Source organism: Psychrobacter sp. CR212 (assembly GCF_059693765.1).
This window is the reverse complement of the sequence record NZ_JCATIF010000006.1, coordinates 1-57,671: the sequence shown is the minus strand read 5'-3', so window position 1 is coordinate 57,671 and position 57,671 is coordinate 1. Positions and strand designations below refer to the sequence as shown.

45 protein-coding genes (1 of these 45 running past the window's edge) are annotated in these 57,671 nt (G+C 40.7%); 25 read left to right on the top strand and 20 right to left on the bottom strand.

Annotation, left to right across the window (positions count from 1 at the left end):
* The 5 genes in view from AC58CZ_RS11175 to AC58CZ_RS11155 are tightly spaced (at most 22 nt apart) and all read left to right on the top strand, a layout consistent with a single transcriptional unit that may run on beyond the window.
* On the top strand, positions 1-73 hold the 3' end of the coding sequence (locus AC58CZ_RS11175; protein WP_494224504.1) for a TnsA endonuclease N-terminal domain-containing protein. 743 nt of this gene lie to the left of the window's left edge; the window shows 73 of its 816 coding nt (coding positions 744-816); its start codon lies off the left edge, out of view; the stop codon is at positions 71-73.
* On the top strand, positions 57-2,156 hold the full coding sequence (locus AC58CZ_RS11170; protein ID WP_494224503.1) for a TnsB C-terminal domain-containing protein: 2,100 nt from the start codon (positions 57-59) through the stop codon (positions 2,154-2,156). Before AC58CZ_RS11175 ends, AC58CZ_RS11170 begins: the two co-directional genes overlap by 17 nt.
* Positions 2,157-2,178: 22 nt before the next feature.
* Entirely contained in the window at positions 2,179-3,852 is a 1,674-nt protein-coding gene (locus tag AC58CZ_RS11165; protein ID WP_494224502.1) for an AAA family ATPase, read from the top strand.
* Position 3,853: 1 nt separating this feature from the next.
* On the top strand, positions 3,854-5,401 hold the full coding sequence (locus AC58CZ_RS11160) for a TnsD family Tn7-like transposition protein (RefSeq protein ID WP_494224501.1): 1,548 nt from the start codon (positions 3,854-3,856) through the stop codon (positions 5,399-5,401).
* Positions 5,398-6,966, top strand: a complete 1,569-nt coding sequence (locus tag AC58CZ_RS11155; RefSeq protein WP_494224500.1) for a Tn7-like element transposition protein TnsE — start codon at positions 5,398-5,400, stop codon at positions 6,964-6,966. Before AC58CZ_RS11160 ends, AC58CZ_RS11155 begins: the two co-directional genes overlap by 4 nt.
* Positions 6,967-7,009: 43 nt before the next feature.
* Here AC58CZ_RS11155 and AC58CZ_RS11150 read toward each other — a convergent pair whose 3' ends face one another.
* The 3 genes from AC58CZ_RS11150 to AC58CZ_RS11140 form a co-directional block, all read right to left on the bottom strand.
* Complete coding sequence (locus AC58CZ_RS11150; protein ID WP_494224499.1) at positions 7,010-7,630, bottom strand: AbiV family abortive infection protein; 621 nt, start codon at positions 7,628-7,630, stop codon at positions 7,010-7,012.
* A gap of 136 nt (positions 7,631-7,766) precedes the next feature.
* The gene (locus AC58CZ_RS11145; RefSeq protein ID WP_494224498.1) at positions 7,767-8,594 is read right to left on the bottom strand and encodes a TIR domain-containing protein; all 828 of its coding nucleotides are present in this window, start codon (positions 8,592-8,594) and stop codon (positions 7,767-7,769) included.
* A gap of 91 nt (positions 8,595-8,685) precedes the next feature.
* Positions 8,686-8,988: a YuaX family protein gene (locus AC58CZ_RS11140; RefSeq protein WP_494224497.1), complete on the bottom strand. Its 303-nt coding sequence runs from the start codon at positions 8,986-8,988 to the stop codon at positions 8,686-8,688.
* Positions 8,989-9,190: 202 nt separating this feature from the next.
* On the opposite strand from AC58CZ_RS11140, the gene AC58CZ_RS11135 reads away from it, so the two are divergent.
* From AC58CZ_RS11135 to AC58CZ_RS11125, 3 genes are all read left to right on the top strand, one after another.
* Complete coding sequence (locus tag AC58CZ_RS11135; RefSeq protein ID WP_494224496.1) at positions 9,191-11,197, top strand: DNA methyltransferase; 2,007 nt, start codon at positions 9,191-9,193, stop codon at positions 11,195-11,197.
* A 47-nt stretch (positions 11,198-11,244) separates the two neighbouring features.
* Positions 11,245-14,199, top strand: a complete 2,955-nt coding sequence (locus tag AC58CZ_RS11130) for a type III restriction-modification system endonuclease (RefSeq protein WP_494224495.1) — start codon at positions 11,245-11,247, stop codon at positions 14,197-14,199.
* A gap of 73 nt (positions 14,200-14,272) precedes the next feature.
* Positions 14,273-17,011 carry a TrlF family AAA-like ATPase gene (locus AC58CZ_RS11125; protein ID WP_494224494.1) on the top strand — a complete coding sequence of 913 codons (2,739 nt, stop codon included), beginning with the start codon at positions 14,273-14,275 and terminating at the stop codon, positions 17,009-17,011.
* An 82-nt stretch (positions 17,012-17,093) separates the two neighbouring features.
* On the opposite strand, the gene AC58CZ_RS11120 is transcribed toward AC58CZ_RS11125, so the two are convergent.
* Positions 17,094-17,303 carry a helix-turn-helix domain-containing protein gene (locus tag AC58CZ_RS11120; protein ID WP_201599984.1) on the bottom strand — a complete coding sequence of 70 codons (210 nt, stop codon included), beginning with the start codon at positions 17,301-17,303 and terminating at the stop codon, positions 17,094-17,096.
* 84 nt (positions 17,304-17,387) lie between these two features.
* Here AC58CZ_RS11120 and AC58CZ_RS11115 point away from each other — a divergent pair, with 84 nt between their 5' ends.
* From AC58CZ_RS11115 to AC58CZ_RS11080, 8 genes are all read left to right on the top strand, one after another.
* Positions 17,388-18,671 (top strand): hypothetical protein, encoded by a 1,284-nt coding sequence (locus tag AC58CZ_RS11115; protein ID WP_494224493.1) that lies wholly within the window; start codon positions 17,388-17,390, stop codon positions 18,669-18,671.
* 280 nt (positions 18,672-18,951) lie between these two features.
* On the top strand, positions 18,952-22,842 hold the full coding sequence (locus tag AC58CZ_RS11110; RefSeq protein ID WP_494224492.1) for an ATP-binding protein: 3,891 nt from the start codon (positions 18,952-18,954) through the stop codon (positions 22,840-22,842).
* Positions 22,842-23,462, top strand: coding sequence for a condensin complex protein MksE (locus AC58CZ_RS11105; protein WP_494224491.1), 621 nt, complete (start codon positions 22,842-22,844; stop codon positions 23,460-23,462). Before AC58CZ_RS11110 ends, AC58CZ_RS11105 begins: the two co-directional genes overlap by 1 nt.
* Complete coding sequence (locus AC58CZ_RS11100; RefSeq protein ID WP_494224490.1) at positions 23,459-24,766, top strand: hypothetical protein; 1,308 nt, start codon at positions 23,459-23,461, stop codon at positions 24,764-24,766. Before AC58CZ_RS11105 ends, AC58CZ_RS11100 begins: the two co-directional genes overlap by 4 nt.
* Positions 24,757-25,668 (top strand): DUF7281 domain-containing protein, encoded by a 912-nt coding sequence (locus tag AC58CZ_RS11095; RefSeq protein WP_494224489.1) that lies wholly within the window; start codon positions 24,757-24,759, stop codon positions 25,666-25,668. Before AC58CZ_RS11100 ends, AC58CZ_RS11095 begins: the two co-directional genes overlap by 10 nt.
* A 106-nt stretch (positions 25,669-25,774) precedes the next feature.
* Positions 25,775-26,473, top strand: coding sequence for a hypothetical protein (locus tag AC58CZ_RS11090; protein WP_494224488.1), 699 nt, complete (start codon positions 25,775-25,777; stop codon positions 26,471-26,473).
* Between the two features lie 145 nt (positions 26,474-26,618).
* The gene (locus tag AC58CZ_RS11085; protein WP_427593436.1) at positions 26,619-27,380 is read left to right on the top strand and encodes an IS5 family transposase; all 762 of its coding nucleotides are present in this window, start codon (positions 26,619-26,621) and stop codon (positions 27,378-27,380) included.
* 308 nt (positions 27,381-27,688) lie between these two features.
* On the top strand, positions 27,689-28,000 hold the full coding sequence (locus AC58CZ_RS11080) for a hypothetical protein (RefSeq protein ID WP_494224487.1): 312 nt from the start codon (positions 27,689-27,691) through the stop codon (positions 27,998-28,000).
* Between the two features lies 1 nt (position 28,001).
* On the opposite strand, the gene AC58CZ_RS11075 is transcribed toward AC58CZ_RS11080, so the two are convergent.
* Positions 28,002-28,367, bottom strand: a complete 366-nt coding sequence (locus AC58CZ_RS11075) for a MerR family transcriptional regulator (RefSeq protein WP_071002737.1) — start codon at positions 28,365-28,367, stop codon at positions 28,002-28,004.
* 86 nt (positions 28,368-28,453) lie between these two features.
* On the opposite strand from AC58CZ_RS11075, the gene AC58CZ_RS11070 reads away from it, so the two are divergent.
* The 3 genes from AC58CZ_RS11070 to AC58CZ_RS11060 all read left to right on the top strand — a co-directional run bounded on the left by AC58CZ_RS11070 (position 28,454) and on the right by AC58CZ_RS11060 (position 30,301).
* Positions 28,454-29,332: an alpha/beta fold hydrolase gene (locus AC58CZ_RS11070; RefSeq protein WP_494224486.1), complete on the top strand. Its 879-nt coding sequence runs from the start codon at positions 28,454-28,456 to the stop codon at positions 29,330-29,332.
* Positions 29,307-29,702 carry a hypothetical protein gene (locus tag AC58CZ_RS11065; protein ID WP_494224485.1) on the top strand — a complete coding sequence of 132 codons (396 nt, stop codon included), beginning with the start codon at positions 29,307-29,309 and terminating at the stop codon, positions 29,700-29,702. The genes AC58CZ_RS11070 and AC58CZ_RS11065 overlap by 26 nt, the downstream gene beginning before the upstream one ends.
* A gap of 74 nt (positions 29,703-29,776) precedes the next feature.
* Positions 29,777-30,301 carry a hotdog fold thioesterase gene (locus AC58CZ_RS11060; protein WP_493921488.1) on the top strand — a complete coding sequence of 175 codons (525 nt, stop codon included), beginning with the start codon at positions 29,777-29,779 and terminating at the stop codon, positions 30,299-30,301.
* Between the two features lie 417 nt (positions 30,302-30,718).
* On the opposite strand, the gene AC58CZ_RS11055 is transcribed toward AC58CZ_RS11060, so the two are convergent.
* The 7 genes from AC58CZ_RS11055 to AC58CZ_RS11025 form a co-directional block, all read right to left on the bottom strand.
* Positions 30,719-31,537 carry a TSUP family transporter gene (locus AC58CZ_RS11055; RefSeq protein WP_494224484.1) on the bottom strand — a complete coding sequence of 273 codons (819 nt, stop codon included), beginning with the start codon at positions 31,535-31,537 and terminating at the stop codon, positions 30,719-30,721.
* Positions 31,538-31,603: 66 nt separating this feature from the next.
* Positions 31,604-32,107: a flavin reductase gene (locus tag AC58CZ_RS11050; RefSeq protein WP_494224595.1), complete on the bottom strand. Its 504-nt coding sequence runs from the start codon at positions 32,105-32,107 to the stop codon at positions 31,604-31,606.
* Positions 32,108-32,210: 103 nt separating this feature from the next.
* On the bottom strand, positions 32,211-33,239 hold the full coding sequence (locus AC58CZ_RS11045; protein WP_494224483.1) for a methionine synthase: 1,029 nt from the start codon (positions 33,237-33,239) through the stop codon (positions 32,211-32,213).
* A gap of 72 nt (positions 33,240-33,311) precedes the next feature.
* Positions 33,312-34,304 (bottom strand): putative oxygenase MesX, encoded by a 993-nt coding sequence (locus AC58CZ_RS11040; RefSeq protein ID WP_494224482.1) that lies wholly within the window; start codon positions 34,302-34,304, stop codon positions 33,312-33,314.
* Positions 34,305-34,567: 263 nt separating this feature from the next.
* Positions 34,568-35,086, bottom strand: a complete 519-nt coding sequence (locus tag AC58CZ_RS11035; protein ID WP_494224481.1) for a hypothetical protein — start codon at positions 35,084-35,086, stop codon at positions 34,568-34,570.
* Positions 35,087-35,288: 202 nt separating this feature from the next.
* Positions 35,289-38,384 (bottom strand): efflux RND transporter permease subunit, encoded by a 3,096-nt coding sequence (locus AC58CZ_RS11030; protein ID WP_494224480.1) that lies wholly within the window; start codon positions 38,382-38,384, stop codon positions 35,289-35,291.
* Positions 38,381-39,721, bottom strand: a complete 1,341-nt coding sequence (locus AC58CZ_RS11025; protein WP_494224479.1) for an efflux RND transporter periplasmic adaptor subunit — start codon at positions 39,719-39,721, stop codon at positions 38,381-38,383. Before AC58CZ_RS11025 ends, AC58CZ_RS11030 begins: the two co-directional genes overlap by 4 nt.
* A 485-nt stretch (positions 39,722-40,206) precedes the next feature.
* On the opposite strand from AC58CZ_RS11025, the gene AC58CZ_RS11020 reads away from it, so the two are divergent.
* Positions 40,207-40,335 carry a hypothetical protein gene (locus AC58CZ_RS11020; RefSeq protein ID WP_256714007.1) on the top strand — a complete coding sequence of 43 codons (129 nt, stop codon included), beginning with the start codon at positions 40,207-40,209 and terminating at the stop codon, positions 40,333-40,335.
* A 165-nt stretch (positions 40,336-40,500) separates the two neighbouring features.
* Here AC58CZ_RS11020 and recG read toward each other — a convergent pair whose 3' ends face one another.
* On the bottom strand, positions 40,501-42,852 hold the full coding sequence (gene recG, locus AC58CZ_RS11015; protein ID WP_494224478.1) for an ATP-dependent DNA helicase RecG: 2,352 nt from the start codon (positions 42,850-42,852) through the stop codon (positions 40,501-40,503).
* Between the two features lie 301 nt (positions 42,853-43,153).
* Here recG and AC58CZ_RS11010 point away from each other — a divergent pair, with 301 nt between their 5' ends.
* Positions 43,154-44,140 carry a patatin-like phospholipase family protein gene (locus AC58CZ_RS11010; protein WP_494224477.1) on the top strand — a complete coding sequence of 329 codons (987 nt, stop codon included), beginning with the start codon at positions 43,154-43,156 and terminating at the stop codon, positions 44,138-44,140.
* Between the two features lie 140 nt (positions 44,141-44,280).
* Here AC58CZ_RS11010 and AC58CZ_RS11005 read toward each other — a convergent pair whose 3' ends face one another.
* The gene (locus tag AC58CZ_RS11005; protein ID WP_371532770.1) at positions 44,281-44,868 is read right to left on the bottom strand and encodes a hypothetical protein; all 588 of its coding nucleotides are present in this window, start codon (positions 44,866-44,868) and stop codon (positions 44,281-44,283) included.
* 341 nt (positions 44,869-45,209) lie between these two features.
* Here AC58CZ_RS11005 and argA point away from each other — a divergent pair, with 341 nt between their 5' ends.
* On the top strand, positions 45,210-46,532 hold the full coding sequence (argA, locus tag AC58CZ_RS11000; RefSeq protein WP_071002725.1) for an amino-acid N-acetyltransferase: 1,323 nt from the start codon (positions 45,210-45,212) through the stop codon (positions 46,530-46,532).
* A 94-nt stretch (positions 46,533-46,626) separates the two neighbouring features.
* Here the strand turns inward: argA and bamJ are convergent, their stop codons facing one another.
* Entirely contained in the window at positions 46,627-47,358 is a 732-nt protein-coding gene (bamJ, locus tag AC58CZ_RS10995) for a BamJ family beta-barrel-assembly machinery protein (RefSeq protein WP_058025059.1), read from the bottom strand.
* A gap of 462 nt (positions 47,359-47,820) precedes the next feature.
* Here bamJ and AC58CZ_RS10990 point away from each other — a divergent pair, with 462 nt between their 5' ends.
* Positions 47,821-49,491 (top strand): mechanosensitive ion channel, encoded by a 1,671-nt coding sequence (locus tag AC58CZ_RS10990; protein WP_494224476.1) that lies wholly within the window; start codon positions 47,821-47,823, stop codon positions 49,489-49,491.
* A 137-nt stretch (positions 49,492-49,628) separates the two neighbouring features.
* Here the strand turns inward: AC58CZ_RS10990 and AC58CZ_RS10985 are convergent, their stop codons facing one another.
* The gene (locus AC58CZ_RS10985; protein WP_494224475.1) at positions 49,629-51,068 is read right to left on the bottom strand and encodes a hypothetical protein; all 1,440 of its coding nucleotides are present in this window, start codon (positions 51,066-51,068) and stop codon (positions 49,629-49,631) included.
* A gap of 294 nt (positions 51,069-51,362) precedes the next feature.
* Between AC58CZ_RS10985 and budC the strand changes: the two genes are divergently transcribed.
* Positions 51,363-52,145 carry a meso-2,3-butanediol dehydrogenase gene (gene budC / locus AC58CZ_RS10980; protein ID WP_494224474.1) on the top strand — a complete coding sequence of 261 codons (783 nt, stop codon included), beginning with the start codon at positions 51,363-51,365 and terminating at the stop codon, positions 52,143-52,145.
* Positions 52,146-52,250: 105 nt separating this feature from the next.
* Here the strand turns inward: budC and AC58CZ_RS10975 are convergent, their stop codons facing one another.
* The 3 genes from AC58CZ_RS10975 to AC58CZ_RS10965 all read right to left on the bottom strand — a co-directional run bounded on the left by AC58CZ_RS10975 (position 52,251) and on the right by AC58CZ_RS10965 (position 55,781).
* On the bottom strand, positions 52,251-52,976 hold the full coding sequence (locus tag AC58CZ_RS10975; RefSeq protein ID WP_497413153.1) for a lysophospholipid acyltransferase family protein: 726 nt from the start codon (positions 52,974-52,976) through the stop codon (positions 52,251-52,253).
* A 154-nt stretch (positions 52,977-53,130) separates the two neighbouring features.
* Positions 53,131-55,017 carry a DNA topoisomerase IV subunit B gene (gene parE / locus AC58CZ_RS10970; RefSeq protein ID WP_494224473.1) on the bottom strand — a complete coding sequence of 629 codons (1,887 nt, stop codon included), beginning with the start codon at positions 55,015-55,017 and terminating at the stop codon, positions 53,131-53,133.
* Between the two features lie 110 nt (positions 55,018-55,127).
* Positions 55,128-55,781: a YqiA/YcfP family alpha/beta fold hydrolase gene (locus tag AC58CZ_RS10965; protein ID WP_494224472.1), complete on the bottom strand. Its 654-nt coding sequence runs from the start codon at positions 55,779-55,781 to the stop codon at positions 55,128-55,130.
* A 188-nt stretch (positions 55,782-55,969) separates the two neighbouring features.
* Here AC58CZ_RS10965 and AC58CZ_RS10960 point away from each other — a divergent pair, with 188 nt between their 5' ends.
* Entirely contained in the window at positions 55,970-56,230 is a 261-nt protein-coding gene (locus tag AC58CZ_RS10960; RefSeq protein WP_494224471.1) for a DUF1289 domain-containing protein, read from the top strand.
* Positions 56,231-56,381: 151 nt separating this feature from the next.
* On the opposite strand, the gene AC58CZ_RS10955 is transcribed toward AC58CZ_RS10960, so the two are convergent.
* Positions 56,382-57,464, bottom strand: coding sequence for a hypothetical protein (locus AC58CZ_RS10955; RefSeq protein ID WP_494224470.1), 1,083 nt, complete (start codon positions 57,462-57,464; stop codon positions 56,382-56,384).
* Positions 57,465-57,671 lie beyond the last annotated feature (207 nt).

The following is a 57,671-nucleotide window of genomic DNA, read 5'->3' as shown; positions in this document are numbered from 1 at the left end:
CGACATTCAAATAAGTAACTCTCATTATTGGGACTTGATGACTGAGGAGCTTGGATATGTTGCGAATCAATGATGTATATAGTAATCAAGGTTCAACGTATAGAATACTAAGCCTTTTACCAGAGCAAGTTGTTTGGATTGAGATTGATCGTACATCCGCATTGCCTGAACTTGTACTTATTAAGGATCTAGTAAATCTGATTGAAGAGGGTGTGTGTTATATCACTGACGACCCTCATCAGAGTTTACTGTTACAAACTCCAAAAGATGGCAGTAAAGCTCAGTTAAAACGAGATGAGAGTTATGAGCTTATCAAACCTATTGTAAATCACCCTTTATATTACCTTCCAGAGGAACGTGCAAAGTTCATTAATGAGATTGTTGACTCTAAAAGAAGTACAAAGCAGACGCTATATCGGTTGCTTCGTAGGTATTGGCAAAAAGGCCAAGTACCTAATGCTCTACTTCCGAACTATAAGAATTCTGGAGCGAAAGGGAAAAAGCGTATTGCTAAAGATAAAGAGCTAGGTAGGCCTAGGCTTTATAAGGAGGGGGTTACTGCCGTTATTAATGAAGATGTAGAAAGGCTCTTCTCAATTACTATAAATAAGTACTTATTAAACGATAGCAAGCATACAGTCGTCTATGCTTACCGAAAGTTTAAAACAATGTATCGCTCTTTAAATCCAGATGTTAAAGAAGAGGACTTTCCTAGTATCTGGCAGTTTAAATACTTTTATAACAAGAACTTTACTTCCGTTCAAAAACTCAAAGCCAGATATAATAAAATCAGTTATAACAAAGATGTGAGACAGTTAAGCTCGACTGTTAACACTCAAGTTCTTGGTCCTGGTTCACGCTATGAGATCGACGCTACTATTGCAGATATTTATCTAGTGTCTGATTCAGATAGACAGAGTATTGTAGGTCGTCCAGTTATTTACTTCGTTACAGATGTGTTTAGCCGCATGGTAGCAGGTTTTTATATTGGATTTGAAAACCCTTCCTATGCCACGAGTATTCAAGCCTTAGAGATGGCGGTAACGGATAAACAAGGTTACTGTAAAAATAATGGTATTAATATCACAGCTGATGATTGGCCATGTATAGGCTTACCAGATGCAATCCTAGCAGATCGTGGAGAGTTACTAGGTCATCAGATTGAGACCTTGGAAAAAAGCTTTTCAGTTCGAATAGAGAATACACCTCCTTATCGTGGTGATTTGAAGCCTATTGTAGAGCGTTACTTTAAAACGTTTCAGGCAAAGTTTAAACCATTTGCGCCAGGAATAGTCACAGGGGTTAAAGAAAAGAAAAAAGGTGGCAAAGACTATCGACTAGATGCTGCTTTGACAATTTCAGATTTCAAAAAAATTATTATTAATTCAGTTTTGATGCATAACAATGCTTATCAGTTAAGTCACTATGATAGAGATAGTGATATGCCGTCTGACTTACCTTTAGTTCCTATTGAATTATGGAATTGGGGACTACAACATCGAACAGGTAGGCTTCGTGCTGTCTCAACGGATGCTTTATACATAGCGCTATTACCTCGAAAAAAAGCCACCATTTCAGATTTAGGTATCAAGCTTTTTGGTAATTACTATATTTGTGCTGAAATAAGAGAAAAAGGCTGGCTTCATCGGAAAAACACAATCAATAGACCTAAGTCGATTAAAGTTGCTTACGATCCTTTAGATGCGAATACAATTTTTATCTTTTATGAACAAGATAGCCTCAATTATTGGAAAGCTCATTTATCCGATAGATCAAGAGAGTTTAAAGGTTGTAGTTTTTGGGAGGTGTGGCAAATACAAGAAGAGCAGAAAAAAACAGCTGCTAATCAAGAGCTTAAAAGTAGTTTCGCATTAGAAACCTTTGAGCGAGAAAATGAAAAGATCATAAAAGAAGCTGTGAAGGCTAAACCAACAGCATTTAAAAGTAAGGCAGCTCAGTTAGCTAATATCAATGATAACAAAAGGTTGGCTAAAGATGAGGAGCGACGGGACAGGCAAAGAAGTAAGTTTAAAAAAGGTGAGTTAATTCAACTACCTACGACCAAAAAAAGCACGAGAAGTCAAAGTGAACTGGATGATGAAGAGCTAGCGCTTAAGTTCCCAGTTTATCATGATATTTTATCTGAAGATGACTGATTGCAGAATGTTGGAGACAGTAATGATTAATGCAGTTTATAAAGAAAGCTTTGGTTCTTACAAAGGGAACCCCTTTATTGAGGCACTGCCTGACATTCTAGAACCAGAACAAGTGGTCAAAAAACTTAAAGGTAGTATAAAGCTCAATCATTCTGACTGTCAGGCTTCCTCTTCTATTAGAGCACATTTGATATCTCAAATGATGGGTCTGTTTTTTCAGCCTATCAACCGTCATATTGATCTTGAGAAGAAGTTATCAATAATGATTCGTGAAGGGTATGTTGGACGCAATCCTAAAGACGGCTCTTTAAATACTCATCTTCAAAATGGCTATGAGCGTTTAATGTCTGGTAAGGACGATGTGATTAGGTTTCCTACAGCGACTTCTACAGCACGTAGCTTGGCATTTATAGGCTGCTCAGGTAGTGGTAAAACGACTACCCTTAATAAAATTCTATCGACCTACCCTCAAGTCATTTATCATTCAGACTTGAACTTTACTCAAATTGTCTACCTAAGAGTAGATTGTCCACATGATGGTTCACTTAAAAGCCTATGTCTTCATTTTTTTAGAGCAATCGACCAAGCTTTAGACTCTAATTATGAAAAAAAGTATGCGCTAAAACGACATAGTATTGAAACGTTATTAAATTTGATGCGTCAGATATCTAATCATCATGCTATCGGACTGTTAGTAATAGACGAAATACAGCATCTCAGTGTTAATAAATCTGGCGGTGCTGAGAAAATGTTAAATTTTTTTGTGACGCTAGTAAATACGGTAGGTCTTCCTGTCGTTATGGTTGGAACACCAAAAGCTAGATTTATATTTGAAGGAGACCTAAGATCAGCTCGACGTGGAGCAGGTTTTGGCTCAGTTTTTTGGGAGCAGATGGCACAAGAACCAAATATAGTTTTAGCAGATGGTAAAATATACAAATCTGAATGGAACAGGTTTACGGATAATTTGTGGAAGTATCAATGGTTGAAAAAAGCAGATATTATCTTGTCTGATGATGTAAGAAATCGTTGGTATGATCTATCACAAGGCGTTTTAGATATCGTAGTTAAGCTTTTTGTACTAGCTCAACTCAGAGCCATAGATTCAGGGATAGAGCGTATTACGGTTAAACTACTGCAGACCACTTATGATGAAGACCTAAGACCCATCCATCCTATGATAGAAGCCTTACAATCTGGTAGATCAGATAAAATTGCCGAGTTTTCAGATCTAGTAGTACCAGACATTGATAAAAAGCTATTGCAGCTTCAAAGTAAGCTACATCAAAAGAAGTCTGAGTTCGATGAGGTATCAGAATATCAGGGGTGCGAACTAAGTATTAGATTACATCGTATGTTAGTCGATATGGGGAAAGACTCCCCTGTACTAGTTCCTACAGTTAAAAAGGCAGTTTCTGAGCTACCTGAAGCCTCTATGCCCGAGTTGATATCTATTATTTTAGAATGGTCGAAAGAGGTTAAAGTTGGAAACAGCAATTTAAAAGATGACTCTCAAACGATTAATCGTACAAAGAAATCGAATTATATCAAACCAAAGGATTGGCATACGCTTGATTCTGAAGATTTACGTTATCAGTTCACTCAAAAGGAAAAAGATAATTCATTTTATGAGCACTTAAAAGATTCTACATCGCTAATATTTGATATTAACGACTGGCTACCTAAGGTGAGTTAGTATGATTAATCTTCCTATGCCATACCCTCAAGAATTGATCTATAGCACAGTTGCTAGGTATAAGATTAGAGCTGGATTGATTAGTCCAAAGCAGTTATTAGATGATGTTTTTGAAGATAGAGGAGTAGTTGCAACTGTTGATTTGCCATGCCATTTATCTAAAATAGCGAATCACTATCCTCATAACCGTTTTAATCTGAATTATATTGCATACCAGCATACGCTTTTTCCTTTGTATGCTCCTTTTATCCCTGAATCTAGGCGACAAGAATGTTTGAGATGGATGGCTAATTATTCGCAAGGCGCTATTCACTTAGCAATAGGGAGTAATGCATCAAGACTGCCCTCAGTAAAATATATCCGTTACTGCCCACAATGTTTTAATGAGCAGTTTAAAGATTATGGTGAATGGTATTGGTCACGTATGTGGCAAATTCCAGGCATAACGTGTTGTAGCAAGCATGGAACATTAGCAGATTCTTCAGTTGAATATCGTCCTAACTCCCGTCATGATTTTATTGCCCCTACTCCACATAACTGTAATATAAATCCACAAGGAAGTATCAATGAAGATAATAGGTTTCTCATTTCTAAAATATCTGAGCTTTTATCCTTAGCTGAACAATCTTCTCCGACTTTTGAGCAGTGGACTGCTTTTTATCACGGTTTAGCTCGATCTAGTAACTGTATAAGAGGGTTTAAACATATCGATCATCTTCGTATACTAGAAAAGGTGGAAAACAGATGGTCATTAGAGTTTTTGGAATCGAACAATCTTCATAGACTTAACAGTGAAACAGGTTGGCTTCGCGGTATTTTCCGTAAACATCGTAAATCGTTCAGTTATCTTGAACATATTATCGCTATTAGTTCATTATTGGAGCAAGAATGGACTTTTGAAGAAATAATAATGCAGGTGAAAAGCCAGAAAACCACCCTATCTGGTAAAATTACAAAAGCGAAAAATACCATAAAGCCTGATAGTGAATTGGTAAATTCAAATCGAAACCTATGGTTAGACTTGATTAAAGAAAACCAATCTATCAAAGGTGCTAGAAAAGTTAATAAAGCTCTTTATGCATGGCTATATCGTAACGATAAGACATGGTTTATGAATACAAACAAAAACTACCATCAACGTCACATACCTAAAGGATTCACTGTAGATTGGCAAAAGCGAGATAGCGAGTTTGTGAGGTCTTTGATCAAAATAAACGATCACACATGTTTCGACTTAACATTACCTCGCAAATCAAAAAAGTGGTGGATGAATCAAACTGATTCAGTCTCAATGATTGAGAAAAATCAAGATAAGCTACCTTTAGTCTCAGCATTTTTGGACAGATATAGTGAAGACGTTAGTAACTATCAAATAAGACGGTTAAGCCAGGTATTAATTGATAGTATATCGAACAATCAAACTTTACAGCGCTGGGAGATATTACGACTGGCTAAATTGAGTGATGAGCGAATTACTCCTGAGTCTAGTAGGTTTCTAGAGCATGCATACAGTATTACAAATATGCGAATAAACAAGGTGAGTATATGATCGCTAAAGGTTTCCCTGAAGACTCGAAAATAATGTACGTTGCTAATATTTTCAAGTTTAAACACTTGAAGACATGGAATCTTGAGCTATACGTAACAAGCACTAGGAAAAATCAAATATTACATACTAGACTATCAAATCTACCAGCTCTCGCAAAAAGAAGGGTCATAAACCCTCTAGATGGGCAGTCTCGTAAGGGTGGTTATTCGTTTTTTTTAAGTAATATCTCTACTGCTAATTGGCAAGTAGGTATCGACTCAGAAGGGGGTGGTAACACCTTTGTATTTGACTATATCAGAGCAGATGATTCAACAGTAACGGTCCATATACCTCAGATTGAGTTTGCACGAGTATTATTTTTTCATAATGCCTATCTTGCTCGAAACTGTATTGATCACGGATTACTCAATAGAGATTTTTGGATTCAAGACATGCCAGATGACTCAGTATTGGTAAATGTTTTGCCTATAAGCTCTCTACCTTTAAAAATTTTTGATCATGAAGGCCAAAGACGCTTACTGGCCTGGATACTAATAGACAAGAACGCCCGTTCTTCCTATGAAAGTATTGCAAAAAATTTTATTGAAGAAGTTCAGGAAACTGAAGACAAAAAAACATGGCGCTTTAAATTCAGTCCGCCACGGCTTGATAATATCTCGCTAGAGACTAGAGGCCGGTTGGATAAGGACACTGACAATTACTATATTCATGAAATTCTAGGTATCAGTAATATTTCTTCCTCTTTGCCTAAAAAAGTGCCATTTTATAGTGAGAAATTCAAAGCTGCTACGAGAGGCGGCGGTACAAGTAACGTAGCTAAGCCAAATAGTTCAGTGAGTAGTGATACTATTGATGATCAGCAAGAAGCAGATATTGACACTAAACCGAAAACTATAGAGGTGCCAACAACTTCCTTTAGCTTTGCAACTCCAATAGAAACTCGAAAAGTTGTCAAAAAAAGAGTTCCAGGCGCACAAGGAGCAGAGACTGAAGATTATGAAGAGTTATTAGAACTAGATCTTGGTACAGATGAGGCCATAATTGACGGCACAGCATGCCAAGCGGACTTCTCTGGGCTTGAGGATGACAGCGATGTTTTAGAACTGTATATGCAACGATTTGAAGCCTTTAAGCTACTAATCAAGAGGCTATCAGAACGACCTAAGACTGACTGTATTGAAAAACTACATTTTTTACCTGCTGTTGGGCGCTCTAGGCTACATAGAACGATGGACGGCAATAGACGGTCTTTACTTGAAGTAAGAGTCAAAACCGACACTTCTCAGTTCGTTATTTTAGAGATAGATACTACTGACAACTCTAAGCCACTATCGACCCTAATAATAAAAATCAATGATTTAGATTACTGGGACGATTATATGGATGAGTTTCTGAGCTTAGTCGTTAAAAGATCACTGCGTTGGCCTAAGGCTAGTTATTTAGAAAAGTTTGGTGATGTGTATACTATGAATCATCCTCAAGATATGCTTGAGCTTACTGAAAGTAGTGACGATTTTATACGATGGCAAAAGCGATTGGATACAGTTCTAGGTTTGGCTGAATAATTGCGGATGCTCAATATAAAAAACGAGCATAATTATATAATTTTCATTGAATGAGTATTTTTGTCACTCTTAAAAAAATCTCATCAGTTTCATCACTTGCTATAGAAGCAACAGCCGTCATACCCCAAAACAACTCACCAAATAGCTCAATAGCTATCAGTAGGTGTTCAGCTGATAAATTAATGCTTATGAATTTAGAGGGTATATGCAAACCCTCATTAGTTCGACTAAAATACAACGACTTTTCTCTAAGAGCTGAGTATTTCCCTGTTTCATAGTTCATTATTATCTCTTCAACTCTCTCTTTACCAATACTGTTATATAAGCGTTCAGAAGATAAAAATAAAGGGTCGATAGAGATCCTATGCTTTTTGCCATGATTAAAGAGAGGGTCTTTCGATCGCTTTACTCTTTGCTTCGTTTCTAGCTCTCCTCTTGAGCGCATGTGCCCAGCGTGAACTTTAGCAATTTCTTCGAATACAGTAATAGATAAAAATAGCGAAGGTGCTGCACTGTCAGCCATTAATAAGGTATATGAAGCTTTTATCAAATCAAAGATATGCATAATAGCAGCATTATACTCATCTCTATTATGTAATCCTATATAACCATCAGAAATTGATAGAGATGCTTCGTATGCTATATGGTGACCCGTACTTTTCACTACGTTACTCCCTGTTAATGAATATCCATGACAATTGCAAAGCCTTCGATAGCTTTCGGTATTCAGCTGTAGCAAAATGTATAAGCCGCCTGAGCCTGAGAGTGGTTCTAGACAGCTTACTTCCGAGATGAGAGACTTACCCTAAGGACTTTAGAAGCTTGTTACTATCTAGATCATAACCTGCTTCACTCAGCTCTTTTGATAGCACCTGTTTCCAAGCACCAGCATTATCTAATTGGTTCCAAATAACACCGCTAAAATCTGTTGGAATGTCTAAGTCACCTGATTTGAATGCACATACCTTGTGCCGGCCTAGCTTCCCCATAAAATAACCTAACTCTAAAATCACATTTTGACGGGCTCGAGGTTGGTAATTATCTGCATCTTTCGATTTACCCATATCATCTGGAGTCAGTAATATAATTGCAAACCCTACATCCGCATAATGCTCAATTTTTTCAATAATCGTTTTATTACCACTTGCCTGTTCATGAAGAACAATAGCTTCAAAGTCATTTTTTTCTAGAAAACGGGCCATCATTTCTTTTGCATAATCGTCATGCCCATGAACGACAAATACTTTTCTATTAGATTGAGCTACAGCGTTAGCATCATATGTCTTAAGCTCAGGCTCTATTTTGCTATTTGAAGCAACATATTCTTTGTAGTCGCGTACAAATAGGATTATTAGCCCTCTAACTAAGTTGTGAATACAAGAGATTGTTTTATTATCGCGGCTACTAAAAAACTCGTATGCATAATTGAAAGCATAACTTGTATCATTACCTATTTTTTGAATTAATGCATACTTTAAACCCAAGTCATGTTCGTCATCGCCAGTCCATTGTAATTTGCTAGTGCCCGACATTCCTTTCTGTGTGGCATAGCTCGCTTCTAGAAATTTTTCTAAATCAATATTTTGAGTAAGTGCTTCATTAAAAGGCTGCAAGTCATCATGGCGCAATAGCTAAGCTAGCTTTTCAAGCAAGCCTTCATAAGTTTGGTTCTGTGATGCTTGGAGATCTAACACGGTATTATCGATTTTTTTGAATAGATCAACGGCCATTTTTATTCTCCTCGCTATCAGCCTGTATTCTTGCTTCACTTGCTTTATCTACAATCATTTGCCTATAGGCTGCCTTGACACCGTTAGCTATGTCGATAGCCATAGGATTTGAAGCGTAATTTTCAAACTTTTTATCAACCATGTTTTCCATTTGAACGATAGCTAACTCAATATTTTCAGCACTTTCAGCATCGAACTGTATGCTTCCTAGTTCACCTTCAAGCTCATCGGTCACTTTGCCCAACTCACTTAATGTCTTGTTCAGTTGATCCAGTCCTTTTATCTCGAACATCTTATCTACTCCTATTTCATGACTATCGATTTTTATAAAGTTATAATAGCAGGTTAGTTAATTAACAATTCACATTAGCTGAGCATATGCGACAATACGTGTCGTTTGAAATATTTGTCTCATTGTTTGGATAGAATGACTTTGTCATAATGCCAAAGCAGTTATACAAGCGTTCTTTTTATCTCACACTCTAGGAAGTATCATGACCAACCTACCTACCGAAACCCTATTTGATGAAACTGAAACGGCAAATAGTAAACAAATTGCTATTTTAAAGAAGCACTTTCCTCAATGTTTCGATAAGGGTGGACATTTTCAGCCTGAAAAGATGATGGAAGTCGTAAAAGCCAACGAAGTAGATATGGTCAAGGAATCATATAGCCTAAATTGGCTTGGTAAAGCTTATGCTAGGCTGTTAACCAACTTACCGCCTCAAAAGCTACTGAAACCTGATACAACGCATAACGAGAGCGCTGAAAACAATGATAGCGGCAATATACTGATTAAAGGTGATAATCTTGAAGTATTGAAGCACTTGGTCAATGGCTACCGTGAAAAAATTAAGATGATATACATTGACCCTCCTTACAACACGGGGTCAGATGGTTTTGTCTATCAAGATAACTTCAAGTTCACAGTAGATGATTTAAGCCGACTAGCAGGCATCGATAAAGCCGAAGCGGAACGAATCCTTAGTTTTAACGCTAAAGGTTCGAATAGTCATAGCGCTTGGCTCACCTTTATGTATCCAAGGCTATATATCGCTCGCGAATTAATGCGAGAGGATGGCGTTATCTTCATCAGTATTGATGATAATGAGCAAGCTCAATTAAAACTACTATGTGATGAGATATTTGGTGAAGAAAACTTTGTAGGTGAGATTGTCTGGAAGAACGTGACTGATAACAATCCTACTAATGTTGCTATTGAGCACGAATATATTCTTGTTTATGCAAAAGAGCTTCCTAAGCTGGAAAATTTTTGGAAGTCCAAACTTTCAGATGTAAAAGATATACTTATTAATGTGGGTAATAACCTGATATCTACTTATGCAGATAAAGATGAGCTACAAAAAGCATATTCAAAATGGTTCAAAGAGAATAAGTCGCAGCTTTGGCCATTAGAGAATTATAAGTTTATAGATGAACAAGGTGCATACTCTGGAGAAAGGGGAGTTCATAACCCTGGCAAAGAGGGATATAGATATGACATTATTCACCCAGTAACAGGCAAGCCGTGCAAAGAGCCTTTATTAGGCTATCGCTTTCCTGAAAGTACTATGAATAAAATGATTAAAGAAGGCAGAATTATTTTTGGGAAAGATGAAGATAAACTTGTAGAAATCAAGGTTTATGCTAAAGATTATGAGCAAAAACTAAGCTCAGTTATGATTTTGGATGGTCGTTCAGGTACTAACGAAATTAAAGAGTTATTTGACGATGTAAAAGTTTTCAATAACCCAAAAGCTGTAAGAATGCTTACGGATATCTTCTCATTTGTTTGTCGAGAGGATGACTTCGTTTTGGATTTCTTCTCAGGAAGTGGCTCTTCAGCTGATGCTGTTATGCAACTTAACTTGGAAGATAACGGTAACCGTAAATTTATATGCGTCCAGATTGATGAATTGACATATGAACTTGACTCTAATGCTGATAAGAAAAAAGCTAAAGAAGGCTCAAAAGAATCCTTTAAAGCTGGCTATGAGACAATTTTCGATATCACTAAAGCTCGTATTATTAAAGCTGCCCAAAAGATTGCTAGAGAGAATGCAGGCTATCAAGGTGACCTAGGCCTTAGAGTTTTTGAGACTATTGATGACTTTAGACCTAATATAGATGAAGATTTAGAAGTGAGTAATGAAAGCCTATTTGACGATATGGTATTAAGTGACGAGCAGTATCAAGCGCTGCTGACGACGTGGATGCTTTACGATAACAATGAGCTAACTGCAGACATTGATCATGTAGACTTACAGGGCTATAACGCTGAGCTGGTGAACAAAAACCTATATCTTATCGCCTCTGACTTTGGCACTCAAAACTTGAAGTGCTTGTTAGATAAGTTAGATGAGGATAAAAGTTTTGCGCCAGATAGAATCATAGTTAACGGCTACAACTTCGATACCGCCATTCAAATGGAATTAAACGAAGCCATCAGAAGCTATCAAAACAAAAAGAAGATCACTATCAATATTATTGTTAGATACTAAATTTTTGATAGCTATTTTCTTTTTCAACTTCATAGACGAGAGTGACCATGGCAGGCTTTAACTTTGAACCCAATCTACCTCACCAAGAAAAGGCAATTATTGCGTTAATAAAGTCGTTTGCAAATGTAGAGTTTCATTCTTCAAGCAACTATACCATCAATCAATATGTCAACCCTAAGATCAGTTTTAAAGCTACAGCGCTAGCCAATGACATTGAGCAAGTGCAAAAAGATAACGGTATATTTGGCACAGATAAACGCAGTGATGATCCTGTATTTGATATATCAATGGAGACAGGTACAGGTAAGACTTATACCTATACCAAAACCATGTATGAGCTTAACAAAATCTATGGGCTGTTTAAGTTTATCGTCGTCGTGCCTACTCTTTCTATTAAAGCTGGTACGGTAAACTTCCTAAAGAGTGACGCTTTGCGTGAGCACTTTCGCCATGATTTTCAAGGTGAATATCATGATAAGCAAATCGTCACTTATGTGGTTGAGAGCAAAAAAAGTAAGAAAGGCAAAAGATCGTATATGCCAGAGTCTGTGACTCAGTTTGTCAATTCCAGTCACGGTGACAAAAGTAAAATACACGTTTTGGTGATTAACCAAGGCATGATTAACTCACCCACTATTCAAGAAGAAAGATTTGATCGCGCACTGCTTGGAGAGAAGTACGATAGAGCAATCGATGCGTTAGCAGGTATCAACCCTGTCGTTATCATAGACGAGCCGCATAAGTTTCCACAAACGGGTAAAACTTGGCAAAGTATATCGAACTTAAAAGCACAGTTCACGCTACGCTATGGTGCAACTTTCAACGATGAGTATAAAAACCTCATTTACCATCTAACTGCTGTTGATGCCTTTAACCAAGACCTAGTCAAAGGGGTCACCGCTTATGTTGAAACCTTGTCAGGCAACGATGCTGCTAAGCTCACTTTAAAGTCATTGGATGGTAAAGAAGCCGAGTTTGAGCTCAGCGAAAATGGGACTAAAACTCGCCATATACTTAGCAAAGATGACTCCCTTTCAAGCATTCACTCAGCGATACATAGTTTAAATATTGAAAAATTAAATAAAACTACTTTGGTTCTTAGTAACGGTATTGAGCTTAAAAAAGACCAAAGTATTAACCCTTACTCTTATCATGAGTCTCTTCAAGACAGTATGATTCAAAAGGCTATCGAAGAACACTTTAAACTGGAGCGGGAGCTGCTTACTCGCAGTCCGCGCATCAAACCGTTAACGCTGTTCTTTATTGATGATATCGAGGGTTATAGAGACGGTAATGAGCTCGCTGGCAGTTTAAAAATACAATTTGAGACTTGGGTCCTAGCAATAGCTAAGGCCTATCTTGCTAAAGAAACAGATCCATTCTATAAGCAGTATTTACAGCGGACTATTAAAGATATCAGTCTGACCCATGGTGGCTACTTCTCAAAAGACAACACAGGTAATGACGAAAAAATCGAAGCTGAGATTAACGAAATTCTGCATGATAAAGAAAGTTTATTGTCACTGGATAATCCAAGACGCTTTATTTTCTCTAAATGGACGTTGCGTGAGGGGTGGGATAATCCAAACGTTTTTCAAATCTGTAAGCTTCGATCCAGTGGTAGTACGACCTCTAAACTACAAGAAGTTGGTCGAGGCTTGCGATTGCCTGTCAATGAGCATATGGCAAGAGAGAAGACTGATGACTTCCGTTTAAACTATTATGTCGACTTTACGGAAAAGGATTTTGTAGAGGAGCTAACTCAAGAAATCAATGATACCTCTGCTTCAGAAGTAGTGCCAGAAGAACTGAATAATGAGTTAGTTGAGCAAATCAAAAATCATTATGAAGTGAGTAAAAGAGAGCTCAGCAATCAACTTTATGACCAAAACTTAATTGATGATGACGAGAAGTTCTTGGAGGGTGGTTATCAAGCCCTTAAAGACCTATATCCCAACGCTTTTGCTCAGAAGCTGAAAAAAGATAAGGTTGTCGATAAGAGTAAAACAGATACGAAAAACAAAACTAAGGTTAGAATTGGTAAATACGAAGAACTCAAGGAACTATGGGAGTTGATCAATCAGCGTGCTATTTTAGAATACCAGTTTGAAGATGAGGTCAATTTCTACGAAAACCTGCTTATGGACTATCTGAAGCAAGAGATTGCTGCTAATAACTTCAGTAAGACTGGGCTCGTAACAAAAGTATCGAAGCTTCATATTCATAATAATCAAGCTGGTTATCAGAGCGTATATGATGATGAGGATGACTTCGCAAAAATTAGCACCATGAGTTACGGCAGTTTTTTACGCCAGTTATCTGAAAAAACGTATATAAAACTGCCAACCTTACATAAAGCGTTCGTTACTCTCAGACATCTAAAAGACAAAGGTGAACAGGGTCTAGATATTAATGACTACTTGAACATCCAAACTATCCGTAAGTTTGCTGACGGGATAAAACTCTATTTGTTCCAAAATGCTATGCAGAAGTTTGAAATAGGCTATAACATCATATCTAATCAAGTTCATCCTACCAGCTATACAGATTCAACTGGCTCACCTTTACTCGAGTTAAAATCAGGTCAGCTAGGTGTTCATTATGATAACGGTAAGCCCGATGATGCTTATCTTTTTGAGGATGTTTTCTATGATTCGCCTTTAGAAAAGCAGAATATTAAAGAGCAGATAAAGCATGTGACAGTATTTAGTAAGATCCCTCGCAATTCAATTAGAATACCGATAGCTGGAGGTGGTACTTACTCACCTGATTTTGCTTATGTCATTGAAACTGAAAAAGGTCAAACGCTAAATTTAATTATTGAGACCAAAGATACCAGCTCATCTGATAATCTGAGAGCAGAGGAAAGCCGTAAGATTAAGCATGCTGAGCGGTTGTTTAATCAAATGGAGTCAGATGGACTTAGTGTCAGCTTTAGCACACAGTTTCAGGATGATTTGGTGAAGGATATTATTAATAAGGCGTTAGATCGGGCTGGATAAAGGAAGATGCGTCAATAATGAGAGCAAACTAAATAGTAACCGTAACATTTCATTGGATAATAAGGACTTTAAGATGTATAGAGGTTCAGAATGGGGGCGTTGGGATTTACATGTTCATACAAAAGGAACTGCCAAAAATGATCAGTTTGGCAATATAACTTTCGATGAATACTGTGAGAATTTGTTTGCTAAAGCTTTAGAGAAAGATATTAAGGTTATAGGTATCACTGACTACTTTAGTATTGAAAACTTTGAAAAAGTTAAGATTTTTCAAGAGCATATTAACAAACATCCTTCATTCACTGAATGTCAAAAAGATGCGATAAGTAAGATATTTCTAATACCTAATATAGAGCTTAGAATTATTCCAACTACTTCAAAGAGTAAACTAGTCAATATCCATATAATATTTAATCCAGAGATTATTGAAGATTTCAAAAGTGGGTTCATGACGAAAGTTGAAATGACAACCGATACGCAGCAAAAGTTCAATTTAACTAGACATGATGTTACAAGCTTAGGCAGACACCATGATTCTAAAGCCATCGATAACGATACTGCCTATAAAATTGGCTTAAGAGAACTGGTTATAAGTCATACTGATATCATAGATACTATAAATTCAAGAAAGATTTTATCTGATAATTGCCTCATATTTGTTTCTAATAACTCAACAGATGGTGTTTCAGGCGTTGGTAAGCATGAGGTTCCACCAAGAGAGTTAATGAATACAATTTACAGAACATCTAACGGAATTTTCTCACCGAAACTATCTGATATTGAGTACTTTATAGGCAAAAGAGCTGATGATAAAGAGGAAATAATAAAAAAATATGGTTCATTAAAACCTTGTATACATGGTAGTGATGCTCATTGTTTAGAAAAGCTATTTGACCCTGATCTGAATCGATACTGTTGGATTAAAGCTGAGCCAACCTTTGAGGGTTTAAAACAAATACTTCATGAGCCTGAAACACGCGTTTACATAGGCTCAAATAGACCAGAACCCAAGTTAGATTACGAGGTAATTGATAGAATCGAAATCAACAATGAAAACATAGGTAATAACGTTCTTTATTTGAATCCAAACCTTAATGCTATTATTGGTGGCCGTTCTTCTGGCAAATCTACCTTAGTCCAGTGTATCGCTAACAAGGTTGCTCCTAGTTCTCTGAAAAATGGTGAACCAGAAACTCATGTTCAAGAAATTTCAGATTGTATTAAAATAATTTGGCAGGATAATAAGGAAGATGATACAAGGTCTATAGATTATTTTTATCAAGGTCATATGTTTCATAAAACACATGAAGAAGGTATTGAAAGTATAGTTAAAGATATCCTGTTCCAATTAAACCCGAAAGTCTATGAAGATAGTGATAAAAAAATTGCAGGGTTGAAACAGAAAAATGCTAGTCAGCTTTCGAGCTATTTTAGTAATCAAGAACTTATCAAACAAAAGCTTGAACAGTCAAGTAGCATTGGAAATAAAAGCGATATTTCACAGCAGATTGACAGATTAAATCAGTTAATAAACAAGTCTAGTGTTGGGAACTATACTCAGCATGAGCTTGAAGAACATAGTAAAAAACAAGCTGCTTTGAAAAAGCTGGAGTATAGTCTCAGCACTCTTAAAAGCACTATAGAAGATATAAGTAATCTATCCGTAGAAAATGTATTAGAAATCAGAAATCCATTTTTAGATAACCCTTTTTACCAATATATAAAAAACACTACAGAAGAAAAGCTTAATAATATCGAAATTTTTGTTGAAGCCCAAGTTGAAGAGTTAAAGCAAGCAGCAAAACTAGCTCTAAATACTACTAAGAATTATTATGAGGAGCAAATTTCTTTAATAGATACAGATAGTAGGTTTATCCAAATAGAGCAATACCTTAAAGCTACTGAGTCGATAAAGCCATTAATAGTCCAAAAAACTAGAGAAAATGAAAAGCTTGAAGTTATCATGCAGTTAGAAGATGAGATCAATGAAATTAGAAATGAATCTAGCGTAATTCTAACTAAAACTCATGATAATTGGCGTTTAATAAATAAAGAGCCCTTACTTCTAACTAAAGAGATTAAAGTGCTTGAGGATAATAGCTTAGAAATATCACCTATTCCAAAGTTTCAGAGCGAAAAATTTAATGCATTTATAGTCAAGTATATTAATCAACAACCAGAAAAAGCACAAAATTATGCAAATTTACAATTTTCCGATGTGGAAGCTTTATTTTCAGGTTTTATCGATATTATTGAAGCACTAGAAAAGGGTTCAATTAAGCTAAAATCAGGCTTTACAGAAGAGAGTTTTCATTCTGAGTTCCTAACTACGACTTGGTTTAAGCTTAGCTATGATGTTCTTTATGAAGGTGACAGTTATATTGAGATGTCACAAGGTAAAAAAGCTTTTGTAGTTCTAAAGTTAAGCTTAGAATGTAGCGAAAGGAAATGTCCGATAATAATAGATCAACCAGAGGATGATTTAGATAACAGAGCCATTTATACAGAACTTGTAACATACATTAAAGAGAAGAAATCAAAAAGACAAATTATCCTAGTGACACATAATGCTAATGTTGTAGTTAATGCTGATAGTGAACAGATTATAGTTGCTAATCAGCACGGGTCTAAAACTCCTAATAATGGCAGTAAAAAGTTTGAATATAAACTCGGTAGTATCGAATCAAACGTTAAGTTTGATTCTGAACATGCGTCTATTTTAGAGTCCAAAACCATAAAAGAGCATATTTGTGAAATTCTTGAGGGTGGAAATACTGCATTTAAGCTAAGAGAGCAAAAGTATAATTTTTGATATATTGAAAGTATTACTAAACACTAGGTTTGCTATCTGATCATGTATCGATAACCAACCTAGGTCTTTTGAGAATATGATTTCAAATTAAATCTTTTATATCCACTTCTAGTGCATCACAAACTTCATACGCCTTTTTAAGAGTAACATTCTTTTCACCACGCTCTATATTTCCCATATAGCTTCGATCAATACCTGCCATTTCTGCAAGTTTTTCCTGAGATATTCCTTTACCTTTTCGTACCTCACGGACACGCTTTCCAAAGGCAATCATGCGATCATCTGTTGTCATTTCATTAACCACTGCTAAAGATAGCAATAATCACAGTGGTAAGCTACAATATCCACGGGATATAGTCGGTATTGAGAGGTGAGCGTGGAAACTAAACTAGAGTATCAGTCAGATATAACAGAAACTAATAAGCTGATCTGTGAGAGGTATTGGTTAAGAGAAGGCGATAAACGAAGTGGTTTTATATATACCTGTAAAGAAATAGGTCAAGAGTTTGATGTTAAGTATCAGGATATACATAGTATCGTTAAAATAAATGCTCATCTTGTCGTACTAGACTGCCAATGCATAGAATGTGGTAAAACTAAGGTTTGCTATACTCGTTCACAGCTGACTCAATTAAAACCTGATAGTTGGCGTTGTGACAGTTGTTGGAAAGTGCTTCAAGAAACAAGAGAACAAGAGTATCTAGAGTATCGGCTTGAACAAAAGCGTTTAGAAGAAGAACGAAGACAAGCGGCCCTCCAGTATATTAATGATTACAGAGGTACTCAATTAACTGAGGTCCTGCCAATAACTGAGCTTAATGAAGTAGATAAGCTTTTACTTGCTGCAGCTATGGAAAGCTTAGGAGCAGAAAACCTAAAAACTACGATCTCTCTGCGCGATAATATATCACTATTTTTATCACCGTTCTTTGGACTAGATCAAAAAATACTTCACCATCTTTTCAAGCTAAATCTGCTTTTATTGGCTCCTGAAGAGAGCTATGAATATGTTAGTGTCAATGAAGAAAGAGAGTTAGAGATTGATTATTATCAGGCAACTTTTGAGTTTGCTTATGAGACTAATGACCTGACTAAAATAATGGTAGATACTAAATCCAAAAAGAATATCAGTGCTTTAGTCAGCAATACTCAGTTTGAAATGTGGTGTCAGCAAATACAGCTAGGAGAGTGCCTAAGCTATCTGATTACTAGGTCAAAACTAAACAACTTGGCACCGCCTATTGGTGAAAAGCTCATAAGCTTACTTAGAGCTTGTTTAGCTGAATGTTCTGTATCTGTTATGCACTATATAATCTATAAAGCGGTTGAAAGTGCTGCTGCCTTCGTGCAAAAACCGAATATTACTAGAAAGCATGCATCAAACTCTATTTCAGGTAATATCGAACGGGTTTTTGGTAAGATATCTAGTGGTAGTTGGTATCCTAACAAGTCTTATCGTGACGCTAGTCACCCTCAGTCTGCTATGGCAAAGGTATTTTTTGATTACGTGTTTAGAATAGAGGATGGCGGTTTTCATTACACTCTCGATGAGCTGTTTAGTCCTTATAAACCGCAGCAGACTATTGGACAAGTGGGTTATGCAACCCTAGGAAGTGCGCAAAGTACTAACTACTCAATTACAATCAATGATTTGAAGTAGTGTAAAACCTAAAGAACCAAATCTGTTATAAGATCCTCATACTAAGGCCAAATACTAAGTGTATTTGGCTTTTTTAATAACTCTAGTAATAGATTAGAAAGTAATGCGACAACAGTTGTCGTATATTGTTGAGTTATTAATAAGAGCTGATGCTTAAAGCACTTAATAATACGATAAAATTGATATGATTGTAGACACTCATAATAAAAGTGAAATGAAGTAGACTGAAATAACTCAAGAATTTAAAACTTGGTTTTATATGTCATAGAAGGGATTGAAGATGCAAAAAGTGGACGATGCGTTAAACATAGCAAACGAAGATAATCTGAGATTAGCTACAAGGCGTGTGAATAAGCTTCTACGTGTCGCGCTGATCAATAGTTACCCTAAAGGCCAAAGCCACCTTATCGAAGTTGGTGATAACACAATCATTACTGGACGTAATAGCGCAGGTAAAACCACCTTGATGGGAGCAGTAATTCCTTTTTTTGGCACTAGATTGAGTGAGGTTTCTAAAAAGAATGAGGCGGTTAAAAGCTTTATTGACTTTTATCTTCCTTATGATGACAGTTATTTGGTATATGAATATAGAAGACAGGGCGAAAAAAAATGTGTGATCCTCAGACGAAGCAGTGAGGGGCAACAAATTTTTAACTTTATTAATACTGGATACAATGAAACTTGGTTCGTCACAAAAGATGCCGTCAATCAGCGAAGATTTAGGCAATTTGAAGAAGTTAAAAGTATAATCGAATCTCAAGGTTTTAACGTCTCAAATAATATCAAACAACTGGCTTACGAGGCCATCATATCCAATTGTCCGAATAGACGCTTAAAAGCCTCTATTCGCTCATCTAAAGCTCTACAGACCATCAATTCGCTTCGTCCTGATTACTCACTGGCTGTCGGTAGAGGTAGCTTCTACGGATTTTCCTTAATCGCTAGCAATATTCTAAAAAGTAAAATTGAGTTTGATCAAATATGTGAGTTTTTGGTTGAAGCAATGAAGACAGAGAATAAAGTTCAGAATAATGAGATTTCTATAGACTCTCAAGGTGTTGATACCAATAAGTGGCTTTCAGATCGCAGCTCATGGAATGAGGTTGAACAACTTAGAAGTAAATTTGACGAACTAGGCCAGTATGTTGAGCAGAATGCTTCTAATCAAAACGCCTTATCGATAACAGTTAAGACGTTCAAAGGCTTAGTCAAAGCCTTTAATACGAAGATTATAGAAAATAAAACCATTGAAGATGATCTCAAATTAACAATGGAAGCTATAGTGCAAGCAATTATCAAGACTGAAATTGCTTGGGATAAAGAGAAAGGCCAATTACAGAATGAAATATATGATCTGAGCTCTAAGATAGAAAAGCTTGAAAGAGCGAAACGAGATTTTGAAGAGGGTGTACCTGGTCATCATCAATCATTGGCCATATTACAGAATATGATTAGAGAGATCTCGTCACTTGAAGAACAAATAAAGCATGAAAAGGAGAGACTCAAGGCTCTACGCAAAGACGAGAAAGATGCCGCTAAAATCATCGAAAATATTAAAGAGCAACTTGCTAAAGATTTGAAGCAAATAGAGTCTAAAAAAGGTGGACTATCTTCTCAACAAGAGTTAATGCTACAGCAGATTAAAACGGGTTACTACGAGACTCTTTCAAGTCTAAGTGATGATAAGTCTACTAAGCTTAACCTTATTAAAAAAGAATATGAGATCAAGTCTAGTGCCATCAAGGAAAAACATACACAGCTTATTATAGATAAAAATAATCTGGAATCAGAATTAAAGAATATTAGATGTAGTATCGAGCTTACCAATGAAATAGAGAGCCTGAAACTAAATTTAGACAATGCTAAAACTCAACTTAATCAGGATATAAAAAATCAAAGAATAGCTGAAAAATATCTACATAAGACCAGTAATGAGTATGAAAAACTACAAAAAGAGCATGAACGCTTATTAAGTGATATTGCTGACAAAACCTCGAACATTGATGACCTATATGCTTTACTCGAAGATGACACATTGCTCAGTTTCTTATTGAGAAATGAATCCGATGAAGTGCTTTCGCCTTTGATCAATCAGATACGAAAAACTATCGACCCATCCCTATTCAACCGCTCCGACCTATCACCTCAATGGCTTGCACCTAAAGAATCAGACGACGAAGCTCTGTATGGTCTTTATCTCGACACATCAAAAATAGACACTACTAACAATCCTAAAAAACTACTTACCCTTGAAAGTATTACTGAGCAAAGGCTTGTGTTAGAGGATGAGGTATTAGAACGCAGGAACAAACTCTCATCACTCGAAAAAACCATTCATCAGGCCAAGCTTACTAAGAAAAAAGCCAATGAAGGTATCTATAAGGCAAATACCAATGTGGTTAACACTGAAAAAGATATCGAAAATAAACAAACGACTCAAAAACAACTAGAAATAAGAGCTGAAAACGAAATTGAAGAAGCTAAGAGTAATGTCGAAAACCAATTAAACGAAATTAAAAATAAAATTAATGACAAAGTATCAGAATCCAAGGCTACTGACGCCAAGATGAATGACACTGAGCAGAAGATAGAAAAAAATCACAAGTTGGCTATTGAACGATTGAAAGAAGATAAGAAAAAAAGAGAACAGGTGGTAAATGAACAATACGTTAAAGAAATTGAAGGCTTAAAGCTTGAAGCTGATCAGGCTCAAGAACGTCACGACAGAGCTATTGATGAAAATGGCTACGATGATAACGTTATAGCTCAGACTATAGCTAAAGTACAGCAGCTATCCACAAAATTAGATGTTGCTGAAAAAGCTAAAATCCGCGTTAAGCACTATCATGAGTTTATTGATGAAGAATATCGAAATTTACCTATACTGTTCGAAAAAAGCAATGGTCTATCAATTGAGCTAATGGATAAACAAGCGGCTTTTAATAAAGCTCTGATATCTAAGCAGGAAGATGCCAAATCCCTTGCTGAGAAAGCGAAGATCATTAACAATCGAATTGAGAGCGCAAAAACCGATCTAATAAGTATCAAAGAAAGCTTAAGTAATGCCAGTAATGCCTTTGATCAAGCTTTGGTTGCAGACCATACCTTAGAGCCTGAATATATGGGACATTCTTTGCAAGACTTGCATAATGCAAGCTTAGCAGTGTTGAACGATGCCAAATCTTTGGTTCGCGACACCAAAAAGAATATGGAAAAAGGTATTTATGTACTAAAGACCATAAGAAAGCCCTTTACCACCAATGGGTCTATGTTTGAGAGCTTAATGTCTGACAGTATCCTACTCAGCATACCTGATCAGGAAAACTGGTACATACAAGCTAGAAAGTTTAGCGACTACCTAAACAACGAGCATGAAATTAAAAAAGATACACTCATTGGCCAGTATCGAGTCACAGCTCACCAAGTTAGAGAGTTTAAATCAAAGCTAGATGATGCTCATAATAGCTTGAGTAATTTTTCGAAGCGTATTAATACTAAATGCAAAGAGGTTTGTGAAAAACTAGAAGCTTTAGCCATTGAGGAGCTTCATATAGCTATAAGTTCGGGAATCAAAGAAAACAAATGGTATTCCACCTTGGCTGATTTCACTGATGCGCATCAAAGATGGGCTAATGAGGACATCCATGACACAACGCGTATGCCTAATCAGGAACTGCTGTCCAAATTACAACTCGTGCAAGACTATATTGGTCAAAACCAGATGAATATCAAACTGTCAGAGCAGTTTAGTTTCAGTCTAAGAATCAAACAGGTCGGCGGTGAAATCAAGGAAACCAAAAGAGCAAAGGTATTTAAAGATATGGGGTCAAATGGCACCATGCGTATTGCTCAGCTCATCATTTATATTTCTTTGCTCTCAGTTATATCAACCACATCGAGCGATGAGGTCGAGCTGAAATTCTTCATTGATGAAATTGGCGTGTTAGATCCGCAAAATACTCGTGAGTTATTAAACTTGCTACAAAAACTTGGTATATCAGCAATGTGCGCCGCTCCTGAGAATCCAGATGATGAGGTTGTCCCCTTGTTCGCTAATAATATTGCCTGCCATCACAATAAAACCAGAAATATGTACTCAATCTCTCAAACGGATGATATGTATATGTTGACTCAGGATTCAGAACTTGAGGAATTTGGAGTGTTTTCCTAATGAAAGAGCATGAAATACTAAGATTGTTAATGAACAATAAATTTATATGCTCTGTGAGTTATCCAGAGGCATATAGGCATCTAAGAGATAACAAAGTAGCCTATGATCGTATGGTGTCTCAGCTACAACCATTTGGGGTCAGTCTAGTCACCCTCAGTGATGGGGAGGTTTATGCTGGTTTAAACAATATACCTAGTGACTCTGATAGAAGAGCAGTGGTTAAACAGTTTAATGAAATTTATCATGACATAGCACCTATAGTAGAAATGATTGCTTGCCTATCAACAGCCGATGAAGGGAGTGTATTGACTGTTGGTGAAAATCTAAGCCAAACAGAGCTGATTTTAGAAGCAAATAATAACAAGCATTTTGCAAGTATGCTAAACGAGGTTTCTGAGATCACAGGCGCTTCTAAAAAACCCAATGACGAAAAGGTAGCTGCTCTTTTAGAAAGACTCCAGAAGCACGAAATACTAAAGTTGGTTGAACCCAATAAAAAGATTTATCGAGCAACAGGAAAAATTGGCTATATATATGATGTATTTGATTATATTGCTGAAAACATATTAGATGAACCCACTGAAGAAATCTTTGCTGAGCAACAAGGGCTTGGGTTATGAGTAAAGTCAGCCTCAGGTTATCGGAAGAAACAATCAGAACACTTGGTAGAGCTGTAACTGATAAAGCTGATTTGATTTATCAAGCCTACTCTCCTAATGGCTGCTATGAGTTGGTCAACGATAAACATAAACAGTATCAGATATTACAAGACAGTGGTGTTATCAGTATCAATCCTAATAACATTACCCTAGGCTCAAACTTTACAGCAATCTTAAAGAGTCTGGATAGAAAGTCTCGTAATGCAAATATTGCTCCCGATATTGAACTGTCTAAACATCAGATAAGTAATGAGGTTGCCCTAGCGCAAATACAGTCAGATTCGTTTGAAGATGAAAGTGAAGAGATGATGCATTTGGCTAATATACGAGATATCTGCATCTCCATCGCTGAATATCTTGGACGTGAGATGGCTGATATTGAGTATGTTATTAATTCTGATCTAAACAACACATCAAACGTTAAGGTAAAAAGACAGATTCTTGAAGGTTTAAATAAAAAGATCAAACTCCAGCTCGAAAAAATAGAGATATTAAGTCGGGATGAACTCCGTAAACTACATGGCGAGTATACGCCAGCGGCTGCTATACTGAATGAGTATTTGGCGGATTCTATTTCTAAATTTAATATTGAAATGGGAGTCCACTTACAAAAAACACTGATATTAATTGATAGGTTAAAAAAAGAGCAAGATAAAAAAAGCAAGAGGCTTTGGCTATTACGCAAGGCTTTAAGAAACAATCAACTTGCTCCTGAAAAGATAGATATTGAATATAACGATATTGTAGATAAAGACTTAGCTTTTGGTGGTATGGCTTTGGCTGGCACTTTGCACAATATTGAAACTGTAGATGACAGCGAATTTCTTTTCTCTGTGGTAAGTAAAATTAGCGCTAAAAAGCCCAAACGCAAGAGTGATAATTTATACAAAGGTGAGTATGAGGAGTTTGAACGAGAACATAAGAAACCACCACCCTCCACTGAAAAATTGCTTGTTATGCAATATATGGCCGATAATTGCGATATGCCTTTTACCAAAGCCTTGTCTGTTAGAGAGTATTGGGATTTGTCTGGTTTGAAGCGCAAAATACGATATAAAGCTTTTTTGGCCTTGTTCTTAAAAGTGGTAAAGAGTGATTTTATCAATGACAGAATCATTAAATCTAAAAGTCAATTTAACTATAAAGTCTATCTAAAATCACAATACCTTTCCGATACTTGCGATACACGCTACGTCATCGATGCCAAATATTTAAAACTCAATAAAATCGAAGAGTCGCCATCAAGGGATCAGATATGGAAGTAGACCTAGAGAAATCCTTAAATACGGCAGGGAAACTCGGTTACTTAAAAGAGAAGATGCTGCAGGGAGTAAGAGTGGCTACCTATCGAAGCCATGATAATATCCTTGCATTATTGGTGTCTTTTGATCCCAGCATTGGCTACACAGAAAATGGAAAAGTGATCATCAATATGGGTGGCTGGGGCCGTATTAGAGAGATCGTAAAAGCTCAAACAGGGATAGACCTACTCAGACACAACTTAAATGAGCTAAAAAGCAAAGACCGTGTAGATAATACAATCCTCACAAATAACGATAAGTTATTAAGTAAAGCACCTACCGAGGGCTTTCTTGATTGTCGCCTGCTAGGTAGAGAAGAACATATTATTAATGCATCAAACAACTATATCCATAAGCAAACTAAAGAGAATGCCTATTTAGGTGTGGAAATTAATGACCTCATTAATTGGAATATCGATAACATTATAATCATAGAGAACTTTAATGCATTTTGCAGGTTTAATGAGCAGCATGCAAAGCTAGTAGAAGGATTGACTGGTGCGGTAACTGTACTGGCCTATCGAGGCCATAGTAATAAAAATATAACTTCTATATTGAAAGCTTTAGCTCAAAAAGACTGTAAACGCTATATCTTCGCTGACTATGACTTGGCTGGTTTAAGAATAGCTGAATCGATGTCAAAAACCCTCAAAGCTCACGGATATATACTACCTAACAAACCTTGGATGCAGACTGGGAAATATATCGAGATGAGCGTTAAAGAGAATCGTAAGAAACAGTCGTCTATTCAAACAAGTTTACCCAGCTTGATACCCTACTTTGAGCATATTCGTGATAAATATTTAGCTGTACCTCAAGAGACGCTTATGGCAAGAAAAATTCCATTGAAGATTATCGACATTTAAGCTAATTCATATGAATATGTAGAAATGATTTTCTACTGAGGTCTAAGTTAGTCCTAGTATAATTCTTAATTTTTCCATTCAACTAATAATATATAAGGTAGAGATAATGCTAGAAGTTGATTTTTTTGAGCAAAGTGGTGTTTACTTCCGAATAATTGGTAACTACTTCCTACTAGGCGATGGGTCAAGTGGTCATATTAGATATCTAAAAGAATCAGTAGAAGAGCTTTGCGAAGTAGTTCATCTTAAAACTGAAATAGATTGGGTGCCTATAGATAAATACTTAGAAGATAACAAAGAAAGTTACGGAGAGTTTGAAAACTGGAACAAAATAGCATCTGAGCTACCTGAGGACGTCTGGAGTGCTGTGCATTGGGCATCAGTATTAATTGAACAGCGAAAAGGGACGGTTGAGTTGTCTAAATCCTCAAAAGCTGAAGTTCGGCGAATGGTAGCTCATGCGGGTTATCGATTAAGTTATCTCGCTAATGATAAAGATGATAGTGTGCGTAGAGAAGTTGCTGAACAAGGGTATAATTTATCAGGATTTATAAAAGACAGCTCTTGTTATGTGAGAGAAGCTGTTGCTAAACAGGGTCATGGTCTAGATGTATTATATAAAGACAAAATAACTGCTGTTAGAGTAGCTGTAGCAAGGCAAGGTTATAGGCCAGATGTAATGATCGATGACAAGTCGCCTTATGTTAGAGCGGAAGTAGCTAAGCAGGGATATAGAATTGACAAGTTATCGAATGATAATAGTAAAATTGTGCAACGAGCGATTAAAGAATATGAGATGAATTAAGATAGAACCCATATAGACATAGGTGATATAAAACCCCAGAAAGTGCTTAAAACATTAGGGGCTGTATAGAATTGAGAAAACATTGAAAAAAATAAGCAACGCCTTACTCTACTGTTTACCACAACAAAGAAACAAGGCGTCACTTATGGCTCGCACCAAGCTCAACGATGAACATTGGCACAAGCTATTTATTATATTGCGACAAATTAACGTATATAACAAGCCCAATCTAAGACGTACCGTTGAAGGCATGTTGTACCGCATAAGAGTAGGCTGTCCATGGCGAGACTTACCTTCTTATTTCGGTCATTGGTCTCGCATATATCATCAATACCGTTATTGGCGTAAAACCGGTAAATGGCAAAAGCTCATGAAAATAATCACAGCAAACTATGATAGTGAATGGTTATTTATAGACGGTAGCGTGGTCAAAGCTCATCAGCATAGTTCAGGCGCAGCCAGTCATCTTGATGAGGCCATTGGTAAAAGTGTTGCAGGTAATAGCAGCAAACTGCACTTAGTGGTCGATGCTTGTGGTAACCCTATACATGTTGAGCTGACAGGTGGGCAAGTGCATGACGCTAAGATGGCAAAGACGTTGATAGATAGCACGATTAATAACCAGACTAAAGCGGTGATTGCAGACAGGGGCTACGATAGTAGTGATATTAGAGAGTGTATCTTCAAGCACTGTGCTGAGTCAGTCATACCCGTTAAGTCGAACTCTAAAAATAGCAACAATGACACACTAGACTGGTATTTGTATCGTTGCCGTCACTTGGTAGAAAACGCTTTTGCTAGGTTGAAACATTTTAGGGGCATTGCCACGCGATATGATAAGCTCAAAGATAGCTATGCAGCAGCGATAATGCTTGCTTGTGTCTTTATCTGGTTGCCCCTGATTTGAATTCTATACACACCCTAGTTATTCAGCTAAGATAAATGATTTGAGTATAGTATATATTAGTACTTTCTCAGTATGATACTTTATTACTCCAAAATGCAACTTAAAGTTCTGATTACTATCATCCAGTATGATACTTTATTATTTTTAATGTTAATTGACGAGTAGTGAAATCAATACTTTACAATCATATCAGTATGAATCTTTATTACTCGCTGACAATAATTTTATTAATAAATTACCCGTCACACTATTGTGTGAGGATTCATCCTTTGCTATCTTGTATCAACGAGGTGGCAAAGGATTTTTTTGTGAATAACAAAAATAGAAAAGGACCCACAACAACTGAGTCTTCGAAAGATTATCAGCCATTTGTCAAAATAGCTGATATATTCTCACTTGGAAGATCTCATCGTGTCTTTGGTCACAAGACTAAACGAACACACCACTACAGCCCTATGTCAGCAACCAAGGAAGAGATAGCTGAGTTCATGAAGTCTGAGTTCCCTCAAGCAAAGTACAAGATTGAGGCAGTAAATAGCAGTGAGTCAATTTTATCCCATGATATTGGTTTAGATGATTTGAGACCTGGAGGTACTGTATCGGGACCTTTCATAACTTAGATTAAAGAGCTAGCTTATCCTTATAAGAACACATGCCTTTTAATGCATCATCTATTAACGCTTTCATTTTAGATAACTCTAGAATCTTAACTTCAATTTGCTTGTTTTTTTCTAGAAGCTTTTCACCCATTTGTGATTGGGTCAGGTTGTTTGAATACAATAGCTCTGTTAGCTCTCTAATCTCTTTTAAGGTGAAACCTAACTCCTTCGCCATAATAATCATATTGAGCTGTTCTACAATCCTGTTATCGTAATCTCTATAACCATTAGATTTTCTAGATGGTGACGAAATTAATCCTTCCCTCTCGTAAAAACGGATCGTATCTCTGCTTAGTCCGACTGTTTCAGTTAATTCTTTTATATTCATTATCGAGCACCCTCAATTAACGCTTGACTGTGGAGTAATGTCCATAGTTTATAGTAGGCGTTAATTAACAACAAGTAGGTTCTTTTATGGATATAAATATTCTGACGGACGACAACGTCGAGCTGCGTGCAACCCTCTATAAAGCGAATAACCCTAAGGCCGTTGTTCTAATAAATCCAGGAACCGCTACTAAAACTTCTTATTATTTGCCGTTTGCTAAATACTTAAGAGAGCATGGTTTTCATGTCATTCTTTGGAATTACAGAGGGTTTTGCGATTCTAAAATAAGTCATCTAAAGGAGTGTCATTATCAGTATTCTGATATCGGACGCTATGACATTCCAGCTGCCATCGATACAGCTAAGCGCCTATTTAAGGATTTACCCTTGTATTGTGTGGGTCATAGTACTGGTGGTCAACAGGTAGGTCTTGCTCATAATGCTGATCAATTGGATGCCTTAATCGCAGTGGCTGTCTCAGCAGGATACTTTAGCTATATGCCGCCTCGCTATCGCCTTAAAGCCAATTTCTTTTTCCGTTTTTTAGCACCGCTTAGTAATAAAGTCTTTAATTATGTGCCGGCTAAAAGCTTCAAACTCATGGAAGATTTACCTGCTGGTTTTACAGAGGAATGGGGAGCTTGGTGCCGAGAAAAAGAGCTGTTTTTCTCAGAAAAATTCTATGGAAAAACCATTCCCCTTGGGACTTACAAGAATTTTAATGTGCCAACCTTCGTCTTCACTGCCGATGATGATGAAATCTGCACTGAACGCAACCTGCATAATTTTTGGAAAAATGTGACTAGCGATCAACCCATCACTTTTAAACGCTATACCATTAGCAAGGGAGCAGACCAATCAATTGGGCATTTTGGCTATTTTAGAAGCAAAAACACTCATATTTGGCAAGATATTTTAGAGACGATCAACAAGGTACACCATGATAAATCGTTACAAACACTATAAGACCCTGATTTTCATTGTATTACTTAGTGTGTTCTCGAGCATTTTGCACTATGTTCATAATGTGGTTTATTTTGACCACTATCCTGAGCCTGATTGGTTATCCCCTCATCTGGTAGATGCTTTTTGGTTCGTCATGACACCAATCGGTATCTACGGCTTGATCGTGGCTGTCAAAAGCCAGATGAGCAAGGGGTATTGGTGGCTTTATTTGTATGCCTTGATGGGTTTATTGTCATTACTACACTACAATGTTGAGACTGATAATATTATGACGATCACCATGCACAGTCTTATCTGGTTTCAAGCAATATGTGCTTTTTGGTTAATCGGCTATGTAACGATGTATTTTAAAAATAAAAGCAAACATTAAGAACACTAATTGATAAAACTTTGGTCTTTATAAGAATGAGCTAACCTCTTATTTATCGTTTTAAGGAATTGAAAATGAATGTTGAAGAAACTATAGCAACATGGGAAACAGAAGAAGCACTCATTAGAGAAAAGCTAGGTGACGCTGACGTCATTCCATTATCAGACTTAACCACTCGCAGCGGTATGGACATTTTTAATGCTATGTTTGCAGGAGAGCTGCCTCATCCTCCTATTGGTCTAACGCTCGACTACACTCCTATTCATATGGAAAAAGGTATTGCCGTTTTTCAAGGGCGTCCAAAGCTTCATCATTACAACCCATTGGGTACAGTCCACGGCGGCTGGTTCTGCACGCTTTTAGATTCCGCTGTTGGCTGCGCTGTCCATACCCTTTTGCCAGCAGGAAAAACCTACACAACTTTAGAGATAAAAGTAAATATGGTGCGAGCTTTGACAGTGGCAACACCTTTAGTACGGGCTGAAGGCAAAGTCATTCATGCTGGTCGAAGAACAGCAACTGCTGAAGGAAAAATTGTAGGGCCTGATGGCAAGTTGTATGCTCATGCCACCACAACCTGCATCATTCTTGATGTTTAGATAGAATTTTCGATATAGTCGATACACTCTAAAAATGTCATAGCGCTACTGGGATGAATGTTGCGCAGCCTCTGGGAACGCAGCACGCAAGTAAAATTTATACCAGTAGCGCGTTTAAATCCATAACAGTTTTACATTCAGCTAACTATAGTTAATGAAACTTACCTGACAGTCTCAAGTCTAATAGCTTCTAAACCAAAGAAAACCGCTAAGAATATAATGGATGTTATAGTGAAACCATTATAAAAATGGTATAGCAAGATTAAACGCTATTTTTCGCAGCCTCTGGAGACGCAGTCACAGCAAGCAAGAAAAGTAGCATTTTATAACAGATTACTAAACTAGGCGTGATTTTCAATATTAAGCAATATCATATCGTTCTTAGTCTTCATATTTCAAACACACCAATCCAAATCTTCAAACCAACCCTTTATAAAGAAAATAAAGTCCCACTACGAATAACAATACCGAAAAGCACTTCTTTAACAGTGGCGGTGAGAGCATATGAGCAACTTTTGCCCCAACTTTAGCGGTAAAAAAGCTCATACTCGCAATGCCCAAAAAGGCATAAATATGCACAAAGCCAATGGTATTGGGTACATCAACTTGCTGCTGCATACCAAAGAACATAAAGCCGAGCGCACCAGCAATGGCAATAGGCAAACCACACGCCGCCGACGTGCCTACCGCCTTTTGCATAACCACATTATAACGGGTAAGATACGGCACCGTTAAGCTGCCACCGCCAATACCAAAAATGGCCGAGGCCGCACCAATAATACCACCTGCCGCAAGTTGCTTGGGTTTAGACGGTAATACCACAGGCGTATGACTCGCATCATTCATATGTGTACGTCTTTTACCAGCGGTAAACATTCTATAAGCGACCCACAGTAAAAACACCCCGACAATCAGCTGCAGATATAACCCTGATATTTGCCCTGCTATCCCTGCTCCCAAAAAACACCCTAGCGCCAAACCAGGTGCTAGATTTTTAAAGACCGGCCACATGACGCCGCCCTTTTTATTGTGCGCCATGAGCGAACTGATAGAGGTGACGATGATGGTGGCAAGTGAGGTGCCTAGTGCCAGATGCATGACCGTATCAGGACTGTAATCCATTTGGGTAAAGACGATAAATAACAGCGGTACGATAATGGTGCCACCGCCCACGCCGAAAAGCCCGGCCGCAAACCCTGCTAGTGCACCTATGATTAAAAAAATGAGTAGTTCCACGGGATAGTGTCTTCTTATATAGATTTATTTTCTGAGCAAGTGCTCTATATTAATGCCAGTTATGACTTATACAAGCTCAACTTGACCTACGTAATGATAAGCACGGTTAAAATAGACCAAGCTTTCCCCTTGCCCGCTTGGGGATTCTGGAGGTTTGATAGCGACCACTCGGCACATCAGCACACTATGCGTACCCACTTCTTGAATGTGCTCAATCTCACAATCAAAGCTCACCAGCGCACCTTTCAGGATAGGCGCGCCTGTCACAAGCTCAGTCCAAACTCCTTGCTCGAAGCGCTCATCTGAGCTTAGTTTAGAAGCAAAAGCATTGGATAAGTGTTCATGCTGGGCACCAAGCACATTGACGCTCAAGACTTTATTGTCCACAAAATGCCCATGTGAGCGCGCGGCTTGATTCATACATACCAGCAGTGTCGGCGGTGTATCAGTGACGCTACATACCGCCGAGGCAGTAAACCCATGAGTGCCTGACGGACCATTGGTGGTGATCACATTGACCGCCGTGGGCAATAGCGCCATGGCATCTCTAAAATCAGTGGCTTCAATCATATCTTTTATCATTACTACAATCCTGAGAAACGTTAAATCTATAAGTACCTTGTTAACTGAGGCCACTCATAAGCTTAAACAAGCCAGAACTTGTTAAGTTTTGCTAAACGCTCAGCTCTTGCCGCACGATTGCCGCACCAGCGCTCAGCGCATGTAGCTTGCCGCGTGCCACCTCACGAGACAACGGCGCCATACCGCAGTTGGTCGAGGGATACAGCTTGTCCGCATCGACAAATTGTAAGGCCTTGCGTAGCGTATCGGCTACCTCCTCAGGAGTTTCAATATCATCAGTGGCGACATCGATTGCACCAACCATCACTTTTTTACCGCGAATGAGCTCTATCAAATCCATGGGCACATGCGAGTTTTGACATTCTAATGAGACGATATCGATATTGGACTGCTGCAATTTAGGAAACGCTTGCTCATACTGACGCCACTCTGAGCCCAGCGTTTTTTTCCAGTCGTTATTGGCTTTGATGCCGTAACCGTAGCAGATATGTACCGCCGTTTCGCACTTTAAGCCTTCGATAGCGCGCTCTAACGTAGCGATACCCCAGTCATTGACGTCATCAAAAAACACGTTGAACGCAGGCTCGTCAAACTGAATAATGTCTACGCCTGCCGCTTCTAATTCTTTGGCTTCTTGATTGAGGATTTTTGCAAACTCCCATGCCAGCTTTTCACGGCTCTTGTAGTGACCATCATACAGCGTATCGATCATGGTCATCGGCCCAGGCAATGCCCATTTGATCGGCTTGTCAGTATGCTTACGTAAAAACTTGGCATCTTCTACAAACACAGGTTTTTGGCGGCTCACGGCACCCACCACTGACGGTACGCTGGCATCATATCGATTGCGGATACGCACGGTTTCGCGCTGGTTAAAATCCACGCCGTCTAAGTGCTCAATAAAGGTAGTGACAAAGTGCTGACGGGTCTGCTCACCGTCACTGACGATATCGACGCCTGCTTGCACTTGCTCTTGTAGCGATACTAGCAGCGCATCCTGTTTTGCCTGAAGCAATTCTTCACCGTCAAGTTGCCACGGCGACCAAATTTTTTCAGGTTCTGCCAACCAAGAGGGTTTTGGCAAGCTGCCAGCGGTAGAGGTCGGTAATAATAAAGTCATGTCGTATTGTCTTCTCTATTTCAGATGTCTCTATTTTAGGTATTATAGCGTGCGCTTTTATATTTGGATTTTTTAAGCGACGTTCTTGTTTACAGCGTAATTGGCCGCCCATGCTTCAAGAATATCTTGGTAAGGCTTGATAAAATGCGTTTCGGTAAATTTGCCTTGTTTGACCGCCATCTGACTACGCTCTTCACGGTCATAAACAATCTGCGTCAGCGAGTAGTCTTGGTATTTTAGGCTTGGCTGATAGACCTGACCCGCGCTTGAGTTGGCGTTGTAAATCTCAGGGCGGTAGATCTTTTGAAAGGTCTCCATGGTGCTGATTGCACTGATAAGCTCAAGATCGGTATAGTCGCTGGTCAAATCACCCGCAAAATAAAACGCTAATGGTGCAGCGCTGCCTTCAGGCTTAAAGTAACGCACGGTTAAGCCCATCTTGTAAAAATAATCGTCGGTCAATGAATACTCGTCTTGCTTGTATTCCACGCCCAATACGGGGTGCACATTGGTGGTACGGTAATAGGTCTTGCTGGTTGAGACACTCAAGCAAATCACAGGCTGTTTGTTAAAGTTGGCTTTGTAGGCCTCTGAGTTCAATAAATATTGAAACAATTTGCCGTGTAAGTCGCCAAAGTCGTCAGGCGCTTTGGTATTTGGGTGCTTATTAAAATGCTCCAGTAGCACCACGCTAAAGTCGTAATCGCGCACGTAAGATGAGAAACTGTTGCCAATCATGCCATCGATGCGCTTGTTTTCTTTATGGTCCACGATGGTGGTTTGTAGCATCTCAATCACAGGAAAGGCATTACCATTGCCCTCGATATCCATGTTAGCAGACACAATGTCGACTTCGATCGAATAACGATCGGCATTGGGGTTATCCCAATGTGCCAGCGCGTTAAAGCGGTTGTTAATCATGGTCAACGCTTTACGCAGATTGTCTTCACGCTGCTCGCCGCGCGCCAGATTGGCAAAGTTGGTCGTCATGCGCGTGCTGCTGGCAGGCTGATAGTTTTCATCAAAACGAATGTGCTTGATTGAACATGCAAAAGGCTTAGTCATGGTGATTCCTACCCTACAAATTGAGATAATACTAAATGTCTGTATGGGTATATTAAACCAAATCCTTAACATGAATAAAAACGATATAAACTTAGTATAAGATGAATTTTATTCATGTTCAGAAAATAACCTGCTTGTTTTTTTGAATAAATTACATCTCTATATATAAGAAACCCCAAGATAACAGCACTGCTATCTTGAGGCTTAAGTCTTTACGTATGAAAACGCTCAAATATATCGGTCACTAAAAACCTTGCTCTTCGCTACACCCCAAACCCACAGGTAATGCTGTTGTCTTTTTTATCAAAGGTTAAATGCTTGTAGCCCTCGCCCGTCACTTGATAGCCACTACTGTCGTTTTTGGTTACGGTGTTAATATCATGTTTATCAACAGGCAGCGTGAATTCGCTGCGTAGTGACTGTGGGTTATTGGCAAAATACAGCTTTAAATGCGACCATTCAAAACCGCTGAGATATTCAATTTTTGAGAGCTGTTTACCAAAGGCGGTCGCGTTATTTAGCGTGTAAGTGGTGATGGTTTCGTCCAAATGCTCCAGTTGCTCCTCATCAGACGAATTGTAAGGTTTGATACGTGTATCGGTATCAATAATGGACTGCTGATACAGTATGGGCAAGCTGCTGGTTGTCGGGTTAGGATAGTCACAATCTGTCTGCATCGATTTGAAATAGGGTGTCCAGTCGGTACTGGTCGCTTGTTGCGTGGCACAGCTGGTCAATGACAAGGCGGCAACCATACTTAAAGTGATGGTGGTTAGTTTCATAGATGCCTCCTGAAGACAAATCATAGAATACGGCTTGATAATGGCGTTACTATAACGTATTGATATATCAGACAATTAGACGATAGGTAAAAAGGCATATGGGTTCTATGACAGTTTGGTTGTGAGATGTATCAAAAAACCCCATACGTGGTAGTCATGTATGGGGTGCATTATCATCATGATGACTGTGTATTGCAGTATGTTAAATATGTGGGCTTCTCTTCTTCCCATGTGGCACCAGCCATTTGGCAAACCATCCTGACACATCATCCATCAGTGTATAAACCACTGGGATGACTACCAGACTAAGTAGCGTTGAGGTCACTAGCCCGCCCAATACGGCGGCCGCCATCGGTCGCCTAAACGTAGGATCGGCATCACCCCAACCAAAGACCAGGGGTAACATGCCTGCACCCATCGCAATGGTGGTCATGATGATAGGCCGCGCACGCTTGCGACAGGCATCCATAATGGCCTCAAAACGCGCCAGCCCGCGACGCTGAGCAATCAGCGCGTAATCGACGAGTAGGATTGAGTTTTTGGTTGCGATACCCATGAGCATAATAAAGCCAATCATCGACGGCATCGACAGACTACTATTGGTAATGACCAAACCCACAAACGCGCCGCCTATCGATAACGGCAGTGCCATCAAAATGGTAAATGGCTGTAATAAACGGCCAAATAATAAAATAAGAACGCCTAAGATACAGACCACACCCACCGACATCGCAATGATAAACCCACTAAACAGCTCCGCCATATTTTCGGCTTGACCTTGATCAATGATGGTAATCGAAGGCGGTAATTGCTGCATCGTTGGCACGGATTTGACCGCTTGTACTAGATCACCTAGCTCGCCATCCGCTGGTTGCACTGTGATGCTAATCGCACGCTCCCGATCCAGCCTGCTGATCTGCGCAGGCCCTGTCCCAAAATCGAGCGCTGCGACTTCGCCCACTCGTACCCCTTGCCCTGCAGGCATGGTACTCGGCACATATAAGCCTTCTAACTGACTGACGTTTTGCTTGGCAACATCGGGTAGACGCACCACGATAGGAATCTGACGCGTATCAAGATTGAGCTTAGATAAACGCTGCTCATAATCGCCAACAGTCGCCACACGCAACGTGGTCGCAATGTCTTGCGTCGTCACCCCTTTGTCAGCCATCGCCAGTCTATCTGGCGTCACCGTGAGCTCTTGACGCGGCAAACTGCGATCGCTGGTCACCGCGCCTGCGCTTGGCAAACCTCGTATCTCAGTCATGATTTTTTGTGCAGTCTGCTCGAGCAATTGCGGGTTGGTGCTGGTTAATGAAAAGTTATAACCACTCTCCCCGCCGCTCGATAGCCCAACGGTAAAGCGAGCACCGGGTACTTCGGTCATGAGCTGGCTAATTTTACGTTCGATCTCTTGCTTGGTGCCTCGTTCTGCACGTGGGGCCAGTACGATATCTAAGCCCGCGATGTTTTCAGCTTTACCGCCACCACCGTCCGACGCACCCATTGACGCCTGCGCCTCTCCGACTGAGGTAAAAATATTCGTCACCTCAGGCATGGCTAGGATCCGCTCACGGGCAAGCGCAGCCACTCGCTCTGTATCTTCTAATGCCACATCAGGCGTCAGCTCAATCGCCACGCGTGTCTGATCGATATCGTTATCAGGGATAAAGGAAGTTGGCAGCAGTTTCACCAGCCCTAATGAGGCCACAAACAATACCAGCGTTGCCCCCATAGTCAGCCAGCGGTGACGCAATGTCCACGAGACAATTTTGAGATAGTATCCCATCATCGCGCTTTGTTTTTCGACGTGGTTTTTCTCAGGTCGAAGCACGTATGCCGCCATCATCGGTGTGATCAAACGCGCCACCATGAGTGAGGCAAAAATGGATAATGCTGCCGTCCAACCAAACTGTCGGAAAAACTGTCCAACGATACCGCCCATAAAGGCTGTCGGCAAAAACACCGCAATCAAAGTAAAGGTCGTGGCAACCACCGCCAGACCAATCTCATCAGCCGCCTCCATCGCCGCTTCATAAGGGGTTTTACCCATACGCAAATGTCGTATGATGTTTTCGACCTCAACGATCGCATCATCGACCAGTACGCCAATGACGAGTGATAAAGCCAGTAAGGAGATAATATTGAGGCTAAAGCCAAAGAGATACATGCCCAAAAAGGTAGGAATCACCGATAAAGGTAAAGCAACAGCGGCAACAATCGTCGCTCGAATATTACGCAGGAATAAAAATACGACGACGACCGCTAAAATACCACCTTCGATCAACATCCGTAGAGAGGCTTCATAATCCTCAGCAATAGGTGTCGCTCGATCATAGACTTTTTCGATACTAATATTGCCAGTATCAGCGGTCAGCTTGGCAAGCTCATCATCAACCAGCGCCATGACATCGACTTCACTGGCACCGCGCGAGCGAGTGATGTTAAATGCCACTACTGTTTTACCATCAAGCTTAGCAATAGAGCTTGGGTCAGCGGCGCCATCGGTGATCTTTGCCATCCGTCCGAGCTCTTGCGTCCCGCCAGTAGGCACCGCCACCTGCAAATTATTCAGCTCACGGGCCCGCTCAACGGCGCCAAGGACACGGATCGTCTGCGTCGTATTTCCGACTTCTGCCTCACCGCCAGAGCTGTCTTGCTGGATACCCGCAATTTGCTGCGACAGCTGAGAGATGGGTAATTTCAAACCACTCAGCGCAATCGGATCAGCGGCAACGGTAATCTCGCGCTGAAGCCCGCCAACACGGCTGACGGTACTAACACCCGGTATATCAGAGAGCTGCTTGGTGACCGTATCATCCACAAACCACGACAGATCCTCTACGCTCATATTGTCAGAAGCCACAGAGTACGTGACTACTGGGAACCCTGCGGTAGATACCTTGGTAATAATAGGATCGTTAGCAGCAGCGGGTAGATCGCCACGTACTTCACCCACCGCCGAGCGTACATCGTCGACGGCTTCTTGAATGTCTTTTTCTAATACAAACTCGGTCGCCATCGTCGCAGCACCAGTCTGCAACGTGGTGCGGATATGACTTACGCCTTCGATACTGGTCAGTTTGTTTTCAATTTTCTTGGCAATATCGTTTTCGAGCTGCGAGGGCGCGGCACCCGGCAACGTGACTGTCACCACTACAGCGGGCAGGTCGATATCCGGAAACTGCTGCACCTTCATTTTCATAAAGCCATAAATACCCCCTAATGTGAGGAGTACAAATAGCAAGATTGCGACGAGCGGGTTTTTGATCGAGTAAGCGGAGACGTTTAGGCTCATGATTGTGCCTGCGCTGCTGTATTGACGGCGGTACTGGCTTGGCCCACACCATTAACGATACGCACCAAATCTCCATCATTTAAGAAACTACCGCCTTGCTGCACAATATGGCTGTCACTTGGCAATGGCTCTAGCACGGCGACGTTTTCACCAAGTCGCTCGCCTAAGGTCACTCGTTGTTGTTTGATACGTCCCATTGATTTACCATCTGTCGTGGTCAAATCAGTCACTAGCATCACATAGTCATAACCATCGTTACTGACGATAGCGCTATTAGGAATCGTCTGAGTGCTGGCACTACCGAGTAGGAACTCGCCTGTCTGATACATGCCAGCGCGAATTTTTGAATTAGCCGCGAGGCTCGCATAAATCGTGATTTGGCGATTATTATCTGCCGTCGGTGCGATACGGTTCACCTGTCCCATCACGGCATCATCGCCCGGTAGAGCGACTCGTACGGGTGTACCAATATTGATATCGCCGACAAGCTTGGGATCTAACTCTGCTCGCCATTCCAATATACCGTCTTTGATAATCGTAAATAATGGATCACCACCTGCAACCTGCCCAACCTCGATCATTTTTTCACTAATAATACCGCTAACAGGGGCAACCACTGTGGCATTATCAAGGGTCAAACGCTGATTGCTTAAACGGGCTTTGGATGCTTGCAACGCTGCACGGGCACGTACCTCAGAAGTACGGTAGCGATCGGCTTCTTGTTTACTAATGGCGTCAATATCGATGAGTGGCAATACGCGGGCCGCATCGGCGCTGGCGTTGGCAAGTGTGGCTTCTGCCTCTGCCACATCTGCCTCAGCTTGCAGCACTTGCTGCTCCATCGCATCAGTATCAAACATTGCGAGCACTTGCCCCGCTCTCACGCGGTCGCCCTCTTCGACCAATACACGCTCGATGGCCACACCACTGACTTTTGCGCTGACATTAGCGATATCTTTGGCGTTGATGGTGCCATCAGCGCTAAGTGTGCGACCGATATCATCTTGGCTTGGGCTGACGGTTTCTACTGACAAAACAGACTGCTCCGTACTCGCAGTGCTATCAGCTTCATTGCCACCTGCCACACCACTAGAGGCGACTGGCTCCTCTCGTAACTCGTCTGCACTACCGCCCCAATACTTACCTAGCACAAATCCAATCACCAGCACCGCAACCAATGCTGGCAACAACCATAGTGGCATTTTTGCAGGAGAGTTTTTAGATAAGGCATCAGATTGACGATACGGTGGTAGCTCAGCGTGTTGAGGTGTCTCAATATTGGTTTGCTGTCCGCTAGTCGGTTCTTGCTTATTATCAGGGTCTTTAAAGTCACTCATAGTCGGTCTCTATAAATAAGCACAGTACTCGCTAGCGCCGTAAAAGGTATAAAGGAAACAAAGTGGGGCAGGCAGATCTTGTTGATAGTCGCTTTTAATATTGTAGACTAACGCTCAATGGGGTCAATCCTGTTAAGTATCCGCATAGTCAGCCGCCGACCCAGCATAAGATACTATTAAGATATTGAACTTCATCAAGATATTATCACTAAAAACGATGATACGAGTGTTAAATAAAAGCAGATGATGTAGGTATATGACGCTATCAATTCTAGGCTTAAACGCTTCACAGCGTGCTATTTCACATTTAGATCGTCAATACTCATGACCAAACATACTGAGATGATGAATGGCATGACATAAGATAACGCCTCTCAAAATCATCAGTCATAAAACCCAGCGATACAGACGCCCTACAGTTTCGGCTTGTATTTATGAGGGGATTTGTCATTATGGTTCTAAATCTATTAATAAAGGAAACCATCATGGCTAATAAATCAGAGGTGAAAAAGCTCAAACAAGAAATTAAAGACACCAAAGCAAAGATTAAGCAAAAAAATAAAGACCTCAAAGCGCTTAAGAAAGCATTGAAAAAAGCAAAAAAAATGAAATAGCTTAAACGGTGTAGCAATTGGCTGTAATAAATAGAAGAGGATGGCAATGGCTGTCCTCTTTTTTTGCTCTTTTTTACTCTCAGTATCAGGATGATCTTATATCATTCATTGTCATGACGAAAGCCAGCACTAACCACATAACTGCTTACCTCACTGATGTATGAACTAGGCATTGGTATAACGACTTGCCTCTGGCATCCAGCGGTGAATCAGTTGGCTGACATCTGCTTTTCTGGTAGGGTCTGCAATCAAGTGCTTTGCCAAGCGCTGCGCAATCGCAAATAACTGCTCATCACGTATCAAATCAGCCAAATAATAGCCAACATTGCCTGTTTGACGTTTACCGAGCAGTTCACCCGGTCCGCGCAGCTCTAAGTCTTTTTGAGCGATAACAAAACCATCAGTGCTATCACGTAGCACGTTCAAACGCTCTGTGCCTGTTTCTGATAATGGTTTTTGGTATAACAATACACAAAAGCTCTTGGTTGAGCCGCGCCCAACGCGCCCGCGAAGCTGATGCAATTGTGAAAGCCCTAGACGCTCCGCATTTTCGATCACCATGAGCGACGCATTGGGCACATCAACCCCCACCTCAATCACGGTTGTGGCAATTAACAAATCCAAATCACCCGCCTTGAACGCCTGCATGATGGCTTGTTTATCCGCAGATTTCATTTTGCCGTGTACTAAGCCAATGCGAATGTCTAAGCGCTCATTTAAATCTTCATACGTGGCTTCAGCTGCTTGTGCATCGAGCACGCTAGATGCTTCTACTAAGGAGCACACCCAATATGCCTGCCTGCCCGCTTCGCAATTCACGGCAATGCGTTCGATCACCTCATCGCGGCGATTACGATCGATGGTCACCGTGGTAATGGGGGTACGTCCTGGCGGCAACTCATCAATGATAGAGGTATCCATATCACCGTAAACACTCATGGCAAGCGTTCGCGGAATCGGGGTTGCCGTCATGATTAGCTGATGCGGCGTACTATTGGCCACGCCTTTATTGGTCAATGCCATGCGCTGCTCAACGCCAAATCGATGCTGCTCATCAATGATGACAAGTCCCAATTTAGCAAACTCAACGTGCTCTTGAAACAAGGCATGGGTACCAACGACGATTTGTACCGTATTTTCCGCAACCGCTTCCAATGCTTCGCGGCGCTGTTTGGCAGTTTGCTTACCAGCGAGCCAGCCGACACCAATACCCAGCGGCTCAAACCAGTGTTTAAAGTTCACAAGATGCTGCTCTGCCAAAATCTCAGTCGGTGCCATGACTGCCACCTGCCAACCACTGTCCAGCGCATAGCCCGCCGCTCCTGCTGCAACCAACGTCTTGCCAGCGCCCACATCACCTTGTACCAGTCGTAGCATTGGGATAGAGGTTGCCATATCAGTCGTGATGTCTTTCATCACTCGTTTTTGTGCACCTGTTAGATCAAACGGCAATGCACCAAATAGCTTATCAGCCAGCGGACTGTGGGTCGTACATTTGGGTGCTTTGTGCTGATGCAGCTGCTGACGACGGTACAACAGGCTGAGCTGATGGGCGGTCAACTCTTCGATAATCAAGCGCTGACAGGCAGCGTGAGTACGCGCAGTCAGTTGGGTCAACAGTTTGTATTGCTGGCTTGCATTAGTATAAGTGGGCGGTGTGTGTAGCAGAACTAACGCTTCAAATATCGTTAAGTTGTAGACATTTCTATGAGCGATGCGAGCAGCTGCGCTATGGACATCGTTATTGACGTTGTAAATGGACGCAGTGGGCTTATTCACATTATTGCTAATCACATGATCAGGCACACTATTCGCGAGCGTCGAAAAAATATCTTCTGGCAATGGGGCTTCTAACACGATTGGCTTAGCTGGCTCAAAAGGTACTAAGGGTAGATCCGCCACGACGGCAAAGTCTTCAGCCGTAAATAGCGTCATCGGTAGACCCTGACTACGAACCGTCTGCAATGCCAGTTTAATTAAAGTGCGCAGCTTGTTTTGATGTAAGCCTTTGACAGTAGGATAAATAGGCTGCAATCCCGGATCGGTCATGACTGTATTGTCAGTGATAACCTGATATTCAGGATGATGTATTTGCTTGCCGTAACGGCTGACTTTGACCTCACCAAATAGCTGTAAGCGCGTTCCCAAATTCATGGTCTGTACCAGACCACGATAGACTTTAAAAAACCGCAAAGCTATGGTGCCCGTATCATCGTCCACAGTTACGGTCATGCCGCTACGTTTAGTATCGACATGGACCACACGTCCGGTAATCATAGCCGACTGTCCGTGCGCCACTTCTGCGATTGATACCAGTCGACTGCGATCTTCATAATCACGCGGCAAATGCAGTAGCAAATCAAATATCCGCTTGATATTCAATTGTGCCAATTGCTCAGCTACCTTTGTCCCAACACCTGCCAACGCTGTCACTGGCATATCTAACGCCGAGAGTGGCAAGTCAGGCCTTATATGGTCTGCTGAATTGGCTGAAGAAACATTCATCGATACTGGCATCAAAGATCCTAACAAGGTTATTTATTATTTTTATCTATGTCATCGGCTGTTTTAAATATAACTCACCTAAGAAAGATTGTCATAAAACGACCCGTAAAAACAGCAAAATATAAACATCGATTCATCTCATTATAGCTGAACAGTCAATGACTTATGCTAAGCTATTCCGTCATGACTGCAAAACTCTTTAAAACAACTTGTTTACATCTATTATATAAATAGTAGCTGTCTTATTTTCTACAACATGGCTTTTCTGCATCATGGTTTTTATAAACTACGGTCATTTTATAAGGTGTTTTTTATGTCAGACTCTGCTCTATATCGACCGTCTCATCAAGGTTTAAGTATATTACGTCTTAGCATGCTTGCCATAGTTGGGTTATGCGTCAGTGCTTGCAGCATCCTAACACCCACTGCTCAAATACCTAAAACGCCAGAGCCTATCGTGAAGTTACCTAGCGTCGCATTGGTCTTGGGTGGCGGCGGTGCCAAAGGGTTTGCCCACGTGGGTGTGATAAAGGCATTGGAAGAGAATGGCATCAAACCTACCCTGATCGTCGGCACGAGTGTCGGCAGTTTAATCGGTAGCCTGTATGCCAGTGGATACACGCCGTTACAGCTTGAGCAGTTGGCACTGACCACCACCGATAGCCAGTTGACGGACTTTACGTTGTCCAATCAAGGCTTTGTCGAAGGCATCAAACTCAAAAACTTTGTGAATGAAAAAGTTCGCGGACAAGTCATAGAAGACTTTCCAATTGCCTTTGCCGCCATTGCAGCAGAAAAAAACACCCTAAAAAAAGCCGTCTTTACCACAGGTAATGCAGGGCTTGCTGTCCAAGCATCCTGTAGCGTGCCCAATATTTTTATTGCCCCGCGTATTCCAGAAAAAGTCGGCAAAAAATATATTGACGGTGGCGTGGTCAGCCTCGTACCCGTTGACAGCGCACGCGACTTGGGCGCTGATATTGTTATTGCTGTTGATGTGACTGCCGCTCAAGTCAATGGGCCTACTGATAATAGAGCACTAACCATCAGCTCATTAGGCGACTTTTGGGGCTTTCTTGAAACCAATATCGTATCTCCTACCAATCGCTACCCATCGATACGCCACGAACGAGATCGCGCGGACATTGTCATTACGCCTAATGTCGGTCGTAATAGCTCAATAGATACAAGGCAGCGTCGTGCGCTGATAAAAGCAGGTGCACAAGTCACGACGCCACAAATCAACGCCATCAAACAGCTGATTCGAGAGAAATCTACTAGCAAATACGCAACGCTTTGATTAACTTTATTGCGTACTCGTCAAGAGATTCAAGCGACATTAAATCCAATGCATAAAAAAGCACCACCGTTATAAACGGTGGTGCTTTATCAATAATAAACATCATTATCTGACGAACTTTTACTATAAAAGTCTTAGCGTTACTTTACGCGCGCGCGATATTTTACTGCAACGGTGTCGTTCAAACCGACACCTTCAAGATCCCAACGAACCGCTTTATAATATTTTAGTGCGACATCTTGTAGCTGGTTGTCTACCTTGGTACGTAGTGGCATACGGGCGAAGTTATTGCCATCGACGCTACCATATGGGAACTCAGGGGCGACCGTATTTAACAGCTCTACTTGATCTGGAATACTCATGGTGACAGTCATCTTACGGACGCGATCAGCATTAGTGTTGGTAAAGTATCCTTGATACTCCAATACATTACCTGATTGCAAACGCGTATTGGTATCGACAGGGACGAGTACTTCTTGACCATTGGCATCAACACTGACCAACGATGCTGTGATTTTACTATTAACCGCTTGAGCACTTGAGTTGCTGCTCGCATTTGTATTGGCTTGAACTGCCATTGAGCTATCAACTGCTTGCTCTGGTGTCGGCAGCATGGCAGATGCCTGCGTGACTACCATCGCACCGATGAGCGTACCGGCAACAACGTGAAATAAGCGATGACCGCTCCAAGCACTAAATGGGCTAGCAAATTGGTTACTTTTTTTCATAGTTCTCATTATCCCTGATTGATATATCGGTAAAGCACAAATGGCAAAAACTGAGTTTTCTTAACACATAGTCAAAAATTAAAAGAATCAGATTCATTATTTTTATTGATTATCTTCGTTCATTGACAGTAAAGCAATAGCGCTTAGCATAGCAAAAAGCATTTGTGGGTACATTAACCCCGTGTTGAGGTTGTGTATATCACCGATGGGCAATAAAAAGACCTCAACACAGCTGAAATAAAAGATAGCTCATAACCGCGTTTTTTGCTATGGTAAATCTTTAGCGTTAGGCATTTTTTTGCTACGCCCTTTTTCTTATTCTAACGACTACTGCTCCCATTATGACTACTAGTTCCATGCCACAGATTAACCCTGAATACGTCCATTGGTTCCGTAACTCTGCCCCATACATTAATACGCATCGCGGTAAGACTTTCGTGATTATGTTTGGCGGTGAAGCGGTCAATCATCCTAACTTCAGCACACTGATTCATGACTTTGCCTTGCTCCATAGTTTGGGTATCAAGCTGGTACTGGTACACGGGGCGCGACCGCAGATCGAAAAAAACCTAAAAGACGACAATATTGAATCTCCGCTGCATCAAGACATTCGTATCACGCCGCGTGCCGCAATGCCCGCTATCCTACAAGCGGTTGGCGCAATTCGCTTACAGATCGAAGCACAGCTGTCGATGGGACTGGCCAATTCGCCGATGTACGGCTCACGTATTGACGCCATCTCAGGTAATTTTGTCACGGCGCGCCCTTATGGCATTCGTGAAGGCATTGATTATCAAATGACGGGTGAAGTGCGCTCTATTGACGTTGAAGCCATCAAAAACAATCTACTGCATGACCATATCGTGATTTTGGGCTCTATGGGCTATTCTGCGACGGGTGAAGTATTTAATTTGCTCGCTGAAGACGTTGCACTTAGCGCCGCAGTAGAGCTGGGTGCTGATAAGCTGATATTTTTGGGCGAAGAAGCAGGTATCAATGATGGTGATCGTTTGCTACATGAGATGATTCCTAACGAAGTGGATCGCTTCTTACGTGACCGTGATTTGAACTGTGAAATCAATTATTTCTTGAACTGCGCAAGCTTGGCTTGCCGTCAAGGTGTCCATCGCACGCATATCATCTCCTATGCCAAAAACGGTGCACTATTAGAAGAATTATTCACTCGTGACGGTTCTGGTACGCTAATTAGCCATGATCCTTACGAGGAAATTCGCCGTGCCAATATCGATGACGTCGTTGGTCTTATCGAGCTGTTATCCCCTCTAGAAGAGCAAGGTATCTTAGTCAGCCGCTCACGTGAACGCTTAGAGCAAGAAATCGACAACTATAGCGTCATCGAACGTGATGGTATGATTTTGGGTTGTGCAGCCTTGCATACGTTAGACGCAGAGTCCGCAGAAGTCGCTTGTGTTGCCGTACGTCCTGAATATCGCAATGGTAGCCGCGGTGCTGATTTGCTCGCGTTTTTAGAGCAGCAAGCGCGCAGCCATGGTCTACATAAACTGTTTGTACTGACCACGCGTACCGCCCATTGGTTCGTTGAGCAAGGCTTTGCGGAAGTTGAGGCAAGTGCCTTACCAGCAGCACGTCTGGAGAAGTACCACAATGGTCGCAACTCTAAAGTCTTTCAAAAAAACCTATAATTTATAGACAAACTGATATAAAACCTCTGCGCATAAAAAAGCCTTCATAATCATTATGAAGGCTTTTTTTATAGATGAATGCTTCAGCCGCGCATTACTTTACTTTTAATAGCTCAACCGTAAAGATAAGCGTGCTATTTGGCTCGATACCAGCGTTACCCGCTTCGCCATAGGCGATGTCTGATGGGATATAGAACTCGTACTTGCCGCCCTCTTTCATCAACTGTAGACCTTCCGTCCAGCCAGCGATTACTTGGTTTAGTGGGAACTCAATTGGCTCACCACGCTCATATGAGCTGTCAAATACAGTACCATCGATCAATTTACCTTCGTAGTTTACTTCGACCACGTCAGTTGCTTTCGGCGATTTACCTGTACCTTCTTTCAATACTTTATATTGCAGGCCAGAATCCGTTTGCTTCACGCCTTCTTTTTTCGCATTTTCTGCTAAGAATGCTGTGCCAGCAGTTTTATTTTCTGTTGCTTTGGTTTGCATGTCTTTTGCGAACTGCTCTTCTTGCTCTTTTTGATACGTCATCAATACTTCTTGCATTTGCTCTTGGGTCAATGCTGAATCATTGCCTTCGTAACCATCACGGAAACCTTTTTCAAAAGTATCCAGGTTCAAATCTTTGACAGCTTCTTTATTGCCTTCTGCCATCATGAATCCTAAGCTATAGCCCACTTTTTCACTTGCTGAGCTTTGCTCTGTGATAGAAACGCTTTGAGCAGCTGTTTCTTGACTGCCGTTATTGGTGCTACAGCCTGTCATTAACAACATAGCACTAGCAAGGGCACTAATGCTTAAAGTAGTGATTTTTTTCATAGATTACTCTCTGATTGTAAGAATAGTGGCGAGATGTCACATTGCTCTATAATAACAAATCTTAGTTTTGGGAACCACGCTTTACATGAAATTATCGGGCGAATGTACAGTCTGTGTTAATATTTCCTATTATAATAACAAGTTATCACACAAATATAGTGGCAGGTAAAGCTTTCTATCTTTAAATCCATCAATACATAGGCTAAGCTAAATTGGTTAAGGAGATAAGTAATCGAATGTTGGTATTTATCATTGATATATGATTGTCAGTAGCAAAGCGATAACTAAAAACCAGCCTGATACTTTTGATAATTACCTTTATTCGAAAATGATAATATCTTCCCATAACTCAATTTAAAGACACTATTTATAATTAACTATCTGTATATTTGTCTCATTCAACAGTGATTGTAATAACAATACTTTTGAGTGTTACCTATAGAATGATTCAAGGAGGATAAGATGAACCCAATGTATACATCTTTTAACGGTTATCTTGGTGGGCCTATCGGTTCTATCATTGGCGCTATCTTGATATTTATCATTGGTTGGCTGGTCGCACTTGGTATCGCAGCACTTGTCCGCGGTGTGCTCTCTAAAGTCAATCTTAATCAACGCATGAACTCTTCAACCGGTAAAACTTACGATCTTGAGGGAATTATCTCCAAGATTGTTTTTTGGTTTATCTTTATCATTGCTATTTCAGGGGCGCTTAGCCAACTAAACTTAAACTCAATCTCGGCACCATTTGCAAATATGGTTAATCAAGTATTGGCATTTATCCCTAACCTCATCGGTGCGATCGCGCTTGGTGTAATTGGTTGGGTTATCGCCACTGTCGCACGCACTGCAATCAATGCGGCGCTTTCTAAAACGACAATGGACGAGCGTCTAAGCACACAAGCAGGCGTAAAACCGATGAGCAGCACCATCGCTGATATGGTCTACTGGTTCATCCTATTGGTTGTTTTGACCATGGTACTCGGTCAGCTAGAGCTTGATGGTTTGTTTGCACCATTGACTAATATGGTCGACAAAATCTTCAGCTTTATCCCTAACATCCTAATTGCTGGTGTGGTATTTGTTGTTGGTTATATCATTGCCAAAGTCGTACGCGGCATTGTGACCAACCTTGTTTCTACTTTTAATGTTCAAGAGTTAGCGACGAAAGCTGGCTTAAGTGAACAAAACAGCCTACCTAATATTGCCGGTTCGCTAGCATTTTTAGTGGTTATTATCCCAACGATTATTGCTGCTTTGAACGCATTAAAAATCGACGTTATTGCTCGCCCTGCGACCAATATGTTGAATAAAATCATGGAAGCATTGCCTAACATCTTCATGGCAGTGGCTATCTTATTTGTGACTTTTTATGTTGTACGTATGGTTGCAAATATCGTCAAAGGATTGCTTGAAAACACTCAAATCAATCAAATGCCTGCCAAAGTTGGCTTGCAAGAGACTATGGGTGACAAGAGAATCTCTGACTTAGTTGCTTATGCGATTATCTTCTTTGCTATGCTATTTGCTGCTATCGCAGCTGCTGATTTACTAGGTTTCGAGCCTATCTCAGCTATTATTACGATGTTTATCGCATTTGGCGCTAACATCATCTTAGGTGCGATTATCCTGTTCATCGGATTTTGGCTTGCCAATATTATTGCAGGTGTTGTTGAGCGTTCTGAACAAGGTTCACAATTCTTAGCAAACATTGTCCGTGTATTGATTATGGGCCTTGTACTTGCTATGGGTCTAAAAGCCATGGGTATTGCCGATTCAATCGTGAATCTAGCATTTGGCCTAACACTCGGTGCCGTCGCCGTCGCCTTTGCCCTATCATTTGGTCTTGGTGGTCAAGAAGCAGCAGCTCGCTTCTTACGTAAAATGCAAGACAAAATGGACCGTGAGCATGACGAAACAAAAGCAAAATCTGCAATCAAACCAAGCTCGTCTACTCAAGAAAAAGTGGCTGATTCAGTACGTGATAACACGCCATCAGCTGCTAGCACGTCAACGACTGATTTGCGCACTGATGTGATTGACACTCCTCGCGTAGATACTGATACCAATGATATCTATAACAGTAATCAAATCCTTCCTGGTAACAACCTTGATGACGACCTAAACAAATAAGCGTCAATAAGGACTCACTTTTAAATAAGAAAAAGACAGCCTAGGCTGTCTTTTTTTGTGAGTGTCAATATAACTTAGACTTACAGCAGCTTCTAGCAGAATACTCAGCTCGATTTTCAAAATATGTTACGTGCTCATTATTTCTTTCGCGCCGGTATAGAAAGGCTTAGACGTACTTGAGGCAACTTGTCAGATTGAGGATGACTCTCAGAGTTTTGAGCAGTTTGCTTCTCTGCCTTTTGCGTATTTTGATGCGACTTTTTGCTCTTTAATTGTTGTATTTGCTTGGTTAGCTGTCGCTCTCTTTGCGTCATCGCGTCCACTGACTGAATCCACACATCAATATCGATGAACGTTTCATTTGCCTCAGTAATAAAGTCGATACCGAGTACAACGATATGATGCAGCTCTGCTATTGGCAATCGAGTCGCAACATCCTGTGCAATTTTTGCTAGATTCGGTTGAATAGCATTTTTGCTATTCTTTGCTTGAGCGTCTTGTCCATAGAATATCAGTACATAATGCCGCCCCAAGGTTTCGTAGGAATGCTGATGTACGATATAACCATCTTGTTGCAGCGTCTTACTGTGCTTAGGATGTCTATATAGCGTACGGATCAGCTCATGACGCGAAAATAGAGACTCATCTAATAGTTGCTGCTGCCAACGAAACCCCAACGGCTCAGTTGATGATTCTTGGTCATTACTAGATGTCTGCTTATCAGCATATGCTGCTATCATTTGTGTACTGAGCTGTGACCATAGCGTGGCTGCCTGCTGCATATGCTGTTGGTACATCTGCGCAGTCGTGCTCTGATTCTTATATGCAAGCGCCATGGCCACCAACGCTGGATTAGGTTTGTCCTGAATGTCGTACTTGATAAGTGCATTGTCTACTGTGATCGCAGGTGTGAATAAAGAGGCGCTTTGCAAAAATTCAGCGACTAGCACTTCTTCTGATACAAAACTTGGGACATGACTGATAGCCGAATATTGTAGTTGCTCTAAGTGATAATTCAAAAACCGCCATAACTCACAGGGTGTCTGTATCGCAACCAGTATTGAGTGCCAGTCATGCCAGCTGAAGACTTGCAATTGCTGCCCGCCCTCACTCATGTCTACAACCAAGTCCTCCAAAAAATAACGAGCACCAAAAGCATGTTGCAAGTGATTTAATTGCTTGCTGTCCTGACTATCAGTATTTTTCTTATGACCATCTACTACATTATCAGTCAGCTGAATATCGAAAACCAAAATATCATGAGTCTCTGCAACATGTTCATTTTGAGACAATGATGATTTATGCCATGCCAGCGCAGCTTTTATAGCAGTCATACGTGCTCGCTCAATATCAGCTGAGCTTGTACTTATTGGCAAGTATAATGTCAGTGCCAGCAGTTGCAGCTTGCCCGACGAGAGCTGGTAATGATACGAGCGTGCGCTATAGCGAGCATCATATTGCTGTTCAGTAGTCTGCATACCAGCCAGAGCGATGTCTACCGCTGCTGTCTGTAAGTAACAGGCCAGCTCACTAGCAAGGTAGCCCCCATCGGATATTATAGTAGACGAATGAGACACAGATTCTAGCCCTTTATAATCTTATGATATGTGATGAATGACATTTTGGCTGATTAAAATGGTGGCATATTTATAAACATAGTCATCGGCATTTCAACATTTTTACGAATGTAAAATTACGCTACATAAGCACTATCAGACACAGTCGCTTTCAACGTAATGACTTGCTATGATGATGTCAAAGCAATATTGCTTGTGCGCGCTTTTAGGATTATAAGCAATGCTTGCGTGCCACTCTAGGGTATGTTTATTAACATTATAGCCAACAATATATAATAACAAGGATTGATCATTATGAAGCGTTTCAAAGAAAAAACCGTCATCGTCACTGGCGCAGGATCAGGTATTGGTCGTGCCACTGCTATTCGCTTTGCAGAAGAAGGTGCGAGAGTTGTTTTGGTAGGTCGTACGGCTGAGACATTAGAGCAGACAGCAGCAGAGTTTCCAGAAGATCATACGTGGATTCATACTGACAACTACCTATGTGTCACTTGTGATATCAGCGTACAAAGCCAAGTACAAGGGATGATTAGCAGCGCGATTGATAAGTTCGATAAGATTGATATTTTGGTAAATAACGCAGGAAAAGCGATTCAAGGTAAAATAACAAACCTATCCTCTGAAGATTGGCACTCGGCTATCAATATCAATTTGAATGGCACGTTTTATGTCTGCCAAGCCGCTATGCCTCATCTAATCGCCACCAAAGGCAATATCGTCAATGTCTCATCTGTCTCAGGTATGGGCGGTGATTGGAACATGGCCGCCTATAACGCTGCCAAAGCGGGCGTCACCAATTTGACGCGTACGCTAGCAATGGATCATGGTCCCGATGGTGTGCGTGTCAACGCCGTCAACCCAAGCGTGACCAAAACCAATATGACGACTGCTATTCAAGACAATGACAGTAAAATAGATAAATTTCTAGCCCGCTGTCCGCTTGGACGTTTGGCAGCACCAGAAGATATTGCCGCCGCCATTACCTTTTTAGCCAGTAATGACGCCTCTATGATTACTGGGGTAAATCTACCAGTTGATGGTGGTGTCAGCGCGTCTAACGGACAACCACAATTCTAATATTTTGGTTTGTGAGTTGATAATAATCAACGCGACATCTATAGAAAAAGCCTCTGATACTATCATATCAGGGGCTTTTTGTTTTTGGCGTGCTACGATAGACGCTTATTTAGCGGCATTGTTGATGTCCTGTAGCGGCTGCGATAAACGCTCAGGATGACGCGGCATCACGCCTTGATACTGGGCATAAATCTTTGGCAAATCCGCTTCGATATCGCCAGTTGGATGCACCAGAGACAAAAAACGGACTTCCTTGGTATTATAATCCAGCGCAACGGGCAAGATAGGAACGCCAGCACCAAGTGCCAGATAATAAAAGCCTGTTTTCCAGCTTTCGGTATATTTGCGCGTGCCTTCTGGCGCTAACCCCAAAAATAGCGGCTTACCTGTCTTAAATTTATCGATACTAGCTTGTAGAACTGAGCCTTTATCCGTGCGATTGATCGGGATAATACCCATCCAATACAGCAATTGTGAGAATAGAGGCACCCTAAACAGCGTATGCTTTGCCATAATACTGATTTTTAAATCCAGTGCAAACAAACTAGGAATGGCATAAACCCCATCGACATTAGAGGTATGCGGTAGCGCCAATACCACGGCCTGAGAGATATTAGGTATCTCACCCACTGTCCGCCATCCTGCCGCCCTCATGAGCCACGAGCCAATAACAGGCGATACTTTATTGCCACGCCTAGGCACGTTGTCACCCACCTGTTCTCTACTAAGATTTGGCAGTATTTTCGAGCGTACAGATGGTGTCGTATCAGACTGAGAGTGTTTAAAAACCTTTGGCATCATAGCAGCACAATATAATGAATATACCATCATCATACCATTAAGCCCATAATGCTAGGCCGAATTTTGCGTGCTTTTATTATGCGATAAAGTGCTCAACGATAAATATAAGTAATGGCCTATGTGGGCATTTTGTACGGTACGCGGTTAAAGGCCACTACATACTTTTAAGACACATCCATCCTTTTTAAGAAATATCCGCCAAATCCCCTTTACTCTCAAGCCACGACTTGCGATCAGCGGCACGTTTTTTCGCCAGTAGCATATCCATGATGCCATTGGTCAGTACCATATCGTCCATATCAAGCTGCACCAAGCGGCGCGTATCACGGCTCATCGTCGTCTCACGTAGCTGCTCAGCACTCATCTCACCCAGTCCTTTAAAGCGCGTGATTTGCGCTTTTTTATTGCCCGGTACCTTGGCTAATATATGCGCAAGCTCTGGCTCATCTAGCGCGTAATGCACCTCTTTACCCACATCGACACGGTACAACGGCGGCATGGCCACAAATAAATGACCGGCATCCACTAGCGCAGGGAAATGCTTCACAAATAACGCGCAGATCAGCGTCGCAATATGTAAACCATCAGAGTCCGCATCTGCTAAGATACATATCTTGTCATAGCGCAGCTCGGACAGATCATCAGAGGCAGGATCCACACCGATCGCAATGGCAATATCATGAATCTCTTGGCTTGATAGTACCGTATCCGAAGAGACTTCCCATGTATTCAAAATCTTACCACGCAGTGGCAATATCGCTTGATAGTGACGATCACGTGCTTGCTTGGCACTGCCGCCTGCCGAGTCACCCTCTACTAGGAACAGCTCTGCGCCATCGCGCAAATCACCGCGACAATCCGCCAATTTCCCCGGCAACGCTGGTCCCTGAGTGATTTTCTTACGAGCGACTTTTTTAGCTGACTTTAGGCGACGTCCTGCTTTATTAATCGCCAATTCAGCAATCTGCGTGCCCATATCCGCATGTTGGTTGAGCCATAAGCTAAACGCATCTTTTGCCAAGGTCTGTACAGCGCCCGCCGCCTCGCGGCTCGATAGGCGTTCTTTAGTCTGGCCAGAGAACTGCGGCTCAGAAAACTTCAGGGATAAGATATAGTTCACGCCATCCCACACATCTTCTGCTGTTAGCTTGACACTTCGCGGTAGCAAGTTATGAATATCACAAAACTCACGTAACGCTTCTAAAATACCTGTACGCAGACCATTGACGTGCGTACCGCCCTGCGCCGTCGGGATCAGGTTCACATAGCTTTCTTGAATTGGCGTGCCACCCTCAGGCAACCAAGACAATGCAAAGGTCACACCCGCACGTTCGCCAGCTTTCGCATCATAATTATAATAAAACGGTGCTTCAGGTAGTGTCTCAAGACCATCTAATTGCTCGCTTAGATACTCGACAACCCCATCGGTAAATTGCCAAACGACCTTTTCATCATTGATATCATCGGTGAACTCAATCGTTAGTCCCGCGGCCAAAACCGCTTTGGCTTTCAAGTTGTGCTTGAGCTGTTTAACATTAAGTTTTGGCGTATCAAAAAAGCTACCATCGGCCCAAAAGTGCACTCTGGTACCACGTTTTCGTTTGTTGGAGCTGACTGATTCCGTCAACGGCGTCACGGGTGCGCCATTTTCAAACGCCATATCAAACTGGGTACTATCACGCCATACCGTCACTTCAACGCGCGTAGATAGCGCATTGACGACAGAGATACCCACACCATGCAGACCGCCCGATACTTCATAATTAGAAGTCGAGAACTTACCACCTGCATGCAAACGGGTCAAAATCAGCTCAATACCGGATTGACCAAATTCAGGGTGAATATCGGTTGGCATACCGCGCCCATCATCTTCGACAGACAGCGACCCATCACTATGCAGCTGCACTTTGATGGTTTTGGCATAACCCGCCAACGCTTCATCCACCGAGTTATCAATGACCTCTTGCGCCAAATGGTTTGGTCGCGTGGTATCGGTATACATACCTGGGCGACGACGGACGGGTTCCAGCCCTTCTAAAACTTCTAACGATTGCGCATTATATTGACTCACAAATGCATCCTTAACTATTCATGTGCGTTTAACTCTATAAAACCATTATAACCAAAAACAGCGACGTTAAGGTCAATAGTCCATCGTTCACGTCATATAATGTCGTCTATCTAAGGCCTTACTAACTCTCGTAGCATCTCTATCACCATCGGTAACTGCTCACCAAAGTCACTAAAGCGATGGTCTCCTCCTGCTTGTACGGTTACTGATGCGCCCTGACTTTGATAAAAGGCCTGAGACAACTCAGCGTTTAATAGTTCATCATCTTGTTTCAGCAGTACAGCAACTTTATTGGGATAAATGACTTGAGATATCCGATGATCTGCAAACCATTGCAAATCTGACGGCGTAATACGCCAACCGCCCGCCGTCGTATGCAGGACTTTATTATCCGATGACTCATCACTACTATCTTGATTTGATGCTGAGTTATCAGAAAAGCGCTGTAGCGTAACGTGAGGCTGCGTGCTAGGATTTAGCAGCAATGCAGGACAATCTATTTGATTACTGATTAAGGTAGAAAAATACCCACCCAATGAGCTACCGACCAATACCGTGTTGGACGATCCCGTCTGTTGGTCTTTGCTATTATTTAACCCTTCTATCAATGACAACAACTGCTCACGCACTTGCGCAGGCGATTTATTAAGATCAGGGCGCAGCACCGTGATATCAGCATGATGCTGCTGGCAATATTTTTCTAACAGCAGCCCTTTAGTCGAGTTTGCATCGCTGTCCAGTCCATGGATATAAATCAGGTTCACGTATCATCTCACTTATTAATTTTGTTATGATTGTCTTATATAGGCTAGTGACGCTAAGCATAGCACCCGATGCGCAAAAATAATAACAATAAAATGGCACACCATTAGTCGGTATTTGCGACATAATAATATGGTCATAATCGTTTGGTACCAGTCAAAGGAATGACGGTAATAGCAATGGAGTCGCCATGAATCAACAGTTTGAGCTGTTCGACATTGACAACCCTTGTATCGGTGTCTGTCAAAGCAATAAAAAAGGCTATTGCTTTGGTTGCCTGCGCAGTCGAGCCGAGCGCCAACGATGGTATGATATGACGACTGAGCAGCAACGCGAGGTGCTAAGGCTTATCGTAGGACGTAAGTTACGTATAGAGCTCATGCGACTGCGTAAGAATGAGCAGTTAGGATTTGATTTTGAAGAAAAGTTTGAGATGGGTGAGTTGTTTTGAGAGAAAATAGGTAGAATAAGTAGGTGCTGTAGACAGAAATAAATAAAGGGTAAAATCTTGGATTTAATGAATTTCAGGAAAAAAATTTATTCACAAACCCTATTACAAATTTATTTTTGGCAATGTCGAAAAAATTATTTGGTAGTAGCTTCTAAAGTCTTCTAACTCCCAATACAACCCTGTTCTTTGAATCAACGAGTGTTCTAAGAGAATCATCTCTATAGATTGACCCATTTGAATCATAGCAATCCTTTGTAGTCCATATTGGCCCTGTCAAAGCATGTTTTACTTGCAATGGGGTTGGATCAATTATATCCACCACTTTACTAATATAATGCTCTATACGGACATTAAATTTTGGAAGTACTGCGTACTGACTATTTGCTAGAACAAGTGCACGCTCACATTGGATATTTTTTGACGCGTTGGGATCACTATCATAAGTGTCAATCACTGCCATTACTGCAGTTTGTAATAAACTTACAGGATTATCTTCTCTCGCTAAACCTGAGATTAGATCTACATCTTTGAGATACTTTGATAGACAGATTATTAGCGAACTGTATTCACCTTCGAATACAAAAGGAGTTAGACAATCACCTTCGGATAGCCAAAAGTCGACCTGTCCTTCAGGTATAAGTCCTTCGTAAGGATGCAACGTCCCAAAATTTGGAAGATCAGCCTTAAAATCATCCCATTTTAAACCATGAATGCTTACATGATCTACAGAGTTTGCACCCAGAAAATTATCGTATTCACTAGGTAGGAATACCGTAACTTCTGTTTCTCCAGCGGTGTAATGATCCCATGCACAAATCCAAAATACTCTAGTCGTAGCTACTCGAATGTAAGAACCAACTCGACCAATAGCAGCGATTACAATATCCTCAACAGCTAACTTTAAATTCTCAAGCATTACTTTAACTTGGAGTATGCTTATGACACTATTTGGATCATGTTTAGCAGCATTATATGCAAGCCTTATATTATGAATGAAATCGATTTTATCTTGGCTTATAGAGTGTATTTTTAATTCTTCGACAAATGAGTAAAAATTATTCCTGTTGCTTTTTGCAGGAAATACGTCCCTTTTAAGAAAAAGCTCTGTTGCTGAAGCTATCTTTGAAAGTAAATCTTTAATATCTGATTCTTCATAACCTTTTATTATGTATTTATTCAGCGCACATAAGGCTTCGTCTGTTTCAGTAATCATTGCTTGTCCATAAGTACTCAAATTTCAGCTCCTAACTAAATTATACAAGAATTGATTTTATATAAATTTATATACTCATATCATAAGCCAAAAATCTAAATTCATAAACAGCGCGCAAAGAAAAGCCCCTTGATACGTTAGTATCAAGGGGCTAATCAGGAATAGAGAGCTGACGATGACCTACTCTCACATGGGCGAACCACACTACCATTGGCGCAACGATGTTTC

Coding starts and splice junctions, on each gene's coding strand:
- argA (WP_071002725.1), top strand. CDS start 45,210: ATGACTACTAGTTCCATGCCACAGATTAACCCTGAATACGTCCATTGG.
- AC58CZ_RS11005 (WP_371532770.1), bottom strand. CDS start 44,868: ATGAAAAAAAGTAACCAATTTGCTAGCCCATTTAGTGCTTGGAGCGGT.
- AC58CZ_RS11095 (WP_494224489.1), top strand. CDS start 24,757: ATGGAAGTAGACCTAGAGAAATCCTTAAATACGGCAGGGAAACTCGGT.
- AC58CZ_RS11155 (WP_494224500.1), top strand. CDS start 5,398: ATGATCGCTAAAGGTTTCCCTGAAGACTCGAAAATAATGTACGTTGCT.
- AC58CZ_RS10975 (WP_497413153.1), bottom strand. CDS start 52,976: ATGATGGTATATTCATTATATTGTGCTGCTATGATGCCAAAGGTTTTT.
- AC58CZ_RS11065 (WP_494224485.1), top strand. CDS start 29,307: ATGATAAATCGTTACAAACACTATAAGACCCTGATTTTCATTGTATTA.
- AC58CZ_RS11040 (WP_494224482.1), bottom strand. CDS start 34,304: ATGACTAAGCCTTTTGCATGTTCAATCAAGCACATTCGTTTTGATGAA.
- AC58CZ_RS11110 (WP_494224492.1), top strand. CDS start 18,952: ATGCAAAAAGTGGACGATGCGTTAAACATAGCAAACGAAGATAATCTG.
- AC58CZ_RS11135 (WP_494224496.1), top strand. CDS start 9,191: ATGACCAACCTACCTACCGAAACCCTATTTGATGAAACTGAAACGGCA.
- bamJ (WP_058025059.1), bottom strand. CDS start 47,358: ATGAAAAAAATCACTACTTTAAGCATTAGTGCCCTTGCTAGTGCTATG.
- AC58CZ_RS11100 (WP_494224490.1), top strand. CDS start 23,459: ATGAGTAAAGTCAGCCTCAGGTTATCGGAAGAAACAATCAGAACACTT.
- AC58CZ_RS11120 (WP_201599984.1), bottom strand. CDS start 17,303: ATGACAACAGATGATCGCATGATTGCCTTTGGAAAGCGTGTCCGTGAG.
- AC58CZ_RS11035 (WP_494224481.1), bottom strand. CDS start 35,086: ATGAAACTAACCACCATCACTTTAAGTATGGTTGCCGCCTTGTCATTG.
- AC58CZ_RS11060 (WP_493921488.1), top strand. CDS start 29,777: ATGAATGTTGAAGAAACTATAGCAACATGGGAAACAGAAGAAGCACTC.
- AC58CZ_RS11170 (WP_494224503.1), top strand. CDS start 57: ATGTTGCGAATCAATGATGTATATAGTAATCAAGGTTCAACGTATAGA.
- AC58CZ_RS11045 (WP_494224483.1), bottom strand. CDS start 33,239: ATGACTTTATTATTACCGACCTCTACCGCTGGCAGCTTGCCAAAACCC.
- budC (WP_494224474.1), top strand. CDS start 51,363: ATGAAGCGTTTCAAAGAAAAAACCGTCATCGTCACTGGCGCAGGATCA.
- AC58CZ_RS11130 (WP_494224495.1), top strand. CDS start 11,245: ATGGCAGGCTTTAACTTTGAACCCAATCTACCTCACCAAGAAAAGGCA.
- AC58CZ_RS11075 (WP_071002737.1), bottom strand. CDS start 28,367: ATGAATATAAAAGAATTAACTGAAACAGTCGGACTAAGCAGAGATACG.
- AC58CZ_RS11050 (WP_494224595.1), bottom strand. CDS start 32,107: ATGATTGAAGCCACTGATTTTAGAGATGCCATGGCGCTATTGCCCACG.
- AC58CZ_RS11020 (WP_256714007.1), top strand. CDS start 40,207: ATGGCTAATAAATCAGAGGTGAAAAAGCTCAAACAAGAAATTAAAGAC.
- AC58CZ_RS10960 (WP_494224471.1), top strand. CDS start 55,970: ATGAATCAACAGTTTGAGCTGTTCGACATTGACAACCCTTGTATCGGT.
- AC58CZ_RS11025 (WP_494224479.1), bottom strand. CDS start 39,721: ATGAGTGACTTTAAAGACCCTGATAATAAGCAAGAACCGACTAGCGGA.
- AC58CZ_RS11085 (WP_427593436.1), top strand. CDS start 26,619: ATGGCTCGCACCAAGCTCAACGATGAACATTGGCACAAGCTATTTATT.
- AC58CZ_RS11160 (WP_494224501.1), top strand. CDS start 3,854: ATGATTAATCTTCCTATGCCATACCCTCAAGAATTGATCTATAGCACA.
- AC58CZ_RS11090 (WP_494224488.1), top strand. CDS start 25,775: ATGCTAGAAGTTGATTTTTTTGAGCAAAGTGGTGTTTACTTCCGAATA.
- recG (WP_494224478.1), bottom strand. CDS start 42,852: ATGCCAGTATCGATGAATGTTTCTTCAGCCAATTCAGCAGACCATATA.
- AC58CZ_RS11165 (WP_494224502.1), top strand. CDS start 2,179: ATGATTAATGCAGTTTATAAAGAAAGCTTTGGTTCTTACAAAGGGAAC.
- AC58CZ_RS11140 (WP_494224497.1), bottom strand. CDS start 8,988: ATGTTCGAGATAAAAGGACTGGATCAACTGAACAAGACATTAAGTGAG.
- AC58CZ_RS11030 (WP_494224480.1), bottom strand. CDS start 38,384: ATGAGCCTAAACGTCTCCGCTTACTCGATCAAAAACCCGCTCGTCGCA.
- AC58CZ_RS10990 (WP_494224476.1), top strand. CDS start 47,821: ATGAACCCAATGTATACATCTTTTAACGGTTATCTTGGTGGGCCTATC.
- AC58CZ_RS11105 (WP_494224491.1), top strand. CDS start 22,842: ATGAAAGAGCATGAAATACTAAGATTGTTAATGAACAATAAATTTATA.
- AC58CZ_RS11010 (WP_494224477.1), top strand. CDS start 43,154: ATGTCAGACTCTGCTCTATATCGACCGTCTCATCAAGGTTTAAGTATA.
- AC58CZ_RS11070 (WP_494224486.1), top strand. CDS start 28,454: ATGGATATAAATATTCTGACGGACGACAACGTCGAGCTGCGTGCAACC.
- AC58CZ_RS11125 (WP_494224494.1), top strand. CDS start 14,273: ATGTATAGAGGTTCAGAATGGGGGCGTTGGGATTTACATGTTCATACA.